Annotated in this window: 26 protein-coding genes and 1 pseudogene; 15 read left to right on the top strand and 12 right to left on the bottom strand. The window is 63.0% G+C overall.

All coding sequences use genetic code 11. The annotated features are described in order from the left end of the window. Positions 1-532: pseudogene (locus tag JSS27_19785) on the top strand (efflux RND transporter permease subunit). A 133-nt stretch (positions 533-665) separates the two neighbouring features. Here JSS27_19785 and JSS27_19780 read toward each other — a convergent pair. Next, positions 666-2,957, bottom strand: a complete 2,292-nt coding sequence (locus JSS27_19780; GenBank protein ID MBS0211192.1) for an MMPL family transporter — start codon at positions 2,955-2,957, stop codon at positions 666-668. 351 nt (positions 2,958-3,308) lie between these two features. Between JSS27_19780 and JSS27_19775 the strand changes: the two genes are divergently transcribed. Both JSS27_19775 and JSS27_19770 read left to right on the top strand, forming a co-directional pair. Beyond that, a complete protein-coding gene (locus JSS27_19775) occupies positions 3,309-11,969 on the top strand; it encodes an SDR family NAD(P)-dependent oxidoreductase (protein MBS0211191.1) in 8,661 nt (2,886 codons plus the stop codon). After that, positions 11,966-13,288, top strand: a complete 1,323-nt coding sequence (locus tag JSS27_19770; GenBank protein ID MBS0211190.1) for a thioester reductase domain-containing protein — start codon at positions 11,966-11,968, stop codon at positions 13,286-13,288. The genes JSS27_19775 and JSS27_19770 overlap by 4 nt, the downstream gene beginning before the upstream one ends. A gap of 5 nt (positions 13,289-13,293) precedes the next feature. Here the strand turns inward: JSS27_19770 and JSS27_19765 are convergent, their stop codons facing one another. The 5 genes from JSS27_19765 to JSS27_19745 form a co-directional block, all read right to left on the bottom strand. Next, the gene (locus tag JSS27_19765; GenBank protein ID MBS0211189.1) at positions 13,294-14,220 is read right to left on the bottom strand and encodes a hypothetical protein; all 927 of its coding nucleotides are present in this window, start codon (positions 14,218-14,220) and stop codon (positions 13,294-13,296) included. A gap of 201 nt (positions 14,221-14,421) precedes the next feature. Beyond that, positions 14,422-15,732, bottom strand: coding sequence for a glycosyltransferase (locus JSS27_19760; protein MBS0211188.1), 1,311 nt, complete (start codon positions 15,730-15,732; stop codon positions 14,422-14,424). A gap of 178 nt (positions 15,733-15,910) precedes the next feature. Beyond that, entirely contained in the window at positions 15,911-16,714 is an 804-nt protein-coding gene (locus JSS27_19755) for a class I SAM-dependent methyltransferase (GenBank protein MBS0211187.1), read from the bottom strand. A gap of 95 nt (positions 16,715-16,809) precedes the next feature. Then, complete coding sequence (locus tag JSS27_19750; protein ID MBS0211186.1) at positions 16,810-18,072, bottom strand: glycosyltransferase family 2 protein; 1,263 nt, start codon at positions 18,070-18,072, stop codon at positions 16,810-16,812. A 201-nt stretch (positions 18,073-18,273) separates the two neighbouring features. Beyond that, positions 18,274-19,734, bottom strand: coding sequence for a DUF1501 domain-containing protein (locus JSS27_19745; protein MBS0211185.1), 1,461 nt, complete (start codon positions 19,732-19,734; stop codon positions 18,274-18,276). Positions 19,735-19,871: 137 nt separating this feature from the next. Here JSS27_19745 and JSS27_19740 point away from each other — a divergent pair, with 137 nt between their 5' ends. Both JSS27_19740 and JSS27_19735 read left to right on the top strand, forming a co-directional pair. Then, complete coding sequence (locus JSS27_19740) at positions 19,872-20,681, top strand: SDR family oxidoreductase (GenBank protein MBS0211184.1); 810 nt, start codon at positions 19,872-19,874, stop codon at positions 20,679-20,681. Between the two features lie 260 nt (positions 20,682-20,941). Further along, the gene (locus tag JSS27_19735) at positions 20,942-21,670 is read left to right on the top strand and encodes a Bax inhibitor-1/YccA family protein (protein MBS0211183.1); all 729 of its coding nucleotides are present in this window, start codon (positions 20,942-20,944) and stop codon (positions 21,668-21,670) included. A 190-nt stretch (positions 21,671-21,860) separates the two neighbouring features. On the opposite strand, the gene JSS27_19730 is transcribed toward JSS27_19735, so the two are convergent. Continuing rightward, a complete protein-coding gene (locus tag JSS27_19730) occupies positions 21,861-23,291 on the bottom strand; it encodes a DUF1501 domain-containing protein (GenBank protein ID MBS0211182.1) in 1,431 nt (476 codons plus the stop codon). A gap of 218 nt (positions 23,292-23,509) precedes the next feature. On the opposite strand from JSS27_19730, the gene JSS27_19725 reads away from it, so the two are divergent. From JSS27_19725 to JSS27_19710, 4 genes are all read left to right on the top strand, one after another. Then, positions 23,510-26,554 carry a c-type cytochrome gene (locus tag JSS27_19725; protein MBS0211181.1) on the top strand — a complete coding sequence of 1,015 codons (3,045 nt, stop codon included), beginning with the start codon at positions 23,510-23,512 and terminating at the stop codon, positions 26,552-26,554. Between the two features lie 221 nt (positions 26,555-26,775). Further along, the gene (locus tag JSS27_19720) at positions 26,776-27,096 is read left to right on the top strand and encodes a DUF485 domain-containing protein (GenBank protein MBS0211180.1); all 321 of its coding nucleotides are present in this window, start codon (positions 26,776-26,778) and stop codon (positions 27,094-27,096) included. Further along, positions 27,096-29,003 (top strand): cation acetate symporter, encoded by a 1,908-nt coding sequence (locus JSS27_19715; GenBank protein ID MBS0211179.1) that lies wholly within the window; start codon positions 27,096-27,098, stop codon positions 29,001-29,003. The genes JSS27_19720 and JSS27_19715 overlap by 1 nt, the downstream gene beginning before the upstream one ends. 17 nt (positions 29,004-29,020) lie before the next feature. Then, positions 29,021-31,147: a hypothetical protein gene (locus tag JSS27_19710; GenBank protein MBS0211178.1), complete on the top strand. Its 2,127-nt coding sequence runs from the start codon at positions 29,021-29,023 to the stop codon at positions 31,145-31,147. A 73-nt stretch (positions 31,148-31,220) separates the two neighbouring features. Here JSS27_19710 and JSS27_19705 read toward each other — a convergent pair whose 3' ends face one another. Next, the gene (locus JSS27_19705) at positions 31,221-32,654 is read right to left on the bottom strand and encodes a DUF3999 family protein (protein ID MBS0211177.1); all 1,434 of its coding nucleotides are present in this window, start codon (positions 32,652-32,654) and stop codon (positions 31,221-31,223) included. 1 nt (position 32,655) lies between these two features. Continuing rightward, positions 32,656-34,551 (bottom strand): DUF2339 domain-containing protein, encoded by a 1,896-nt coding sequence (locus JSS27_19700; protein MBS0211176.1) that lies wholly within the window; start codon positions 34,549-34,551, stop codon positions 32,656-32,658. Between the two features lie 420 nt (positions 34,552-34,971). Here JSS27_19700 and JSS27_19695 point away from each other — a divergent pair, with 420 nt between their 5' ends. From JSS27_19695 to JSS27_19685, 3 genes are all read left to right on the top strand, one after another. After that, positions 34,972-36,210, top strand: a complete 1,239-nt coding sequence (locus tag JSS27_19695) for a hypothetical protein (protein MBS0211175.1) — start codon at positions 34,972-34,974, stop codon at positions 36,208-36,210. Between the two features lie 180 nt (positions 36,211-36,390). After that, positions 36,391-37,893, top strand: coding sequence for a DUF1501 domain-containing protein (locus tag JSS27_19690; protein ID MBS0211174.1), 1,503 nt, complete (start codon positions 36,391-36,393; stop codon positions 37,891-37,893). A gap of 108 nt (positions 37,894-38,001) precedes the next feature. Continuing rightward, positions 38,002-38,457, top strand: a complete 456-nt coding sequence (locus JSS27_19685; GenBank protein ID MBS0211173.1) for a hypothetical protein — start codon at positions 38,002-38,004, stop codon at positions 38,455-38,457. A 37-nt stretch (positions 38,458-38,494) separates the two neighbouring features. Here JSS27_19685 and cyaB read toward each other — a convergent pair whose 3' ends face one another. Further along, positions 38,495-39,052 (bottom strand): class IV adenylate cyclase, encoded by a 558-nt coding sequence (gene cyaB, locus JSS27_19680; GenBank protein ID MBS0211172.1) that lies wholly within the window; start codon positions 39,050-39,052, stop codon positions 38,495-38,497. Positions 39,053-39,085: 33 nt separating this feature from the next. Beyond that, entirely contained in the window at positions 39,086-40,456 is a 1,371-nt protein-coding gene (locus JSS27_19675; GenBank protein MBS0211171.1) for an HlyC/CorC family transporter, read from the bottom strand. Between the two features lie 266 nt (positions 40,457-40,722). Between JSS27_19675 and JSS27_19670 the strand changes: the two genes are divergently transcribed. Next, positions 40,723-41,298 carry a TlpA family protein disulfide reductase gene (locus JSS27_19670; GenBank protein MBS0211170.1) on the top strand — a complete coding sequence of 192 codons (576 nt, stop codon included), beginning with the start codon at positions 40,723-40,725 and terminating at the stop codon, positions 41,296-41,298. Here the strand turns inward: JSS27_19670 and JSS27_19665 are convergent. Continuing rightward, entirely contained in the window at positions 41,295-42,953 is a 1,659-nt protein-coding gene (locus JSS27_19665) for a thiamine phosphate synthase (GenBank protein ID MBS0211169.1), read from the bottom strand. The two genes, JSS27_19670 and JSS27_19665, sit on opposite strands and share 4 nt — an antisense overlap. 280 nt (positions 42,954-43,233) lie before the next feature. Here JSS27_19665 and JSS27_19660 point away from each other — a divergent pair, with 280 nt between their 5' ends. Continuing rightward, positions 43,234-43,866: a hypothetical protein gene (locus tag JSS27_19660; protein MBS0211168.1), complete on the top strand. Its 633-nt coding sequence runs from the start codon at positions 43,234-43,236 to the stop codon at positions 43,864-43,866. A gap of 102 nt (positions 43,867-43,968) precedes the next feature. Further along, a partial coding sequence (locus JSS27_19655) for an AAA family ATPase (GenBank protein ID MBS0211167.1) occupies positions 43,969-45,073 on the top strand: 1,105 nt, incomplete at its 3' end.

Here is a 45,073-nt window from a genome sequence, read left to right as displayed (position 1 = left end):
CTCTACGAGAGCTACATCCACCCGATCACGATTCTGTCGACGTTGCCATCGGCTGGAGTCGGTGCGCTGTTGGCGTTGCTGCTCTGTCACATGGAACTGAACGTGATGTCGCTGATCGGAATCATCCTGTTGATCGGCATCGTCAAGAAAAACGNNGAACGCGATCATGATGATCGACTTTGCCCTCGAGGCCGAGCGGAACCACGGGCTTTCCCCCGAGCAATCGATCTTCCAAGCCTGCGTCCTGCGTTTCCGCCCGATCACGATGACCACCTTGGCGGCTTTGCTCGGCGGCTTGCCGTTGGCGCTGGGGACCGGCACAGGTTCCGAGCTGCGCCGACCATTGGGCGTGGCGATTGTCGGCGGCCTGATCGTCAGCCAGATGCTCACGCTCTACACGACGCCGGTGGTTTACCTGTACCTCGACCGGTTCCGGCTCTGGTACCAGTCGCTCCGGGGACGCCCCGGTGGAGAAGTCTCGCCACAGAGGCACGGAGGCGCGGAGTTCGTCACGGAGCCGGCAAGAAGCTGAAATCGCTTTCGCGCGTTTCCCGTAGACATCGGGTGCCATGCTCAAGCTCCAAGGCTTGAGCATGCGAAGCGTGTACAGCCATGCTCTAGGCTTAATGCCTTGAGCGTGGCACCCGGAACCGTGGGATACCAAGCTACGACGCTTCGACCGGCACGCTTTGAGGCGACTGGTCAAAGACCTTCTTTGTGTGAGGCGCAGGGACCACCGACTTCACACGACCGAACCAGCGGCCGGCAAAGCCGAGCAGCAAGGCCGGCAGCAGCACCAGGTCTCCCAGCAGCGCCACCATCAGCATAATGAAGATCATAATCCCAAACTGCGCCGCCGGGACAAAGCCGCTGAAGAAGAAGACCAACAGCCCGCAACTGCAAATCAGCGACGACTGCATCATGGCCGCGCCGCAGCGCTGATAGACCCAGCGAACCGCGTCCGATCGTGAACAACCATCGCGGCGCATCCGATCGAACCAGCACAAGAAGTGGAACGTGTCGTCCACGGCAATCCCCAGCGCGATGCTGGCCGTCATGATCGCGCCAATGTCCAGCGCCATGCCAAACCAGCCCATCAGCCCGAAGCTGACGCACAAGGGGAGCAAGTTCGGAATCATCGCCACCAGCCCCCCCGGCACGCTCCGCAGGGCGATCACCATCACGCCGGCGATCAGCACGAACGACCAGAAAAAGCTTTGCAGCAGCACCTGCCAAAGTTCCTGCTGAATCTTCGAGAGCAGCGGCACCGTGCCGGTCTGCAGGATGCTGACCCCCGCTGTGCCGGTCTCTTCTTCGATCTGGTCCAATCGCGCGTGGACCGCGTTGCAGAAATCATCAAAGCCGGTATCGCCCGTCGCCGGAATGCGAACCGTGATCCGCCAAATCTCGGCCGCGGCGTCTTCATCGCGCACATAGAACCCAGCCCGATTCAGGAACTTGAGCAACCGCAACCGCCGCGCCGCGCTGACTACCCCGCGCGAGTTGGGCAGCCGCGGCGTCAGCGTGGCCGCCGACGTCGACGTCGATTGCGGTTCGAGTTCGCTGACTTCGCGCTGCAATCGGGCGATCAGCGCCATCCGCGCCTCGTGATCCATCGGACAGTCGCGCTGGAACGTCACCACCAGTTCAATCGTGGTCAGCGGCCCCAACTTCTCTTCGATCCACAGATAGTCCTGATAGATCTTGCTCGACGTCCAGAAGGTGTCCTTCAACTTGGCCGACGGCATGATGTAGTAGAAACCGGCGCCAGAGACGAGCATGAACAGACAGACCAACGCGGTCACCTTCCCATGGTGGCGGCGCTGAAACATCCAGGCGCGGTCCCACAGGGCGCTGGCTTCCTGGGCACGGGGCTGGGTATCGCTTTTCTGCCAACCGAACGCCACCGCCCAGGCGTGCAACAGCGACGGCAAGAGCAGGAACAAGATGCAAAAACCCAGCACCAGGCCGATGGCCGAATAGATGCCGAACATCCGCACCGGCTCAATCTCGCTGACCATCAAGCTGCCCAGGCCGATGGCCGTGGTCAGCGACGAGAGAAAGCAGGGCTGCCAGCCTGCGCTCACGCCGCGCTCGGCGGCGCCGCTGACGCCCCCTTCGTTTACCGCGTCCTGAAAGTAGTTGATCACATGGACGCCGCCGCTGATCGCGTACACGAACAACAGCGCCGGCATCAACATTAGCATTGAGTTCATCTTGCCGCCGGCCAAGTCATAGACCGTCATCCCGACGCCGGTGATCGCCAGCGCCGTGACGAACAACATGCCGACCATCGGCAATCGCTTCAAACACCACCAGGCTACCAGCAACGACACGACTGCCGACGCGATCGAGAATCGCAACAACAGATGATCGGTCTCGCGATTCATCACGTCATGTTCGACCGCCGGGCCGGCCAAGCGCAGGTCGTCTTCGCCGATGCCGCATTGCGCGGCGGCCCGATAAACGATTTCCAGCGCGGCGGCCGGCTTGGCCGCCCCTTCGTCGCTCAGGGCCACCAACGCGCAACTGGTTTCACGGTCTGAACCGATCACTGTACCCAGCAGGTGATCAATCGCCCGCTCGCGCGCCAGCGCCAAGGGATTGCCCATCAATTGGTCCGCAAGTTCTGCCCCCGTCACGGCATACGCCAACAGTCTGCCGGCCGTCTCGTCGCTTTGTGCCACGGCCATCGCGGCCGAAAAGCTGCCCAACCGCGGATCCTTCAGCGTGCAGCCAGGCCACGAGACAATGATTGTGTCGGGAGCAGGAAAGCGGGCCAGAAACGCTTCGAAGTGCCGCTTTTCGTCCAGCGTGTTGGGCAACCACTGCGAGATGTCGTTGCTGTTGGTGGCCAGCACACGCATCGACGCCGCCCAGAGAAACGGCGCGGCGAGCACGCACGCCGAAATCATCAGCCAATGAAATTTGGCGTAGATTCCCTGGGTTTTTGGCATGTTGCCGCGCTCGATGGTTGGAAATACAAGCGCGCGAAGTGAGTCGTCGGCGCCAAAATCTGAGACGGCCCCACGCGTCGCCCCAAGTCGTACGATGCTAGAAGACAGCACCTGTTTTGACAACAAATAGGCGCAACTTTTCCAACCTGTCGAAACCTGATTTTCGCCGGTCAACGCCCCGCAGCTAGCAACTTTCTTTTCGCTCCTCGTCGATTGCACATTAACCTTCTACCACATAGCAACTTACAACTTTCGTCATTCTCTCCCCAGGCCATTTGCGAAGTGGCAGCAGCCAACTAAGATGGGGACTCTCTTCCCGGCTCACCAACGACAGGGACAGATCGTAATCTCATGCCCGCAAAGAGCTTTGCGTCCATTCCGGCTTTATTAGCTGAACGCGCGGCCCACGACGGCGGCCGCACGGCATATACGGTTCTGCTCGATGGCGAGCTCGACGCTCAGTCAATCACGTACGGCGAACTGGCACAGCAGGTCCGCGCGCTCGCCGCGAAGTTGCGCGACGAGAAACTGTCGGGGCAGCCGGCGCTGGTTTTGTTTCCGACCAGTCTCGATTCGATTCGCACGTTCCTGGCGTGTGTCGAAGCGGGCGTCGTCGCGGTGCCGGTCAACGTGCCGCGCAACGCGCGCGGCGTGCCGCACCTCCAAGCGATCATCGCCGACTCCGGCGCGACGGCGGTGCTGGGCGCGGCCGAAACTTTGGCGCGTCCGCGCCAGTTGCTTGAGCAAGCCGGCCAGAGCAACCTGTGCTGGATCGCAACCGACGTTGGCAATTTGCCCGACGCGCCGGCCGGCGAACTGCCGACGGTCGATCCTTCGCTGCCGGCCTACCTGCAATACACCTCGGGCTCGACCCGGTCATCGCGCGGCGTGATGATCAGCCAGGCGAACGTCCTGGCCAACCTGGCTCACATTCATCACGGCGTTCGCCAGACCCCCGAAGGGTGCGCGGTTCAGTGGCTGCCGCTGTACCACGACATGGGACTGCTGAACCTGATTTATGCCATGTGGGTCGGCATGCCCGCAGTGCTGATGCCTCCGGTTCAGTTTCTGCAACGCCCGGCGCGCTGGCTGGAAGCGATCGACCGTTATCGCGGCACGTACTCGGGCGGCCCTAACTTTGCCTATGAGTTGTGTTGCGATCGGGCCGACGATGCCGAGCTACAGCGGTTGGACCTGAGCTGTTGGCAGGTCGCCTTTTCGGGCGCTGAAATGATTCAGCCGCGAACCGTCCGCCGTTTTGCCGAACGCTTTGCGCCGGCAGGGTTTCAGGCGAATGCGTTTTACCCCTGTTACGGCCTGGCCGAGTTCACCGCCGCCGTGACGGGCAGCACCGCCGGTATCGGCCCGCGGTTCCAATCGCTCGCCGCCAAGGCGCTGCGTGAGGGGCGCGTCGAGTTTGTCGACACGGTTGCCGCCGACGATCATCTGGAAGTCACCGGCTGTGGTCAGCCGGGCCCCGAGCACCGTGTGCGAATCGTCGCACCGGGCGCGAACACCACGTTGGGCGAGCGCGAGGTCGGCGAGATCTGGACCGCCGGGCCAAGTATGTCGTCGGGCTACTGGCGACGTCCCGAGGACAGCGCCGATGTCTTTGGCGCGTACCTGGCGGGCGGCGACGGCCCGTACTTGAAGACCGGCGACCTAGGCTTTGTCGATCAGGGCGAGTTGTTCGTCACCGGACGAATCAAAGACCTGATCATTCTGCGCGGCACGAACCATTATCCTTACGACATCGAAGCCACCGTGGCCGAGTGCCACGCGGCGGTCAACGGCGCGGCCTGCGCGGCGTTTGCCCTGGCGATCGAAGGGGACGAACTGCTCGGCGTCGCCGTCGAGTTGAAACGGGAACAGCGGAACACCGAGCCGGCCGAAGTGTTCCAGGCGATTCGTCGCGGCGTCCTCGAACAACACGAGGTTGACGTCGATGCGATCGTCCTGCTGAAGCCGGGCACGATCCCCAAGACGTCGAGCGGCAAGATCCAACGCTTTGCCTGCCGCACCGGTCTGGCCGCCGGCACGCTCGAAGCGATTGCCACCTGGCAAGCCGAGCGCAAGCCAACCGAAGAGGAAATGGCCGCCCGCTCCACCGCGCCGCGCTCGGCCGAAGAGATTCAGGCCTGGCTGGTCGAACGACTGTCCAAGCGGCTGGGCATCGAACCGCGTGAACTCGATCCACGCGCCCCGCTGGTGAGCTACGGGCTCGACTCGCTGTCGGCCGTGCGCGTGGCAGGGGATCTCGAGACGTGGCTGGGCCGCCGGTTGTCCCCCACGCTGATGTATGAACAAAACACCATCGCCGGCTTGGCTTTACATCTATCGAGCTTGCCCACCGCGGCCTCGGCTGACCAGCAACGCCTGACCGCCGAGCAATCGTCCGAGCCGATCGCCATCGTCGGCCTCGGTTGCCGGTTCCCGGGTGCGCGCGGGCTCGACGCCTATTGGAGCATGCTCGCCGAAGGACGCACCGCGGTCACCGAGATTCCCGAGGATCGCTGGGACGTTGACGCGCTGTACGACCCCGACCCAGACGTGCCCGGCAAGATGCCAACTCGCTGGGGAAGCTTCCTCGAACAGGTCGACTGCTTCGATGCTCCGTTCTTCAGCATCACGCCGCGCGAAGGTTCGCGCATGGATCCCCAGCAGCGGTTGCTTCTGGAGGTGTCGTGGGAAGCGCTGGAACATGCCGGCATCCCGGGCCAGTCGGTCGCTGGCAGCCGCACCGGCGTGTTCGTCGGCATCGGTGGCACCGACTTCTCGCAAGTGTTCCGCCAGCACGCCGACTATCTGCAAATCGTCGACGCCCATTGCGGCACCGGCACGGCGTTGAGCATCGCGGCCAATCGCGTTTCGTACGCGCTCGACTTGCACGGGCCCAGCTTGTCGGTCGACACGGCTTGCTCGTCGGCCTTGGTGGCGACGCACCTGGCCGTCGGCTCGCTGCAAAATGGCGACTGCGACATGGCGCTGGCCGCCGGTGTGAACGTGATTCTGTCGCCCGAGGCGACGATCGCGTTCTCGAAGGCTCGCATGCTTTCGCCCACCGGATGCTGCACGCCGTTCGACGCATCGGCCAACGGCTATGTGCGCGGCGAAGGTTGCGGCGTGGTCGTGTTGAAGCGATTGAGCGACGCCTTGCGCGATGGGAATCGTGTGTTGGCCCTGGTCCGCGGCACCGCCGTCAACCAGGACGGCCGCACCAGCGGCATCACCGCGCCAAATCCAGTGGCCCAGCAGCAGTGCATCGAAACCGCGCTCGCGCGCGGCTCGCTGGCGTCGGATCGGGTCAGTTACATTGAGGCCCACGGTACTGGCACGCCGCTGGGCGATCCGCTGGAACTGCAAGCCCTGTCGCGCGTGATGCAAGGCCCCGAGGATGGCAGCCGGCCGTGCTTTGTCGGCTCGGGCAAGGCTAACATCGGCCACACCGAAACGGCCGCTGGCGTGGCGGGACTGATCAAGGTGGTGCTGATGATGCAGCATGGCCAGATCACGCCGCAGCGCAACTTTACCAAGCTGAACCCCCACGCCAACCTGGCGAACAGCCGGCTGGCCATCGCCACCGAATTGCGCGAGTGGCCCGAGGGTGATCTCGGCCGCGTGGCCGGTGTCAGTGCGTTTGGCTTTGGCGGGACCAACGCTCACGTCGTGGTCGAGCAGTGGCGGACGCCGGAACTGGTTCGCCCGTCCAGCACGCACGAGCGTGGTCAATATATCCTGCCCATCTCGGCCCAAAGCCAGGCTTCGCTCCGCGAGTTGGCGGGCAAGTATGCCGCTCAATTGGCCGAGGCCGACGACACGACGGCATTCGACATTTGCCATGCCGCCGCCACCACGCGCAGCCCGCTGTCGCACCGGTTGGCCCTGGTGGCCAACAGCCGTGGCCATTTGGTCGAAGAGCTGCGAGACTTCGAATCGGGCAAAGTCAACGGCTCGGCCACGGGCCAGGTGACCACGCGCACTAAGCCGCGCGTGGCGTTCCTGTTCACCGGTCAAGGTTCGCAATACGCCGGCATGGGGCGACGGTTGTACGAGACCGAACCAGTCTTTGCCCAGGCGTTGGATCGCTGCGACGCAATCTTGCGGCCGTACCTGCAACGCTCGCTGCGCGATGTGATCTTCGCTGACGAGCAAGGCTCGCTGATCGATCAAACCGAGTACACCCAGCCGGCGCTGTTCGCCATTGAATACGCGCTGACCCAATTGTGGGCGTCGTGGGGCATTCGTCCCGACGTGGCGATGGGGCACAGCATCGGCGAGTACGTCGCCGCGTGTGTGGCCGGGGTGATGACGCTGGAAGACGGTTTGCGCCTGATTGCCGAACGCGGACGGCGGATGCAGCAACTGCCGTCGGGCGGCATCATGGCCGTCGTGCTCGCGCCGAAGCAACGCGTCGAAGACGCCCTCGCCCCCTATGCCGACCGTGTCGCCGTGGCGGCCTATAATGGCCCCGAGACGATCGTCATCTCGGGTGAAGAGCACGCCGTCAATGAAATCCTGGCTGGCTTCCAGGCCGCCGGCATCGCCACGCAACCGCTGCCAGTGTCGCATGCGTTCCACTCGCCGCTGATGGAGCCGATGCTCGACTGCTTGGAGCGGTTTGCGTCGAGCATTCGCTTCAACCCGCCGCAGATTCCGCTGATCTCAAACCTGCTCGGCCGGCCGTTCGCCGGAGGGGAAATGCCCGACGCCAACTATTGGCGTCGCCATTCGCGGCAGCCCGTCGAGTTCGAGGCCGGCCTACAGGCGATGCTTGCTCAGCAAGTCGACATCGTGATCGAAGTCGGTCCGCAGCCCAATTTGCTAATCATGAGCCGCCGTGCGCTCAAGGACCAGCAGGTCGCCTCGGCCGCGTCGCTCAAGCGCGGTAACGATGACCAGGACGTGATGCTGGGCAGCCTGGCCACGCTGTTTGCCCGTGGGACCGAGATCGATTGGCGCGGCTTCAACGGCGACCGAGCGCGCCGCCGCGTCGAGCTACCCAGCTATCCATTCCAGCGTCCCCGGTTGTGGGTCGAAACAAGCGAGGACCGACAACGCTCGGTCTTCTCGCAAATCTCGTGGCACAGCAAGCAAGGCGCGCCGCATCCGATTCTGGGCGCTCGCGTCCCGTCGGCGTTGCCGATGACTACCTTCGCGGCGCAGCTAGGTATCTACGGCGCGTCGTACCTGAAAGACCACCGGGTGCAAGGCTCGATCGTGGTTCCGGGCGCGGCTTGGCTCGAAATGGCGCTGGCCGCCGCGGCCCAAGTGATCGGCCCTGGCGCTCACGGCATTGAAGGCGTATCGTTCCACCAGGCCCTGTTCCTTGACGACCAGGCCTCGGTCCCGGTCCAGTTTGTATTGAACAGCGAAGTGGCCGGCAAGGCGGCGTTCCAGATCTTTGCGATGAACAGTCGTCGCGCCGAGAAGAGCGCCTGGACCATGAACGCCAGCGGCGTGATTCGCCACGCGCCGGCCGACGCGGCGCCACGCGCGGCGATCCAATTCGACGAAATCCGTGATCGTTGCGACGAACAAGTTGACGTCCCCGAGTTTTATCGCGGCATGGCCGAGCGCGGCCTGCATTACGGCCCGCGGTTCCAGCAAGTGCAATCCCTCTGGCGCACCAGCGGCGAGGCGATTGGCAACGTCCGACTGCACGAATCGCTCGAAGCCGGCGTCGAACGCTATCAGGTTCACCCGGCGCTGCTTGACGCCACGTTCCACGTCCTGGCGGCGGCGCTGCCCGACGCCTGGGTCGAGGCCATGCGTGGCAACGCCGGTTACATGCCGGTCGGGGTCGAATCGATCTGCCGTTTTGCACCATTGCCGGCCACGGCCTGGGTCCACGCCGAAATGCGTCCCGCCGACGTCCGCAACCTGGACGAAATCGAAGGGGATCTGACGGTCTTCAGCGAAGACGCCGATGTGTTGCTCGAAGTGCGCGGGCTGCGACTGCGCCGCCTGAGCCGCGGCGACCAGGCCAGTGCCGAGCAACTGCAACAAAGCTGGCTCTACGACATCGCCTGGCAGCCGGCGAACTCCGGCGCGCCCACCGGCAAAGAAACTGGCACGTGGGCCATTCTGGGCGAGCCGTCGCCGCTGGCCGATCGGCTGAGCGAAGCGCTGGCCACGCAAGGGGTCAACTGTGTCATTGTCCCACCGGCTGAAACAGCCGATGAGTTCCAGGCGTCGCTCCTGCCGCTAGCCGAGGCCCAGCCACCCTTGCGTGGCGTGGTGTGCCTGTGGGGCGTGAATGGTACGAGTAACGCGACTGAGGAGATGCCAGCGCGGGCATCCAGCATTTCACTACGCTTGCTCCACTTGATTCAAGCGGCGACCAAGCTCCCTGGCGCTTCGCCAAAGATTCGCGTCGTGACTCGCGGGGCGGTGACGCTCGCCGGCGATGCCGGAGTGCCCGATGTGACGGGGGCCACGTTGTGGGGCCTGGCGCGGGTGGCCGCGCTTGAGAGTCCCGAATTCCGCCCAACGATCGTCGACCTCGACCCGGCTCAACCCGCCGAGGCGCAAGCGGCAGCGCTCATCAGCGAACTGCTGTCGAACGATGACGAGAATCAAATCGCCCTGCGCAACGGCGCGCGGCATGTGGCGCGCTTGGAGCGATTGCCCGGCGCTGTCACCGAGAAACTGTGGGCCGAACGCTCGTCGGGAAGCCAGGCGGCCAGCCTGCGCCATCATGACGCCTTCCGCTTGGAGATCGCCTCGGCCGGCACGCTCGACGGCTTGGCCTTGCGACCGTTCGAGCGTCGTCAGCCAGTGGCTGGCGAAGTCGAAATCGAAGTCGCCGCCGCGGCCCTCAACTTTAGCGACGTGCTGAAAGCGATGGGGTTGTACCCGGGCCTGGGCAGTGGTCCGGTGCCGCTGGGCATTGAATGCTCGGGCAAGATCGCTGCGGTTGGCGAGGGGGTGACCGATTTCGCTGTCGGCGACGAAGTGATCGCCGTCGCGCCGTTCAGCTTTGGCTCACACGCGGTGACCGCCGCCTATGCCGTGGTTCGCAAGCCGGCCGAGCTTACTTTCGAGCAAGCCGCCGCCGTGCCGATCGCCTACCTGACGGCTTACTACGCATTGCACTACCTTGGACGCATTCAGCCGGGCGAGCGTGTGTTGATTCACGCCGCCGCCGGTGGCGTGGGCCTGGCCGCGGTGCAAATCGCCCAGCGCGCCGGCGCCGAGATTTATGCCACGGCGGGCAGCCCCGAGAAGCGGGCCTTCCTGCAATCGCTGGGCGTGAAGCACGTCTACGATTCGCGCAGCTTGGACTTTGCCGAACAGATTCAGGCCGACACGAACCGCCACGGGGTCGACCTGGTGCTCAACTCGCTGCCTGGCGAGGCGATCGCGGCCAGCATCGGCATTCTGTCGGCCTATGGCCGCTTCCTGGAAATCGGCAAGATCGACATCTACCAGAACCGGATGATCGGACTGTATCCGTTCCAGAACAATCTATCGTACTTCGCCATCGACCTCGACAAGCTGTTGCGCGAGCGGCCGACGTTGGTTCGGCAATTGTTCGTCGACCTGGCCAAGGAGTTCGAGCAAGGGCACTACACGGCCTTGCCACAGACGTGCTTCGCGATCGATGACGTGGTGTCGGCGTTCCGTTACATGGCCGGGCGAAAGAACACAGGCAAGATCGTCGTCTCGCTGGCGCGGCCCGAAATTCCGGCCGAGGAATCGTCGGGCAAGATTCGCCGCGATGGAACCTACCTGGTCACTGGTGGCACGGGGGCGCTGGGTCTGCAAATGGCCCGCTTCCTAGGCGAACGCGGGGCTGGCGTCGTCTTGCTGGCCGGTCGACGCGATCTGTCGGCCGAAACTTGGGAATCGCTCGCCGACCTGCGCGGCCGCGGCACCAAGTTCCGCTTGCTGAAGGCTGACGTGGCGAACAGAGCTGAGTTGAACACCGCGCTGGCCGCGGCGCTGCAAAGCGCGCCGCCACTTCGCGGCATCATTCACGCGGCCGGCGTACTCGACGACGGCATTCTGACACAACTCGACGCCGGGCGCTGGCAGCGCGTGCTGGCTCCCAAGGTCAACGGCGCGTGGAACCTGCACCATGCCACGGCGGAACAGCCGATTGAGTTCTTCGTCTTGTTCTCGTCGGTGGCCAGTGTGTTCGGCTCGCCGGGGCAGGGGAACTACGCTGCGGCCAACGCATTGCTCGACGAGTTCGCCGCTTGGCGACGGGCGCAAGGGAAACCGGCCTTGGCGATCAACTGGGGCCCGTGGGCCGGCGCTGGCATGGCCTCGCGCGACGGCCACTCGGATCGCCGCTCGAACCGAGGCATGCAGCCGCTCGCCCCGCAAGGCGCGATCGAGGTCTTTGACCGGCTGCTCGACTATGACGGAGCCCAGGTCGCGGTGATGGACGTCGATTGGCCGCAATTGCTGGCGGCCTATCCGCGCGGCGTGCCGAACTTCCTCAAGGGAGTCGGCGGCGATGGCGACTCGCGAGGCAAGACGGACGACAGTCTGCGCGTGCTGCTGCTGGCCGCGCCAGCCGAAGAGCGCCACGCTTTGCTCGAAACCAAGTTCATCGAGCGTTTGGCCCACGTCATGGAACTGGACGCGGCGAACATCGATCCCAAGCAGCCGCTGAATACTTTGGGCCTCGACTCGCTGATGGCCATCGAATTGAAGAATGGCATCGAGACCAGCTTGAACATCGTGCTGCCGATGTCCAAGTTTATGGAAGGCCCCAGCGTCGCGCAGTTAGCGACCTACGCGCTCGAAGCGTTGAACGAGTCTGGCGCTGCCGTGGCGACCACGCCGGCCGAAACGACGACGTCAAGCGTGCCTGCCCCGGTCGATCCTGCCGCAGCTTCGGAAGCCGACTCGACGGTCGCCGTTGCAGATCAGGACGCGGAAGTCGCCGAGGCCGAGCGGCTGCTCAGCAACTTGGACAATCTTTCCCCCGAGGAAATCGACGCCTTGTTGCAAAAGCTGGGCTCGACGGATGATCTGGCTACGGAACAGGCGGGACCATGACCGAGGGAGCTCAAGGCGGCGGGGAATTGAATCTGGAGCAGAAGCGCGAACTCTTGGCGCGGATGCTCCGCCAGAAGATCGCTGCCCGTGGCAACGCGCCGGCCGAGCCCGCGTGTGCGACGGCGAACCTGGACTTGGATGCCGAGGCCCGACTCGACCCCAGCTTTACGACCGAGGGGCTGCCGCGCCATTGGCCGGCCCAGCCGGTGCGGTTGTTGCTGACCGGCGCGACGGGGTTTCTTGGTGGCTACCTGCTCCACGAGTTGATCGAACGCAGTCAGGCCAAGATTGTCTGCCTGGTCCGCTGTGCCAGCCCGATCGACGGCTTGCAGCGGATTCTGTCGAACCTCACCGCCAATCAACTCAGCACCCAAGGTGTTGCTAACCGGGTCGAAGTCATTCCCGGCGACGCTTCCAAGCCTCGACTCGGCCTGACCGAGCAACAGTTTCACTCTCTGGCCGGTAGCGTCGACTGGATCTATCACAACGCGGCCGTGGTGAACTTCGCCTATCCCTACCACATGCTCCGCGACGCCAATGTCGGCTCGCTGGCCGAGGTGCTCAAGCTGGCCACCCTGGTCAAGTTGAAGCCACTGCACTTGGTCTCGTCGCTGGGCATTTTTTCTTCGATCGACTACCGAGACCAGATCGTCGAGGAAGATGCCGAGTTGCATATTCCGTCGTCGCTCGACTGTGGCTACGTGCAGACCAAGTGGGTCAGCGACAAGCTAGCCGTCCGCGCGCGCAAGGCTGGCCTGCCGGTGGCAATCTATCGCTTGGGACTGGTGACCGGCGACACGAAGAACGGCATCGGCGCGACCGACGGCCTGATCTTCCGGATGGTCAAAGGGTGCATCCAACTGGGGCTAGCGCCCGACTTGGACATTCACGTCGAAGCGCTGCCAGTCGACTATGCGGGCCTGGCGATCGCGCATCTGTCACTCGAGTCCGACGCGCTGGGCAAGAACTTCCACCTGGCCAATTCGTACACCTTGCCCTGGAACACGCTGGTCGACTACATCCGCGCCGTGGGATACCAGGTGCGAACCGTGTCGTACGACGAGTGGAAACAAGCGATGATCGACGACGCCAAACAGTCGAGCGACAACGCCATGTATACGCTGCTGCCAGTGATGCAGGAGCCCTCGTCGCAAGAGCGGCTATTCTCGACGGCCAACACACCCCGGTTTTCCTGCGTCAACACCGAACGCGGGCTGAGCGACATCGGCCTAAGCTGCCCGCCGATGGACGCCGAACTGCTGGGCATCTACTTCCACCAGTTCATCAGCAGCGGGTACCTCCAACCGCCGCCGTCGTAACAAGATTACGACTTCGCCGAATGTTCGACGGTCGGCGCTTCGCGCCAGTCAACTCGCTTCAGCCCCACCAGTTCCAGTACCAGTCGACCAAAGCTGAACGCATCGGCCAGAAACGGCACGATTGGCCAGCGTGCGTCAATTCGTTTGAGCCCCGCGGGCGTCAGCCGCCAATCGGCCACCGAACCCGACACCAGGTGCGAACCACCGGCCAGTTGCTTGTTGCGCTTGGCTTCGGTGCCATTCAGGTACGTCGCGGACTTGCCCCCTGGCAGGTGGGCATAGTCGTGATTCTGATGAATCACGCGCACGCACTCGGTCACGTCAATGACCGGCACCTGTCGCTCGTGGGCGTGATACACCATCCAGTTGTCCCAATTCGCGCGGCCGACGGCGAACTCGGGCATCTCGGCGTACTGCTCTCGGCGAAAGACGAAGTAGTCCTTGCACACTTGCGCGGCTAAGCGCCCTGCGGTGGTTACTTGGGCGTCGAGTTTGGCCATCCAATCAGGCGCCGTGTCGTCGATCACGTCGTAAATGTTGACGTCGGTTCGCCGGCCGATGATCAAGAACCGTGCCAACTGTTCCGCGCGTACCCGGGCGATCGCGTCGAGCAGATCGTCGAACAGCATGATGTCCGAGTTCGTATAGACGATCGTGTCGTGCTCGGCGTGCCGTCGCCCCTGGTGGAACATGTCGCTTAGTAGCGGCGTCCCTTGCTCGTTGCGGGCCACCGACACGTGTGTCGCCCCGAATTCGGCGGCTGCCTCGGCCACGCCGGCGTCGTCGCCAAACAACAGAATCTGCGGTCGCGGCGAAAGCCGAGCCCAACTCGCCAACGCATTGCGCTGGATCACGCCGATGTGACCGACGAACGGCTTGGGAATGGCCAGCAGCGTGACCCGCGGGCGAGCGAATTCTGAAGCGCGAGTCAAGGCCGCGGAGGTCTGGCAAGAAGTACTGGCTGACATCGTTTCCGAACGGTTGAGTGGTTTTCACGCGGCTCGAATCCGTTCGCGTCAAGTCGCATCCATCGCTAATAGCATACCACAAGCGCGGGCGTGGCCGCAGCCGGTGGATCGAGGTTTTGCGGCAGTTTCTCTCGTCGGCCATAGACGCGAAACGGCGGCCCAAAATCAACGACTCACCAGGCGCCTCGTGTCCCGACGATCCGCCTTTGGCGTCCGACTCAAATCGCTTCCAGCCAAGCTTTCAATCGCGTCGCACGCCGCGGCCAAGGGCTCGGTAGCCGTCATTTTTCGGGAGATCTCACGGCAGCGATCGGCGACCGACGAGGAATCGAGCAGCGCCCGCAGTGCGCGAACCACGCGAGGCGTGCGAAACGCGCGCGGAGAAACTACCTCGGCAACGCCCAGTCGTTTGAGCCGGGCGGCGTCGTCTGGCTGATTAAACGCCATGGGCATGATCAACTGCGGCACGCCAGCCGCCAAGGCATGTCCCATCGAACCAATGCCGCCGTGGTAAACAAAGGCCGCCGCGCGACGCAACAGGATTGGTAGCGGCACGAACCCCATGCGCACGACCCCTTGAGGAAGCTTGGCCGGCACATGTTCGCTAAACCGCGTCAGGAGAACGCCGCGACGGTTCAAAGCCTGGCAGCATTCAATTGCCGTCCTGAAGAATTGTTTTCCTGTTTGCATTCCCGAACCTGGCGTGAATACGATCGGCGGAGTTCCGTCATCACAAAAACGGCGCAGCTCCTGAACCGCCGCATCCGAGAAGTCAGGATCCCAAAGCGGGAACCCTGTTACGGACAAGTTGCAAGGCCAGTCTGGCTGTGGCGGCGCAAACCAATCGGGAAACATCGCCAACACGCAATCGGGCGAGAGACACCAGCTGCGCAAAAAGTCACGCGCGGGAGGAAGCCCCAATTCGGCCCGAAAGGCATTCGTCTCGGCTCCCACGAAACGATCGATGAACCAGCGGTCAAGGACATAAAACTGGGCCCGTTTGAGCGAACGCGGCACCCAATCCGCCAGCAGCATGGGGCGTGGCATGATCGAGGTCTTGAACTCGCTACGCAGCTTGTCGGGCTCGAGCACCACCGTGGCCAACGGAACTCCCAATCTTTCGTTGGCGATGCGCGCTCCAAACGAGCTATACGCCGCCACGACGACCGTCTGGCCCGGAACATAATGGTCGGCGATCACTCGATACGTTTCGCGCATCGGCTCCAAGGTCCCCCAGCGTCCGGCCAGACGCCAACCTGTCCGCGGGTTCCAGACATCAGGGTTCTTGAGAAACGCCCCAACGTCTTGAAACGACTCCAATCCGAGAAAGTCGACCCCTTGACTCCGTACCATTTCGCCAAACGAACGGTTCGTGACGATTGCCGGTTGATGCCCGCGTCTTTTCAATTCCAGGGCGATGCCGACAAACGGGTTTACATCACCATGCGTTCCCACCGGAAACAATAAAGTTTTCATAGCCCCGCCCGGCTTATCGAACTGACGTTTCTAAATCAAGCCAATCAGCGTCATTCGCGCTGGATGACAAACCCTGAGTGCAGCGGATCGATTGGCCACATCTCACCTGCATTGCCCCCGGCCAACGAAAGGCCGTCACTCGTCCCCTGATCGCCAACGCACGGTCCTTCATGTTTCTTCAACGAACACGACGAAAGAAAACCTGCATCGCTTGTCGCGGAGGAAAAAAATAGCCCGCCACGCTGAAAAACAACAATCGCGGCGACTGGAAAACACACGCGAATCGAGGCGATTCCACGACCACATCCAGGAGGTTGTCGTTGGCGTAAACATATTCCCAGATGAATCGAGTATTAACCACCGGAACCAGGGTGTCGAGATGGTAGCGACGCTTGATTTCCACGGCGTGCCAACCGATTTGCGCCGCCAAATCGACCAGCGCCCGCTCGGACAGAATGTGCCGATGATAGGGCTGGTGCAGTTCGACTGTGTGGGGTCGCTGGAGATCGATGCCGCCAGCTTCAGGTGTTCCCACAAGCAGCAAGCCATCGTCCTGAACGAGTTCCGCCTGTTGCGACAACATGGAGCGGGGGTCTGAGACATGTTCAATGACGTCCCAGCTTGTGACGACATCGAACCGCCGGCTCAAGAGCGATCTGTCTCCGAAGCTCTCACTATATGGGTCGTAGCCGAACGCCTGGTAGCCGCGTCCTCGCAAGTATTCGATGAACGCTCCGGACCCACAACCATAGTCCAGTAGGCAATGCGCTTTGCGATACCCTTGTCGCCTTAGCCAGCGCAGACGGACGTCGTAGCTCAACCGTGTAACCCAATCGAGGCGATGACTGGCGGTAAAATAGTCCGAGTAGTAATGGTCCAGGTCGATCGCTTCCTTACAGTGCAATGACCGACAATTTGCACATCGCCACACCGTGAATTTTTCCTGGCTGTGTCGACGGATATTCGAGGCGATCCGCACCACGTCGGACGCCTCGGCCAAGGTGCCTGGCTTGTCGCAGACATTGCAGCGCACACATTCTGCCGCTTCGTCGGTCCTGCCCGCCTGCATTGTCCGCCCTACAAGGATTTCATGGTTTGAAGCTCGTCTGCCGCGGCGCGAAACGGTTCGTATCGCACCAGCTTGACCGCGAAGGGTCCACCAATTTCATACTGCACGCCGCGCCAATCGACGCGACGCACGAAGATCGCGGTCAACATCGCAACCGCGTGCAAAAGGTGTGCCGCCGGCATCGCCAGTAAGCATCGCACCGCGGTTCCCGTGGTCATCCAGCGGTTGGGCTCGCCGCGCGCTGCCACGACGCGGCCTGCTACTCGCTCCATCAACCGGGCCAGCAAAAAGGTCGAGCAGAAATAAGCAACGCCCAGCGCGACCATGCCCCAAAAGAGCACGGTCTGCCCAGTCACCAGCGCCACGATTCCGCACACCAACGCGACGAACAACAGCGCCACCACCCCCAGGCCGTGCGCCACCACGGCCAGCCAGCCGGGGTGATACAGCCGAGCGGCCAGCAGTTGCCGCCGCATCCAACGGAAGAAACCGGTGCAGGAACAATCTTCGCGGTTGACCATCAACAGCGAAGGCACAAACTGCACGCGCAACCCCAGCCGGCGCAGCGCGCTGAACGTCATCGTATCTTCACAGAAGGCGTGCCCCCAGCGCTCGAGTAAGCCCGACTCGCGTAGCGCCGAAAGCTTAATGGCCAACGTGCCCCCCCAGGCGATTCGGTACCAGTACATCTGGACCACGGCCGCGGCGTTCCAAAGATAACGCGTGATCGCGCCCCACGAAGCGTGCGTCGGCATATACCAGCGGTTCCCCGTCGCCGCCCCCACGTCGGCCGCGGCCAGCGGCGCCACCAACTCGCGCAACCAGGTGGCGTGCGGCACCGTGTCGGCATCGAGCAAGGCCACGACTTGGTACGAATCGTCAAGCTGCTCGACCGTTTGCACCAGGCTGCTGCACTTCAGGGTGCAGACTTCGCGCGGCCGAGCCAGCAACTCGACCCGCGCGTTCGACGCCGGCGCCGATTGCAACACCGACTCGACCAGCGCCCAGGCCGGGTCGTCGCGGCTGTCGAGGACGATGCGGATGTCGAAGTTGGGATAATCCTGGGCCAAGAGTTGCCGCAGGGTTTGTTCGAGAAACGGGTCGACGCCGCGCAGACAAAGAATCACCGCTACGCGCGGACATTCATCATCAACTGTGCGCACGGGAAATGCCCCTTGCCGTAAAACGCGCAGGTAACCGATCGTCAGCATCGCTTGGAAGCCGACCAGCATCGCGATGGCCGCGACGATGGCGACGGCGATCAAACTCATATCCAGGAAGAACTCCTTGCCGAGCGCCTCCTGGCTCCGCCCTAACCTCTAAAAAACAAGGCGATTGCCACGACCACCCGGCATTTCGCCAAGACGCCTCTTGGGAGAGGCCAGAATAGGCTGCCATGCCGCGTCAGTCAAACCAGGGCCTAACAATGCCGAGGGGCGGGGTGCCGTACCTTTTTTGGGCGAGAAAAAGCCCTAGAACAGCTCGCGCAGCGGGACGCCGCCGGCGTCGAGAATCATTCGCGGCCGGCCGCGCGTGTCGAGATAGGCCATGTCCAGCGGCACGCCCATGTGGCGATAGATCGTTGCTGCCAAGTCGCCCGGCGTGACGGGCCGCTCGGCGATGTGCCCGCCGTCGCGCTCCGTCGCGCCGATCACCTGACCATGGCGCAGTCCGCCGCCGGCCAGGCTCATCGACATCACCACCGGCCAATGGTTCCGGCCGTCGGTGCTTCCCTGAGTGCCCATGTAGGGAGTGCGGCCAAACTCGCCCATGGCAACGACCAGCACCTGGTCCAGCAGTCCGCGCTCTTCGAGATCGCTTACCAGCGTCGTCAGCAGATGATCGAACAGCGGCAACAACGGTCCCAGTCCGCGCGAGATGCCGCCGTACGGCGGAATGTTATCGCCGTGCGTGTCCCAGGTGCCCGAGGCCGGATGGTAGCTCAGGTCGATGGTCACGAAGGCCACGCCGGCTTCGACCAGTCGACGCGCCAACAGGGCTTGCTGGCACCAGAGGTGTTTGCCATAGCGTTCGCGGCCGCGCTCGGGTTCTTGCGCAATGTCGAAGGCGTCGCGCGCTCGGCGGCCCAGGACCATCTCGAACGCTTGTTGATGATAAACGTCGAGCGCGGCCATCGAGCCGCTGGCGTCCAGGCTGGCGCGCATCCGGTCGAAGCGATGAATCAGCTCGCGCCGGTCGCTCAACCGATCGACCGTCAGCCCCGTGGGCAACTGGAACAGACTGCCACCAGTCATGCGCCCCGTAAGCTGCCCCACCTCGGTGTACTCGGGCAGGTTGGCCGCGTCGTTGCCACGCAACGGGTTGAATTGCTTGCCCAGGTAGCCGGCGTGGGCCACGTGGCCGCGAGCGCGCATGAACGCGACGTACGGCGGCATGTCGGGCGAGTTGGCCCCGTGCGACTTGGCCACGACCGAAGCAATGGCCGGGTACATTTCCGCTTCGCGATTGGTGCGTGGCTCGGCCTCGAGATTGGCCGTCTGGAACACGACATTCGGCTCGTGATTGCTGTGCCGCGCGTCGACCGAGCGAATCAGCGTGAAGCGGTCGAGCATGGCCGCTTGCTTGGGCAGATGCTCGCAAATCTGCACGCCCGGTAATTTGGTTTGCACCACGTCGAACGGCCCGCGGTTTTCATATGGGCGCGCCGGCTTGGGATCCCAGGTGTCAATGTGGCTTGGCCCGCCGGTCATCCAAAGCAGGATCACGCTCTTGCCTGCGACAGCCTTGCCGCCGGTCGGCGAGGCGACGGCGCGGGCACGCAACAATTCGGGCAGCGTCAACCCGGCGACCCCGGCGAGGCCCGCTTTGAGCATGCCGCGACGGCCGATCATCAACCCTTCGCGCGTCGTGCCGTGAAAGCCGGCGAACGCGTGCGAGCCGTGGAGTTGACCGAGGCAGTGCTGGTGAGTCATGCTGCGCTTACTTTCGGCGGGGCAGGGGGGAGCCAACGGCGCAAGCGGGGTCAGGCAGGCCGGGTTCCAATATATCGGCGAAGCCCGATGCGTACAACATAAATTGAATTCACCTTACAGAACCGGCGGACACAGTAATGGACCTTGGGCTCGCGGGCGAAGTGGCGGTGGTGATCGGCGGCGCGCAAGGCATCGGGCTGGCCATTGCTCAGTCGTTCGCTGCCGAAGGTTGTCGCGTGGCGATCGTCGATCGCGACGCCGCGGTCTCGCAAGTCGGGCACGATTTGCAGTCGGCCTCAAAGGTTAACTGCCTGGGCTACGTGGCCGACATTGTTCACTACCGCGGGCTCGAACAAGTCGCACAGCAAATCATCACCAACTTCGGTCGTGTCGATCATGTGGTGGTCGCGGCCGCGATCGGTTCAGGAAAGTATGGTTTTCCGTTCTGGAACCTGGAGCCGGCCGACTGGTCGCGCGTGCTCGACGTGAACGTGCTGGGCACGGTCAACTCGGCCCACGCCTTTGCGCCTCATCTGGTCAAGGCGCGGAACGGAACGATGTTGTTCATCGCCTCGGTGGCCGCGCAGATCGGCTCGCAAACCGATCCCCCCTACAGCGCCTCGAAAGCCGCCGTAATTAACTTTGCGCAGTGCGCGGCCAAGGATCTGGCGCCACACAACGTGCGCGTGAACGTGATCAGCCCGGGCATGATCAAGACCGACCTGAATCGTTCGGTCTGGCAAGCTTGGAACGCGCAACAACCGACTGAGCAGCAGCGCACTTACGAAGAATGGGCCGATGAGAAGGTGCGCCGCATCGCGCCGCTGGGCCGCTGGCAAGAACCCGGCGACATCGCCAACGCGGCGGTGTTCCTGGCCTCGAGGCGCGCGGCCAACATCACGGGACAAACCGTGAATGTCGACGGCGGCCAAGTGATGCATTCGTAATGACTTGGGGTGAATGCATCGTGCCAAAACGCCTTGGGTGACGTATGATTAGTAGGCGTCAACTGCATTCTACCCTCGCCCCTTGCGGGAGAGGGTCGCGAACGAAGTGAGCGGGGTGAGGGGTAAGCCACAAGCTCGTTAGCGCGTCTACCCTCCCCCAGCCCCTCCCTGACAGGGAGGGGTGTTCATCGCGCGAGCCACGAACTCAACACACAACTGACTACTGACCACGGACAACTGACCAACAAGGAACGCGAACCATGCAATCGGGCAATCCGACACTTACCGAAAACGTCTTCAAGAACTTTGAATACGCCACGCCGACCTCGATGACCCTCGGCGGCACGGCCATCAAGACGGCCATTCTGCTGGGGCTTTGCGTCCTGTCGGCCAGCTTTGTCTGGACGCCGTCGCTCGCCGAGTTCGCCGGTCTGGCATTGATCGGCGGCACGATCGCCGGCCTGGTGCTGGCCATCGCCACCACGATCAAACCTTCGTGGGCGCCGGTGACCGCGCCGCTGTACGCCTTGGCCGAAGGGGCCGCGCTCGGCGCGATTTCGCTATTTTTCAACGCCAGCTATCCCGGCATCGCCTTCCAGGCGATGGGGCTCACGTTCAGCGTCCTGGCCGGCTTGCTGGCCGTTTACTCCACTGGCCTGGTGCGTCCGACCGAAAACTTCAAGCTGGGCATCATGGCGGCCACCGGGGGCATTGCCTTGTTCTACCTGGTGGCGATGGTCCTCGGCTTCTTCCACGTCCAGATTCCCGGCGTGTTTGACTCGGGCTGGGTCGGAATCGGCTTCTCGCTGTTCGTGGTCGTGATCGCGGCGCTAAATTTGGTGCTCGACTTCGACTTCATCCAAACCGGCGTCGAACAACGGGCGCCACGCTACATGGAATGGTACGGTGCGTTCGCCTTGATGGTCACGCTGGTTTGGCTCTACATGGAAATCCTCCGCTTGCTCGCCAAGCTGCGCAGCCGGGATTGAAGAATCAACCAGATGCCCGTCATTCCCGCGCAGGCGGGAATCTAGTGGTGACGCTTAGCGTCTAGATTCCCGCCTGCGCGGGAATGACGGCTAGCGCACGCGACGGTACATCACCAACTCACACACCGGCCCAGTGGGTGAAACCACTGGGCCTTTTTTCATGCGCCGAGATCAGAGTGCTCGGCGCAATTCACGCCCCATACAGCCCGGCAATCGGCTTGCCGACCGTGATCGGAAAGGGCCGGCCGAGTTGATCGTGATACTCGCCCGTCGGGTCGATCCCCAAGGCCGAGAACATCGTCGCCGCCATGTCCCACGGGCCGACCCGATCGCTGCGCGGCTGGCCGGCGATCTCGTCCGACGCGCCAAATACCGCCCCGCGCCGCACGCCCGCCCCGGCGACGATGGCCGAGTAAACGCTGGCCCAATGCTTCCGCCCCGGGTACGTCCCCTTGAAGCCCGGCTCGATCGCAATTCGCGGCGCGCGGCCGAACTCGCCCATGCATACGACGAGCGTGGTCTCCAGCAAGCCGCGCGCGTCCAAATCTTCGAGCAACGTCGAGAATGTAGCGTCGAAGCGCGGCAGCAAATGCGTCTTGAGTGCCGAGAAAATGTCGTTGTGCGTATCCCAGCCATAGGCGTCGGTCTCCTCAGGCGACAAATCCTGCCCGCGGTTTGACAGATTCCAGACCACCGTGACCAGCGGTACGCCCGCCTCGATCAACCGTCGCGCCAGCAGGCATGCCTGGCCCGTCCGATGGCGGCCATAGCGATCGCGCAGCGCCTCGGGCTCGCGCGACAGATCGAACGCCTCGCGACAGTGGGGCGACGACAGCAACTCGAACGCCTGGCGATACAGGTGATTCATATCGAGCGCCGCCTTGTCGCGCTCGAGCTGGCCAACATGCTGATCGATCGACGCGCGCAATTGCTCGCGCGCCGATAAGCGCAGCGGTGGTAGCTCGGGCAGGTTTTCCAGCCCGCCGATCGCAATCGGCCCCTGGCTGACATCCCCCAGCCAAAGCGGATCGAAGTCGCGTCCCAAGAACCCCGCCGTCTGTCCCGGCGCGACCAGCACCGGCACCTGGGCCGGGCCGTTCAGATAAACCGCGTCATAGGGAAATCGATCGCTCGGCCGTACCCGGCGTAACACCGCGCCGTAGGTCGGATCGTCAATCGGCGACGGGGGCGGGTTCGATGACTTGCGACGGTGCATCCGGCCGGTCAGGGCCAGATAGGTCGCCGAGCCGTGGTCCAGGTCGTCGTGCGACAGGCTACGGACCACGGTGAATCGATCGGCCAGTCGCGCCAGCCGGGGCGTGTGCTCGCCGAACAGCACGCCCGGCACCGCGGTTTGAATCGGCGCGAACTGGCTGCGAATCCCCTCGGGAGCGTCGGGCTTGGGATCCCACGTTTCGAGCTGGCTTTGCCCGCCGCTGGTGTAAACCAGCAGCACCGATTTGGCTCGGCCAAAGCCCGGCCAACGCGGCGGCGACGCTGCTTCGGCCGCGCGGGTCAGATTTGGCTGCAACGCCGCCAGACCCGCCAATCCTCCCAGGCGCAGCACTTCGCGTCGTGCCAGGCTACCCGATTGGTTGACCGAACCAAAAAAGCGCAGCATCGCGGGGGCTCGAAGTTGCTGGGGCAGGGGCGGGAGGCGGGCCACGGCGTGGGAAGCTCTCTCAAATATGCACCTTCGGCGACGGGCGAACAAGATAAATCGGCCGCCGGACGCTCATGGCTGCTTGCGACACCTATCGGCGGCAGATTTAATGGCGTTTTGGCTCGCGCGCCCGTGCGCCGCATTTCACGCCCTCGGCCTGTTACGACCAAAGTTTTATGGATCGATTCTCTGCGCGCGTCTTGCTACTCCTAAGTGCCTTTTGGGTCGTGGTGATCTCGGCCCCAGCGGCCGAGAACGAGCCGTTCATCCCGCGCCGGCAGTCCAAGCCCCCCGGGCCGGCGCTGTCGCCGGCCGACGCGATCAAGCAGATGACCGTCCCCGAGGGGTTCAAAGTCGAACTGGTCGCGTCGGAACCCGATATCGTCAACCCGGTGGCCATGACGTTCGACGAGCGCGGACGCATTTGGATCACCGAGAGCTTCGAGTATCCGCGCTCGTCGGCCGGGCCGGGGCGCGACCGCGTGAAGGTGCTCGAAGACACCGATAGCGACGGCCGCGTCGACAAGGTGACTGTTTTCGCCGAAGGGCTGAACATTCCCTCGGGCATTGCCGTCGGCGCCGGCGGCGTCTGGGTCGCCAACGCACCGGACATTCTCTTCCTGCAAGACACTGACGGGGACGGCCGGGCCGACAAGCAGGAAGTTGTCGTCACGGGCTTTGGCCGCGCCGACACTCACGAGCTGCCCAACTCGCTCACCTGGGGACCCGATGGCTGGCTCTATGGCCTGAACGGCGTATTCAACCCGTCGGTCGTCGAGAACCAAGGAAAGAAGTACGAGTTCACCTGCGCGCTGTTCCGCATCCATCCCCGGACGCGCAAGTTTGAACTGTTCTGCGAAGGGACGAGCAACCCGTGGGGCGTGGCCTGGGACGTTGAAGGAAGCGCGTTCGTCAGCGCTTGCGTGATCGATCACCTTTGGCACCTGGTCGAGACCGGCTATTACCACCGCCAAGGGGGACCATATCCGCCATTCACTTGGAAGATCGAATCGATCGTCAAGCACAAGCACCAGATGGCGGCTTACTGTGGCCTGCATTACTACGACAGCGACGCCTACCCCGAGCAGTATCGCCAGAAGCTGTACATGGGGAACATCCACGGCGGCTGCATTAACAGCGATCGCTTGGAGCGGAAGGGCTCGACGTACGAAGGGAAGCCCGAGCCGGACTTTTTGACGGCGAACGATGTCTGGTTCATGCCGGTGGTGCAAAAGACCGGGCCGGATGGCTGCCTGTACATTCTGGATTGGTACGACCGGTATCACTGTTACCAGGACGCGCGGCACGATCCCGAAGGGATCGACCGACTGAAGGGACGTCTGTACCGCGTGCGCTACCAGGACACGCCGCGGGCCAAGCCGTTCGACATGAGCAAGGAAAGCGACGATGAGTTGATCGCGCGCTTGAGCAGCGGCAATGACTTGTACCGCGACCTGGCGCGCCGGGTGCTCTGGGAGCGGGCGACGCCGGAAATCAAGACCAAGCTGGAACAGTTGGTCCTGGATTTTTCCAGGCCCACCAGGGAACGCCTGCTGGCGCTTTGGGCTCGCATCGCTTGTGGACCATTGCCCGAGGAATTCAATGCGATGTTGCTCGTGGGCATCGACAGTAACCCTTCATTCGCGGCCTGGGGCGTACGCGCCGCAGCGCAAGGCGACACCCCCGAGAAGATTCGCTTGATAGCCGTGGGGATGATCGAAGGTACAAAGTCCCCTGACATTTTGCTCCAACTGGCGGCAGGCTCGCGAAAATTGGCTAGGAATGACACGGAGGCTATCTTGATTTTGATGCAAGTGGCAAGCCAGCCGTTTGATGACCCACTCATACCACATATCGTTTGGCAAAACCTTTATCCGCTACTTGAAAACAAGGACGCTCAATTCAGTTTTCTCGGCCAACTGAAATACCGAACAAATGATTTTGACCCACGATCGGCGTTGGTCGCAATCGTCCCACGTGCGTTTGATAAACTGCTAAGCAACGAGAATGCCGACCCGAGACTTTATGCAAAGTTCCTGGATCTTCGCGCGCTTGGTCCCCAAGGCGAGAAGCTTGCCGGTCGATGCGTGGCGATCCTTGCGTCGAAGATTCAGTCGGGTGAAATCTCCGGCAATCGGAGTGCGCGGTTGCGAAGCACAATCCTGCCCGGTCTGGCTGGTGCATCCTCGGACAAAAATGATCTCTGGATCGAAGAAGTGATCCTGGGCGCAACGTGGGGCGACTCCGATGCCTTGGCCGTTGCCCATAGCTTTCTCACAAACGAGGGGAACACGCTGGCGAAGGGCCAAGTGGCCCACGATCGTCAGCTTCAAGCACTCCGCGCGTTGATCGCCGGTAGAGGCCAAAGCTATCTCAAGCCAATAGCTGGCATCCTCACGAGGAAAGAGACAACACTTAACCTCAAGCGCGGCATGATCGAAGCCCTCGGTCGCTCGCACGATGACGCCGTGGCTGACGTAGTATTGGCGGCTTACCCGCAACTTGAACCCGAGCTACAGCCGCAGGTGATCGAGCTGCTGACCCAGCGGCCGACTTGGAGTCGTGCGCTGCTCAAGGCGGTCGAAGCCAAGCAAATCGCCGCTAGCGCGGTCAACGTCAATCAGGTTCGCCAGTTGCAAGCCCTGAAAGATCCCGAGTTGGCCAAGTTCGTCGCCGCCACCTGGGGCACCGTGCGGATCGAACGCAACCCGAACCGTGAACGCGTCGTCACCGACATGCGCAACTACCTGCGCGGCGCCAAGGGTGACCCGCACGCCGGCGTGGCGGTCTTTCAAAAGCTCTGCGGCCAGTGCCACAAGCTGTACGGCCAGGGTCAGGAAGTCGGCCCCGACATCACGGTGAATGGCCGTAGTTCGCTCGAGCAGCTCCTGTCGAACGTGTTTGACCCGAGCCTGGTCATCGGCGGCGCGTACTTGGCCCGCACGGTCATCACCACCGACGGGCGTGTGCTGACCGGGCTGGTGGCCGAGGACAACGCCCAGCGCGTCGTCCTCAAGCTGCAAGGGGGCAAGCTCGAAACCATCGCCCGCGGCGACATCGACGAAATGGACGTCAGCAAGCTATCGCTGATGCCCGAGGGTGTCGAGAAGCTATTGAACAAGCAAGAGCTGGCCGACCTGTTCGCGTACCTGATGCTCGACAAGCCGCCAACCGACCCGACGGCCAAACGACTGCCCGACACGGCCGCGCCGAGCAAGTGATTGATTAGAAAGACGAAATCGACCACGACGACACGACGGGCACGACGTGGGAAAGAGGTGGGGGTGTGGGGGAGTAGAGGGTGGGGGAGTGTGAGCATTGATTGGTCATTGAGGCTTAACATTTTTCGTCATTCGGATTTCGTCATTCGTCATTTCCCCACGTCGTGCCGTTGTGTCGTCGTGGTTAGTCTTCATTGAACCAGAACACGCGAGACTGAAGCATGGTCGGAATGGATCACGGGCCGAGTGAATCGGTCGAAACCGAAACTGCCGAGATGGCCGCGCGCAACGCCCGGCGCGGCATGGTTCTGTTCCTGGTCTACCTGGCGTTTTACGCCACGTACGTCGTGCTGGTCGCCTTCCAGCCCGACGTGATGCGGCAACAACCGCTGGCCGGGATCAACACGGCCATTCTCTACGGCTTTGGCCTGATCGTGGCGGCACTCCTGCTGGCACTGGTCTATGGCTGGCTCTGCCGCGCGCCGCGAGGGGCCGTGGCGCAATCGACGAACGATTCGACCCGAACGGGGAACGAACAGTAATGAAGTACGACGCTTCGCTGACCGCGGTGCTGGTGTTCGCGGTCTTTGTTGGCTTGACGCTCGGGCTGAGCTTTTACTTCGGCCGCCGCACGCGCTCGGCCAGCAGCTATTTTGCCGCCGGTGGTCAAATCCACTGGTTCGTCAACGGCGTGGCGTTTGCCGGCGACTATCTTTCGGCTGCATCGTTCCTGGGCATTTGCGGGATGATCGCCTTTTATGGCTACGACGGCTTCTTGTACTCGATCGGTTACCTGGCCGGCTGGGTCGTCGCCTTGTTCGTGGTGGCCGAGCCGCTCAAGCGTCTGGGGCGGTTCACCTTTGCCGACGCGCTCGACGCCAAGTTCCAATCGCCGGGCATCAAGCTCGTCGCCGGCATCAGCACGCTGGTCGTGAGCGTGTTCTATCTGATTCCGCAAATGGTCGGCGCCGGGGCGCTGGTCAAACCGCTGTTGGGGTTCGACCACGCCACGGGGGTCTGTCTGGTGGGGGCCGTCGTGGTGTTGATTGTCGTCACGGCCGGCATGGTTTCGACGACGTACGTGCAGTTCCTGAAAGGCTCGCTGCTGGTCGTGTTCAGCACGATCTTGACACTGATGATCCTGAACCGCGGGTTCAACGTCTCGGGCGATGCAAGCACAGTTTCTCGACCGCTCATGTCAGAAGTTCTGAGCGAAGCGAATATCATCCCGGCCAGCGGGCCGTGGGTCGGCCGGCCTTACGTGCGCACGCGCGATCCCAACACAGGCGAGGTCATGGTGTGGAAGCCGGCGACCATCGACGGCGTCAAGACGTACATCGAATGCCAGACGATCACCGTCACCGACGATGGTACAAAACTTGTCGATGGCAAGCCTTGGGGACACAACGAAGGGGAACGCGACCTGTTTCCCGTCGGCACCGTGGTAAAACTGCCCGACGGAAAGACGTCGACGGGTCCGTTGGGGCCAATTCCTTTCTTCAGCACGCTCGAAAAGAGCACGATCCTCCTCTGGTCCGAAGACAAGGCCAAGGTCAATGAAGATGATGGCTCGGTCACGACGGTTTACCATGCGACGCCGACGTCAGGGGCCGACGTCCTCGTGCCCGGCAACAGCCCCACGTTCGCCGGCCTTCGCAAGGAAGGGTTCTCGTACAAGCTGAACTTCTTGTCGCTAATGCTGGCTCTATTCTGTGGCACGGCCTCGTTGCCCCACATCCTCATTCGTTATTACACGGTGAAAGATCAAGCCGCCGCCCGTAAAAGCACGGTGGTCGGAATCGCCAGCATCGGGTTCTTTTACGTGCTGACGTTGTTTATCGGCCTGGGGGCCATGACCAGCGGGGCGATCGACGTGACCAATTCAAACATGGCCGCGCCGCTGTTGGCCAAGTCATTCGGCGAGCTCCTATTCGCGGTCATCTCGGCCATCGCCTTTACGACGGTGCTGGGGACGGTGGCCGGCTTGATCGTCGCCGCCGCCGGGGCGGTGGTCCATGATTTGCTCACCGGGTTTTTCCGCGTACAGATGACCGATCACGAAAAGGTCCGCGTCGGCCGCATTGGCTCGGTGGTCGTCGGCCTGATCGCGATCGTGCTGGGCATTCTGTTCGAGAAAATGAACGTCACGTTCCTGGTCGGCTGGGCGTTTAGCGTGGCGGCCGGCGCGAACATGCCGTCGCTGGCCATGCTGCTGTTCTGGCGAGGCACGACGCGCCAGGGAATCATCGCCGGCATCCTGGTCGGCATGACGACTTCGCTGGGGTGGATTCTCTTGAGCGCCGACACTTACAAGGACGTCTATGGCCTGTCCCCCGACGCCGCGCCGATGCCGTTCAGCCAGCCGGGCATCGTCACGATTCCGCTCGGGTTCCTGACCGTGATTGTCGTCTCGCTGCTGACGCGCAAGCGCGAACTGGCGGCGCAGTAAACTCGGGAGCGCGACATTTGTCGTCGGTGACCGACAGCCCTGATTCCGCCTTGCCGCCCGGCGAATTGCGCGTGGCCGACGATCTGCCTGGCGCGCGGCTGCGCCTGGTGCGTAACGGCAATCCGCCGTGGGCGTGGCTGCGCCATTGTGGGCCACTGGTCGTGGTGCTGGTGGCGTCATTCTTCGAAGCGCCGTTTCGCCACGCGCTCGTTGCCCAGTTGACTGGCGACAAGCCGTTTCCGCCCAGCGGCGATGACGTGATCCTGGACGTCATTCTGGTCGGCGCGCTGATCATGGCCTGGACCGGCGCGAGCGGATTTGCCCAACTGGTCGCCTATTGGTCCGAGTTGAGCTGGGATGCGCAAGAACGTGTCTTCACCGGCCGGCGGCGCGGCTGGCTGTGGTGGAGCAACGAGACCGTCACAGTGCCGTTCGAGCAGATCGAGCAGTTTTGGTTTCGCTTGGGCCCCGAAGGGCGCGGACTGGCGCCGATCACGTTCGTACAGGTTTACCGCGACGAACGCGGCAAGTCGGTGCGGCTAGAAATGAACACCACGCTCGACGGCGTTGACACCCGAGCCGTGGCGAGTCATCAATTCTGGGCACTGGCCCGAATACTGGGGGCGACGAACTACGCCGAGCGGGAAAAATCGGCGCAACTGCTGGGCTATGAGGTGCTGCTTCCTTGGTCGAAGCGTCAGGAGTATTACGCCGACACAAGCGACACTGGCACCAGCGAATCCGACGACGAAGACGACAAGGCCGAAGCGTCGACGCCGGAAATGCCGCCGATTCCTGACCGCGCTGACCCGCCGGCGCCGTCATTTCGCGCGCGGCGCAAACCGATCGCGTCGCCCGAGTCGCTGCCGCCAATCAATCTCAAGAAGATTCAAGAGCAACTCACGACGACGCAACTGGCCGAATGGCGACCGGGCGAACGGGTGAGATTCCTCCAACCTCACGCGCCGAAGGGAGCGCTCGGCTGTGTGGCCGTGTTCGGCGCAATTGCCGGCGCTCTGCTGGGAATCTGGTTTATTGAAGGCTGGCTGCACATTTTCCTGCATGAAGATGTGGTCCATCGCTGGCTGGTGGCTACGCTGGCTGGGACGACCGGGGCGTGCTTGTGCCTGTTCATGGCCTACAACCAATGGCGCGAGCGTGAGGTGACGTTCGACTGGCGGCGCGAACGGGTTTATCTGCGCCAGGAAGAATCGGTCGTCGACCGCCCGTTCGACGCCATTCAAGGCATTTGTGAGTTTGCCCAGGAGAATCGTTCCAAGGACGAGGCCGCCACGTACCAGGGCCGGCTGGAATTGATTCTGCCCGAGCGGAATGCGCTTCTGTTGGCCAGCGAGGTGAGCAACGATTCGCTGTCGGCTCGGGAACTGATTCGCCCCGTGGGGCGGTATCTGGCCGCGGCGCTCGGCGTGGAGTACTCGCACGAACGTCCCCAGGGGCCGAACGTCAATTGGCGCGAGCTGCTGCGGTTCACCGCGGCGCAGTGGGCTGTATTTGGCCTGATCGGCGTGGTGGCCGTCGCCAGCCTGGCTCGCGCCTTCACCGGCGACACCGCCCGCCGCGACGCCGGCACTCTGGTGCGGGCCCAGGGGGCCGAGGCGGTCTGGATGACCGGCTTCTCGCTGCGCGACAAACTGGTAGCCAAGAACTACTGGAACGTCCGCTTCCCCGAGAAGGCGAGGAACGTCGATCCGCATCTGGCGGCCTTGACCGAGCCGTTGCGCGCGATGTCGCCGTTGGGGATCGACCTGTCGCAAACCGATGCATCCGACGCGGGCGTCGGCGAGTTGTCAGACCTGCCCAATCTGCGGGTGTTGAATCTTTCGCAAACGCTGGTGACCAACGACGGCTTGAAGCTGCTCGCGTCGTCGCCCAATCTGGTGTACGTCAATCTGTTCGGCACCCGGGTCGACGACGGCATTATCGATCGACTCTCCGGCCATCGGCGGTTGCGATTCATTTACCTGGGGGCGACCGGCGTCACGGACGAGGGGCTCGAAAAGCTGCGCGACCTGCCGGCGCTGGAGTACTTGCACCTCAGCGCCGCTCGCGTGACGCGCGAAGGGGTACAACGACTGCGGACCCGACTGCCGGGCGTGGAAATCGATCACCTTGAATTCCGTTGACGACCACGACGAAGCCAGAATTGTGCCCAATCCCCAACCGGGTGGCGAGTGATAGCGATTTGGCGCGAAAGTATTACGCCGCAGGGGCGCTTGGTTCATTTCGATCATGCGCGGCGATCGTCGCTCGGCTCAGGTTCAAGAGCACCAATCCCAGTGCCCCACAGGCCGCGCCCAGCACCGAGTAGACCAGCCAGGGCCAGCGCTCGGTCAACGGTTTGCTGCCACGGAATTCGGCATTCGGCGTCGGCGCACCAAGTTCCAATCGCTTTGGCGTCGGCGACAAGACCTCGGGCAGGTTCCGGCCAAAGTCATATTCCGGGCTGTTCGCCAGTGGATTGCCATAGTACAGCCTGAGCGGCAATTTCAATCCTTCGGTGTGAGCAAAGACCAGCTCGCGCGCCGGTGCCTGGACGCGGACATTGCTCAGCGTTAGCGGCGCGTTAGCGTTGTCGACGACCGTGATTCGCACCTGACTGGCTCGGACTTCCTCGCCGAACTTCGCTTCCATCGCCTTGCGCTCGTTGCCAGGACGTCGCTGCCACTTGCCGCTGACTGGGTAGCGAAAGTAGCTGGCCGCTTCGGTTTGATACGTTGCGCCGAGCCTGGCATTCCGCGGCGGACTGTATGACTCTTCCCACTCGGGTGAGCCACCTGACGGGCGAACCGCGTCGGGGCGTCCCTTGGCTTGCAGCGTGTAATCGCGGACGAACGCTTCTTCCGCCACGTCGACCAGTATCTTTTCGCACGGCACCAGATCGCCCCCCAGGGTAATGTCCCACGCCGAGGCTGGGGTGCCGTTACTATTCACGGGCATCCGCGGGCCGAGCTTCGCTTCCCAGGTCACCAATTCGCCCGGCACCGCCACCTTGCGATGGACCGAAACCGTGGTGATCGTGATGTCCTTGTTCTTGTCGGTCTCGGGGTCGCGGAACACGCGGAGCCTGATGTACCGGAACCGACTCGGCGGGTAGGTGATCCGATCGCCGTTCAGCTTGTCGTTGTCGCGAGTAAAGCGGACCAGGTAACCGGCCCCCAATTTGCGCCATTGGGTGCCGTCGTCGCTTCCTTCGAGCTCGACGCGGCGGCGGAACTCGGCACCGACGGTTTCGATTTGCACCTGATTGTGCCGCTCGGTGTCCCCTTCCAGGTCCAGGCTGATCTCGCGCGAGTTGTCGGGACCGGCGACCTGGTTGAACTGGCGCGGAGTAATCTTGTCGTCACGATCCACCTGAGCCAGGACGCGCAAGGCGTACGGTACTTCCACCCCGGCGGCGTCGTACAACCGCAAGTCCCCCAGATCGATCCGCGCCTTGCCAAACACGTCGACCGGGAGCAGCACATCCCGGTATTTGCCCTCGGCGTCTTCCGGCAGTTTGATTTCCTGCCAATACTGCCAGCGCCACAACTCGGGCTGGGGCGCGTCGGCCCGCGCGGCCAAGGGCACAAAGCACGCCAGGGCCAGTGTCATCAAACCGCAAGCAACTGTTCCGCACGGGCGGCGTTGCATGTTACGTCTCCTTCGCCAACTTCGAGGCCGCCGCATGATCAGGCTGAAAGCGCTGATACGCCCAAGCCGCAGCCCCGAGCAGAATTGCCAACACAAAGAAGGCCACGATCCGATAGATCTGATCGAGGCCGGCCATATCGAGCAGAAAGACCTTGCCCAACGTCAGGGTATAGACGCCCAGCGCCGTCCAACGCAGCACCGGCCGCCGCACCAGGAAGCCAATCACCAATAGTGCCGTCGCATAGACCGCCCACCAGGTCGAAACCGACATACTGGCCAACAGCGAATCGGCATGCTGCTCGTCGAAATAACGGACCAGGTCGGCCGTTTCGATCCCCATCACCATCAACAAGCAACCGACAAAGCCGAGCCCCATAATGACTTGCTCTTCGCGGAGCAAGCGGTTCAATCGCGCGCCCCCCGCGGCGATGGCAACAATCAAACAGGCCACCGTTGCCAATGCCGGCAAAGTGTTGTGATTAAGCACGAGCAGTCGCACGGTATGGACCGCGGTGTCGTCCAACGTGGCAAAGACACGCAGCAACGACAGACATGCCAGGCCGATGCCCATCAAACGCAGCGACACTCGTTCGATACGCAAGCCGAACCACCAGAGCAGGGCGGCTTCGACGGCCCAGCCACAGGCGATCCAGCGCGTGTTCGCTTCCAGCCCCACGGCTACGGCAATGAACGCAAAGCCGAGCGAGATGGTGGCGAGCAGCAGCCGGCCAGGCGCCCTCAGTGAGAACTCGGCCCGAGCGGCCAAGGTGTAGACTAGCGCCATCGCGACGGCCAGTGTTCCCATCCACCCGTGATACTTGGGCTCCAGCAGCACGAACGCCCCCCAGAACCAGAGCCCGGCGTTTACCACCACTCGGGCTGTCTCTTCCCAATCGGCGGCTTGTCGGCGCACGAAGCTGACCAGCACCTGATGTGCCAAATAAAGCATGTACAGGGCGAACTGGAAGCCGAGCGCCCAGGCCAGCTTCTCGGGATGGTAGCTGTCACCGTACCAGGCCCAGAACAACACCTGGGTTCCCAGCAGCGACACGGTCCCCACCGCGGGCCAGCGCCGCCGCAACAGCAGCGCCACCGTACCCACGTTCAACACCAGCAAATAGGTGAACAGCGACTGGTATTGATCCTGGTCGGTGTGCATCAGCATCGGCGTCAGCAACCCGCCGCACACCGCCATCAGCGCAATCGGCCAAGCGTCATACGCCAGCGCCAACAGCGCCCCCTCGGCCACGACGAGGAACAAAAAGATGCCGGCGTCACGCTGCGGCAGCAGATGATAAAAGCCGAACGCGCTGAACGTCGAAAGGTAGAGTAGCACCAAACCGCCCGCCGTCATCATTCGCGAGAAGATCACCCAGCCACGGCGGAACTGTTGATAGCCATACGCGACCAGGGCGACGCCGGCCGCCATTCCCAACGACACGCGCCCCATCGGGCCAATCCACTGGTTCTCGAAGGCGTAGCGCAAGAAGAACCCGGTGGCGAACAGCAACACGATCACCGCCACCCAACCGAGGGCGCGGCGGCCGATGAACATTTCGAGGCTGGTGCCATCGGACGACGCGCTAGCCGCGGGGGACGCATAGCTGGGCTGCCAGGCGGGCGTGGCGGCCGGCAAGATTTCGGCCATCACCGGCTCTTCGGCGGCCGGCGCTGGCGATGGCTGAAGAATCGGCGTCTCGGGAAGCGTTTCAGCCAGTGCGGAGGGCGTAGCCGGCAAATGAATTGGCGGCGCGCCTTGTTCCCACCGGGCCAGGCGCGCTTCGAGTTGGGCGAAACGACGTTCCAGGCTGGCCTGCCGCCGGCTGCGCGACATCAAAACGATGAGCGCGATTGGCCCCGAGGCGATCAGCGCCAGAACCAGCAAAGCTGCCAGCATGCCTAGGAATTCATATCCCAATATCGTCGCCCCAAGTGCATTGCCGACTGGTTGCCACTTTCGATCGCCCATGGCGGCGCGGAAACCAAGCGCTCACGTTATGGCGAAACCGGCCCCGCCTGGCAAGCTATCAACATCAGGCTAGCTGGGATTGATAACCGGTTCTGGCGAGCGCCAGCGCTAACTACGCGGCCAGTTTCCGCCTGGTTCGCCTCCGCCAGTAGTTCCGGTTGTAGCGGTTAGCGACTTTTTTGGGGCCGGCTGGGCCAAGAAGGCTCAAGCCTTGGGTTCAGCCATTCCGAATAGACCCAAGGTAGGGCTTATAGCGACCGTATCGGCCATAGGGTTTAACCGGCCGAGCGGTTGCCGAGCCGAGGGGCGAGCGTCGCCCGTTCGCGCTCATCGACGCAGGGGGGAATCATGAAATCTGGCATTGAGCCACGTTCGTGGGCGGCGGGCATTTTGGTCTGCGCCTTGTTGTTGCCGGCCAGCGCGGCCTGGTCGCAACGTCAATACATGGGCGCCGATGGTCTGGCCTATGTCGAAACGCCACCCATGGCCTATCCGGGCGGTGGAGGCGGCTATGGCCCGATGAATTACCCTGGTCAACAAGCCTCCGCCTACGCGCCGATGGCCCAGGGCCCGGTGATGCAAACCGGCGGCGAGATGATCGACGACAGCTACGGCGGTGACGTGGTCCCCGGTTGCCCGTGCGACGCTTGCGCCGCCGCGTGCGGCTGTGCGCCGGGCGGAGACGGCCTGGGGGGCTGGTTCAATGTGATTCGCCAGCGGCAGCCGATCTTCATCATTGGCGAAGGAGTGTTCTTCACGCGCGCCAACGGCTGGCACATTCAGGGCAACCCTGGCATTAGTTCGCTCGACTTCAATTACCCGACTAGCATCGCGCCCAAGCTGGGCGTGGGCTATGAGCTTCAAGATGGCTCGCGGATCGAAGCAACCTATCTGGGTTACTACGATAATCAGGCCATGACCGCGTCCTTGAACATACCTGGGCAGCCCTTTCCGACCGGCGGCTTCAGCACCCTGATTGCAGGTTTTAGCTCGTACACCAATGCCAACGTGCTGCTGGGAACCCAATTGCAGGATGCCGAGGTCAACTACTTCCGCGATTACTCGTCGTCGAAGCTCGGCGTGCTCGAAGTGATGGGTGGCGCCCGGTACTTGCTCTACAACGAAGGGCTGGAGCAGCAGTTCTCCAACACCGCGGGGTCGACGTATCTCGATTACCAGGCCAACACCCAGAACATCCTGCTGGGCGGCCAGATCGGCGCCAAGTTGAACACGAGCTTCGATCTATGGAACATCGAGACCTACGCCAAGATCGGCGCCTACAACAACAACGCCACGCAACACCAGACCATTGTCGGCAGTACCGGCGGCACTTTCCGCAACACCCAGACGAACGGCAGCAAGGGGGCGTCGGTCTCCGAAGCCGGCGTCATCGTCAACTATCGTTACTCCGGCTGGTTGCAATTCAGGATCGGGTTCCGCTTGTTGTACTTGGACGGCATCGCGGCGGCGATCAATCAGGCGGATTACAATATTACCGTGCCCACCAATCGTGGCGGCACCGGCCTCGATATGAACGGCAGTAGCTTGTTGTACGGTCCCGTGATCGGCGCGACCGGACAATTCTAGGCGACTTGGTTGTCGCACGCTGCACACTTTTGAAAACCGCCGGCCTTGGCCGGCGGTTTTCCTTTTGCGCGCCATCGATCGCGCCAAAACATTGATGCCGATTGATGCGTTCGCTATGCTAGCCTTTGGGCCAAGAACCTGCCGCGCGGCGGGTTCGACTTTCGTCTGCGAGGGCGCGACATGCTGCGCTGGCTGGGATCGTCACAACGGAGCGGAACGGGCTGGACACGGCGCGAGCTATTGCGCGCCGGCAGCCTGGGGGCGGCCGGGCTGACGCTGCCTGAGCTGCTGCGCACCGAGCACGAGCGCTCGGCCGCGGCCGCCGTGGCGCGCGGGGCGGGCTTTGGCCAGGCCAAGCGTTGCGTCATTCTCTACCTGTACGGCGCGGCCAGTCAGCTCGAAACCTTCGATCCCAAGCCCGACGCGCCGGTCGAGGTCCGCAATGTCTTCGACACGATCGAAACCACGACACCGGGCTTGCGCATCTCGGAGCACCTGCCGCGACTGGCCAAGGTGCTCGATCGCTGCACCGTCGTGCGGTCGATGACGCATCCCTATAACATTCATTCGGCGGCTTACACCCTCTCGGGCATTCCGGCGGTCGATGTCGGGATGGAATTGAACCCCAACGACCGGCGACATTGGCCGTATCTGGGCTCGGTGCTCGAGTATCTGGCCGAACGACAGGGGACGCACCGCGCGTCGCAAATTCCCAGCAACATGGCGTTGCCGTTTCAGTTCAGCAGCCGGAGTCCCGAGTTCACGCGCGCCGGTCCTTACGGGGCGTTCCTCGGTCACAAGTACGACCCGGTCTGGACCGAATTCGAGGGGGAACCGACCAAGAGCGTGGCGCGCTGGCGAGGCAACACCGACCGAGATGTAGCCGAGCCTTACCTGGGTATCGCCTCGAGCGGGCGATTCACGCTGCCCGGCGCGGCGACGTTGCAGGCGGGCATGACGCTTGATCGGCTGGCCACGCGGCGCTCGTTGCTTGAACAGTTCGACGATCAGCGCCGCGACTTGCACCAGGCGACGGCCGTGCAGACGCGCGATCGGTTCCAGGAGATGGCCTTCTCGCTGATCAGCTCCGGAGCCATGCGCACGGCGTTGGACATTGATCGCGAGCCCCAGGAAGTCCGCGAGCGCTACGGGATGACGCTGTTTGGCCAAGCCACCTTGGCGGCGCGACGGCTGATCGAAGCCGGCGGTCGCCTGGTGACCGTCTTTTGGGACGAGATCGTCACGGCCAACAGTGCGTGGGACACGCACTTCGACCAGGTCGAACGCCTGCGCGATGAGCTGCTGCCAGGGCTCGACATGGCGCTGAGCTCGTTGCTGTTGGATTTGGAAGCCCGCGGCATGCTCGACGATACGCTCGTCTGCTGCATTACCGAGCATGGGCGCACGCCCAAGCTGGACCGGGTGCGCGGCGGAGGGCGCGGCCACTGGTCGCGCGCCTATAGCGGCTTGTTTGCTGGCGGTGGCATCGCGCGCCAGCGTGTCATTGGCCGCACCGACCAGCAAGCCGGCGACGTGGTCGAGCGCCCGGTTTCTCCCAAAGACATTCTGAGCACGATGTACCACCTGTTGGGTGTCGACAGCCACACCCTGGTTCACGACGGGCAAGGGCGGCCTTACCCGTTGGTGGCCGACGGCGAGTTGGTGGGCGAGTTACTCGCCTAGGCCGGCTTTTGCTATACTTTCCGCGTCGTGGTCAGCATGTGGGATTGGCGGCCACGGTCGTGGAGTGCCCCTTCCTTGCGGCGATTATTGTCCACTATCGTTTTACTGATGCCGCTCGCCTTGGCGGCGGCTGGCGTTGCGCCGCTGCTGGTGCCAATAGCCCAAGGGGCGTCGGACGGCTTGCCGCAGCAGGACGCCGAGTTGTTCCGCTTTCAAGGGACGTGGCACCTGCGGACGCTCAAGACCTATGACCCCAATACGCAGAATCAGACCGAGATTCAGGCCCAGGGAAAAATGATCATCGAGGGCCACACCGTTCAGTTCAAGGTCGACGTGAACGGGGGCCAATCGTTCGACTACAAGTACAAACTCGAACTCCACGATGGCCGGCCGTTCAAACGCTTTCATGCCGTGTGGCAGGACGATGCCCAGACCACGATCCGCGGGATTTACCTGCTCAATGGCGACACGCTGATCCGCTGTCACGGCCTGAAGAACGACCTGGGCTACCCCAAGGACTTGGAGCACGGGGTTTATTCGATCTGGAAGCGCGCGCCGAAGTGACCGGGAGACCATTGGCAAGGAAGCGCGGCCGTTCGCCTTACTTGCCGCGAGCCGCCAGCAGCATTTCCAAATAGCTGCGCCGCTCGGCCGCGCCCAGCTTCAAATCGGCGGCCAAGGAAACAATCGCGTCGCGCGCAGCGTGCATTTGCGCCTCGGGCGCGACGATCTCGAGTTCTAGAAACTCGCCTAACGCCTCGGCATTGTCCCAAGCCAACGTGACTTCAAAACCTTGCCAGGCGAGCGCGCCGTGACGGCGTTCTTTACGCACCGTGGCGACCGGACGAAAACCCAAAGCGGAGAGCATCTCGCTCAAGCCCCGCGCCATTTCGGCCCCCGCGGCCAGCGGCAGTTCGATCTCGCGCCGGGTCTTGGTCGTCGTGTCGATTTTGGGCCCTTTGTAGGTGACGTGGTTCACGTCGCCGATCTGTCGAATCCGCAAAGCTTCGTCCGTCTGGGCAAAGTCGCGGGCCGGATGATTGAAGTACGAGTCGGCGTGCTGCTCGGCTTCGCCCCAAACGACACCCCGCGCGGCAAACTCGCGCGCCAGCCCTTGCGGGTCGTGAATCGGGAACTTGCTTTCGACTTCGTAGCGCATGGCGCTCACCTCGACCGGGCAGAAAGCCGTGACTTAGGCGGCCGGCGTCGTTGATTCGCTCTCGGGCTTGGGGGCGCGCGGCTGGCGCTCGTCGAGCGAGACCTGGGCCTCGAGCACCTTTTGCCGGCGGACTTTGCGCACCAGCACCCTCAGACCGTCGGCCCGCACGATATCGCCACCATGCACCGTCCGGTCGAGCCGGCCGCGCACCCAGTCGTGCAGCGATCGCGTGTCGGGCGGAAGCGTCGTGCGGTCGATCTGCACGCCGGTGGCCGATTCCAGCCGTTCCAGCGACGTGCCGCCTCCCATCACCCAACCAGCGCCGGCCTCGATGACGTGCGCCGGCATGCGATCATATTCGTCCTGAATGTCGCCGACCAGCTCTTCGAGAATGTCCTCGAGCGTCACCAGCCCGACAATCTCGGCATCGTTGTTGCGCACCAGGGCGATGTGTACGTGTCCCACGGTCAAACGCTGCAATGCCGTGGCAATCGTGATGTCGTCAGGCAGCGACGGAATCGCGCGCATAATCCCGCGCAACGAGGGTTGATTCGGGCTCAGTCGCAATTCCGAAACGATGTCCTTGAAGTTCACATAGCCGCAGATGGTTTGCAAATCCCCTGGCTCGGCACAAACTGGAAACCGCGTATGCATTTCGTTGTGGGCGATCACCAGGCTTTCGGCCATGGTGTGCGACAAATCGAGCGAGACAATCTCCGAGACCGGGATCATGATCTCGGAAATCTTGCGGTTCGAAAGCCGCGCCGCGCCGAGGATGATCCGTTCTTCTTGGCCGCCGATCAACCGCGACGTGCGTGCCAAGGCCACGATCGCCCGCAGTTCCTCGATCTCGGCCACTTCGTTCCGGTGGCCCTCGACGCGAGGTTGCCACAGCCGTGACACCCAATCGAGAATCCCGGTCGACGTCGTTTCGAGCGCCCAGACCGCGGGCTTGGCCACGGCGGTCATCAGCATCATCAACGGCGACAACCGCAGCGAAACCCATTCCTTGTTCTTCAGGGCGAAGACCTTGGGAATCAGTTCTCCGACCACGATCATGGCGGCGCTCAACGGCAAGACAACCAGCGCCAGGCCCAGAAAGTCGGCCACGCGGTTCGTCACGCCCAGGTATTGGACCAACAGCGGCGACAAACGCTCTTCGGCGCTGGCCCCCCCCGTGGCGGCGGCCACCGAGCCGACGAGTGTGATCCCCAGTTGAATCACCGCCAGACTCCCCTCGATGTTCTGCTTCATCTTCAGGGCAGCCCGCGCGCCTCGGCGATGTTGATCGGCTAACGCTTGCAGCCGGCCGATCGAGACGCTGGCCAGTGCGATTTCAAAGGCCGCGAACATGGCGTTCAGAACGATCATCGAAAAGATGATCAGGGCCGAGCCTACCGACATGTGCCCCTCGACCGCCGTAGGAGAGGATTGAATCTCGCCGGACTGCCGGGCACGAAACGAATTAGTCTGCGCCGCCGTCGTTCTGACATGACACTCAAAGTGCTTGCTCGCCAATGGCCTCCAAGTAGCAACGGCATTGTAATACGGCCTGGCTCCCAGGTCACCTTCCCCGGCCGGTGTTTCGTCGGCTAAAATCTCCGCAGGGCCTATGCTTGTTTGAAGTTAGCGGGCTGGGGCCGGGGCGCGCATCGCAAAGGGCTTCGCCGATGAAACGAGGTATTTCCCGAGGGCACGCCAGCGCAAGACTCCTGTGCCTGACGGGTGCGATCGCGTTGTTGCTGACGGCGGGCTGCCGTCGCCCGAAGGCCGAACGGTTGGACGACCTGAAGCTCGAACCACTGACTGGCCAGTCCCAAGCCATCGCGCCCGACGATCTGAAGGGACAAGTAGTCGTACTCAATTTCTGGGGAACCTGGTGCCCGCCCTGCCGGCAAGAGTTCCCGCACATCCTGGAAATGTGGCGGCACTATCGCCAGGAAAAAGATTGCCAGATTCTGGCCGTCTCGTGCGGCTCGGGCGCGGAAGACGCCGGACAGCTCAAGAGCGAAACCACCGCCTTCCTGGCCGAGCGCGACGCCGGCGACTTTCCCTGCTATTCCGACTTGGAACGGCGCACGCGAATGGCCGTGCAGCGGGCCGTCGGTTTTGAAGGCTACCCCACCACGTTGATCATCGACCGCCAGGGGAAGATTCGCGGCACTTGGTTCGACTACCGCAACGGCACCGAATTGGAGATGGTGTCGCTACTGGAGCAGTGCTTGAAGGAAGAGAAGAGGGGCTAGGGGCGAGGGGCTAGGGGCGAGCAAAATGCATTAGCACTGGCTGAGAGCGCGGCTCGGAACTTGGCCACGGCTTCGCGAGGTGACGACGCGCCGATGATCGCGTTGGCCACTGCTACACGACCGACTCCGGCGGCCAACACGCTGGCGACATTCTCGGCCGTGATCCCGCCGATCGCGAAGGCTGGCAGCTTGATCTCGGCCGACACGGCGCGCACCAGTTCCAATCCCGGGAACTTTCCAAAAGTCTTCGTTGACGACGGAAAGACCGGGCCGACTCCCAGGTAGTCGGCTCCATCAACGACCGCCTGGCGCGCTTGTTCGAGCGAATGAGTCGAGACGCCAATCATCATTTGCGGTCCCACGATCCGCCGCACCGCCGCAACGGGCAGCTCGTCTTGTCCCACGTGGATCCCGTCGGCCTCGGCCAGCACGGCCAGATCGGGCCGATCGTTCATCACGAACAATGTTCGCGTGTCGCGCGTCAACTCGCGCAACTGTCGCGCTCGGACCAGCAACTCACGATCGTCGAGGTCTTTGTCTCGCAACTGCAAGCAATCGACGCCGGCCTCGATCAGTTCCTGAACCAAACTGCCAAAGTCCTGGGCGCCGCGGCGACCGTCGATCAGCACGTACAGCCGAGTGTTGGCCAGTCGTGCAGCATTGTGACACATGCCGCGCATGGTTCGCTCGAACGTGTACGAGCGGTAGCGAATCTGTTCGAACTGTGTCGCCATGTTGGAATCAACGACCTTGCCAAACTCTTCCAGACTACGGAGCGCTTCTTGAGCCCGCTTCAAGGCGGCGGCCGCCACGGCATGGCAATCGGGGCGTGACTGTTCGGCGTCGGTCGACACCGACGTGCCGACGTCCCCCACGGTGTCGCGGCAGGCCAGCAGCGCCTCGGCCGGCAACACCGCCAGCGCCGCGGCCAGATCGTGGCGCAGCCCCTTGACCAGCGACGTCAGGTGGCGATCGTCGAGCACGAAACGCACATAGTCTTCGGCCACGCGCAGCCCTTCGCGAACTCGGTTTGCCGCGGCGTCGAGCACGCGCAGCGCCGCCGCCCGCTGATCGCTGCCGTCGATCGCCTGAGTCACTAGCTGGCGCGAAACCTTGGCAGTTGACGCAACGTCTTGCGAAGCGCCAGCACTCGTGACCACGGGGGCCGACGGCGATTCCACCTCGTCGGGCGCGTCGTCATCCCATTCCAGGTCGACCGGCCCAGGCTCATATCCGTAGAGTCGATGAATCTCGGTTTCGAGCGCCGCGATGTCGCAACCTTGCAACCGCAGCCACTGCGCTACTTCGCCGTCGGCCGTCGCCAGCCCCAGCAGCAAATGCTCGGTCGCCAGATTCAACGGCCTGAGGTACTCGCCCACGCGGGCAATCGCCTCGGCGATCGCGCTGTCGAAGTCGGCGGCGAAATGCGGCCGCCCCTTCGTCGCTGCTGCCTGTCGCTCGAGCGGCCAGTGTTCGAGCACGGTCGACAGCGAAATCCCCCGCGCCGCCAGCATCTCGGCCGCGCGCGTCTCGGGCTCGGCCAGCAAACCTGCCAGCACCGCCGCCGCAGTCAACTCGTCGTCGCGCTGGGGATTGCGCCAAGCCGCAGCGGCGGCCAAAGCGCGCTCGGTAGCAGGCGTGTATTGGTAACGCATCAATCTGGCTCAATCATCGGGGGCGAAACGCTCATTGTACCGGGTTTGACCGACACAACCTAAATATACGGCCCCACGCAACTTACCTTGCCCATTCGGCAATCCCGGGCTAGAATCGGCGGCGGTTAAGCCACAGGAGGAACGGCTTTACGATCAATTGGACCGGGCATCGACCCGCAGGAGGCGGGCCGTCTTCCCCGTGTCCCCTTGGCGTGCAAACCGGTCGGTTCCAGCGGTTTAGCGGTTTTTTCGCCTATTTTCACGGTTCGTGCGAGCTGCCGTGCCACGCTTCCGGTCCACCCTCAATACGCTCTGCCTGGCTGCCTGGCCCGGCTTGCCGTTCGTTTGGCGGCAAGGTTCGACGTTTGGGCTGATCGTGGCCCTGGGCTTTGGGGCGATTCTAAACGGGCTTTTGCTGTGCGATTTCGTCTGGACCGAGGTGGCGTCGCCACAATTTGTCCGGTGGACGTGGGGGCTTCTGGCGGCCGTATGGATCGCGTCGGTCGTGGCGGCCGTGCAGCGTTGGCCGGGGGATTTTGAGCATTTCACCAAGACTGGCCCGCGGGACTTGTTTCCTGCGGCTTTGATCGAATACTTACAAGGGAATTGGTACGAAACCGAGCAAGCCTGCCGGAAGTTGTTGCGAACCAATCCCCGCGACGCCGAGGCTTCACTGCTGCTGGCGTCGGCTTTGCGAGCCGCGGAACGCTACCAGGAAGCGACCAAGCAGCTTGATCGCCTGGGTCAATGGACCACGGCGGTAAAATGGTTGAGAGAGATCGATCAGGAGCGGGCTCGCATCACGTTGGCCGTGGCGGAACACGCCGAGACCGAATGCGAAACGAGCGACGCAACGGCGACCGATGAGGCGTCGCCCGACGAGAAGCAAGTTGAACTGCGCCGCGCGGCCTAAGCGCGAACCAGTCAACGTAGTAAAGAACGAGAACGAAACCAACGTCTGCGAACGCCGCTCAATCGTTTGAGCGACGCACTTATTTTGGAGGGAGGCTGGGCTATGTACGAGCGCTTTACCGACCGGGCCCGGAAGGTCATGCAATTGGCCAACCAGGAAGCGCAACGGTTCAATCACGAGTACATCGGCACCGAGCACGTGCTGCTGGGTCTGATCAAGGAAGGGAGCGGCGTCGCCGCCAACGTGCTCAAGAATCTGGACGTCGATCTGCGCAAGATCCGTCTGGAAGTCGAAAAGCTCGTCCAGAGCGGGCCCGACATGGTCACGATGGGCAAGCTGCCCCAGACCCCGCGCGCCAAGAAGGTCATCGAGTACTCGATGGAAGAGGCCCGCAACCTGGGTCACAACTACGTCGGCACCGAACACATTCTGCTTGGCCTGTTGCGCGAGCAAGAAGGCGTGGCCGCCCAGGTGTTGATGAACCTGGGGCTCAAGCTGGAAGAAGTCCGCGAAGAGGTGCTGAACCTGTTGGGTCACGGCATCGAAGGAAGCGAAGGGGGCGAACGCACCCCGTCGGGTGGCGCTGGCCAAGCCAGTGGCGGCAGTGGCGCAGCCTCGGGCGAAGGGGGCAAAGCGGCCAAAAGCAAGACTCCAGCGCTCGACAGCTTTGGCCGCGACCTGACCGAGTTGGCTCGCCAGACGAAGCTCGATCCCGTGATCGGCCGCGAAAAGGAAATCGAACGGGCCGTGCAGATTCTCTGCCGCCGGACCAAGAACAACCCCGTGCTGCTGGGCGAAGCCGGCGTCGGCAAGACGGCCATCGTCGAAGGCCTGGCCCAGCGCGTGGTTGACGGTGACGTGCCCGAGATCATGAGCGACAAGCGGATTGTGGTGTTGGACCTGGCCATGATGGTGGCCGGCACCAAGTACCGCGGCCAGTTCGAAGAGCGCATCAAGGCGGTGATGAACGAAGTCCGCCGCGCCAAGAACACCATCCTGTTCATCGACGAGTTGCACACCCTGGTCGGAGCTGGTGGCGCGGAAGGGGCGATCGACGCCTCGAACGTGCTCAAGCCGGCGCTGGCCCGCGGCGAGATCCAGCGCATCGGCGCCACGACCCTGGACGAGTACCGCAAGTACATCGAAAAGGACAGCGCGCTTGATCGCCGCTTCCAGATCATCATGGTCGAGCCGTCGACCAAGCCCG

The sequence above is a fragment of the Planctomycetota bacterium genome (genome assembly GCA_018242585.1).
Lineage (GTDB): Bacteria > Planctomycetota > Planctomycetia > Pirellulales > PNKZ01 > JAFEBQ01.
The sequence above is the reverse complement of the archived record's forward strand: the minus strand, read 5'-3'. Positions and strand labels throughout refer to the sequence as shown.

Coding starts and splice junctions, on each gene's coding strand:
- JSS27_19780 (MBS0211192.1), bottom strand. CDS start 2,957: ATGCCAAAAACCCAGGGAATCTACGCCAAATTTCATTGGCTGATGATT.
- JSS27_19775 (MBS0211191.1), top strand. CDS start 3,309: ATGCCCGCAAAGAGCTTTGCGTCCATTCCGGCTTTATTAGCTGAACGC.
- JSS27_19770 (MBS0211190.1), top strand. CDS start 11,966: ATGACCGAGGGAGCTCAAGGCGGCGGGGAATTGAATCTGGAGCAGAAG.
- JSS27_19760 (MBS0211188.1), bottom strand. CDS start 15,732: ATGAAAACTTTATTGTTTCCGGTGGGAACGCATGGTGATGTAAACCCG.
- JSS27_19750 (MBS0211186.1), bottom strand. CDS start 18,072: ATGAGTTTGATCGCCGTCGCCATCGTCGCGGCCATCGCGATGCTGGTC.
- JSS27_19745 (MBS0211185.1), bottom strand. CDS start 19,734: ATGACTCACCAGCACTGCCTCGGTCAACTCCACGGCTCGCACGCGTTC.
- JSS27_19740 (MBS0211184.1), top strand. CDS start 19,872: ATGGACCTTGGGCTCGCGGGCGAAGTGGCGGTGGTGATCGGCGGCGCG.
- JSS27_19735 (MBS0211183.1), top strand. CDS start 20,942: ATGCAATCGGGCAATCCGACACTTACCGAAAACGTCTTCAAGAACTTT.
- JSS27_19730 (MBS0211182.1), bottom strand. CDS start 23,291: ATGCTGCGCTTTTTTGGTTCGGTCAACCAATCGGGTAGCCTGGCACGA.
- JSS27_19725 (MBS0211181.1), top strand. CDS start 23,510: ATGGATCGATTCTCTGCGCGCGTCTTGCTACTCCTAAGTGCCTTTTGG.
- JSS27_19720 (MBS0211180.1), top strand. CDS start 26,776: ATGGTCGGAATGGATCACGGGCCGAGTGAATCGGTCGAAACCGAAACT.
- JSS27_19715 (MBS0211179.1), top strand. CDS start 27,096: ATGAAGTACGACGCTTCGCTGACCGCGGTGCTGGTGTTCGCGGTCTTT.
- JSS27_19705 (MBS0211177.1), bottom strand. CDS start 32,654: ATGCAACGCCGCCCGTGCGGAACAGTTGCTTGCGGTTTGATGACACTG.
- JSS27_19700 (MBS0211176.1), bottom strand. CDS start 34,551: ATGCTGGCAGCTTTGCTGGTTCTGGCGCTGATCGCCTCGGGGCCAATC.
- JSS27_19695 (MBS0211175.1), top strand. CDS start 34,972: ATGAAATCTGGCATTGAGCCACGTTCGTGGGCGGCGGGCATTTTGGTC.
- JSS27_19690 (MBS0211174.1), top strand. CDS start 36,391: ATGCTGCGCTGGCTGGGATCGTCACAACGGAGCGGAACGGGCTGGACA.
- JSS27_19685 (MBS0211173.1), top strand. CDS start 38,002: ATGCCGCTCGCCTTGGCGGCGGCTGGCGTTGCGCCGCTGCTGGTGCCA.
- cyaB (MBS0211172.1), bottom strand. CDS start 39,052: ATGCGCTACGAAGTCGAAAGCAAGTTCCCGATTCACGACCCGCAAGGG.
- JSS27_19675 (MBS0211171.1), bottom strand. CDS start 40,456: ATGTCGGTAGGCTCGGCCCTGATCATCTTTTCGATGATCGTTCTGAAC.
- JSS27_19670 (MBS0211170.1), top strand. CDS start 40,723: ATGAAACGAGGTATTTCCCGAGGGCACGCCAGCGCAAGACTCCTGTGC.
- JSS27_19665 (MBS0211169.1), bottom strand. CDS start 42,953: ATGCGTTACCAATACACGCCTGCTACCGAGCGCGCTTTGGCCGCCGCT.